The following is a 45427-nucleotide window of genomic DNA, read 5'->3' as shown; positions in this document are numbered from 1 at the left end:
GAATACCCGCTTTATAGCGGGTATTTTTTTGCAAAGGTGTTTTAAAATACTCTTTATTGATTAAGTTGGAACGTTCTGGCTTACTAGTGCGCTATTTTCTCATGAGTTGTCAGCTATGCTATTTAAGAAAAATCCTCTTGCCTCCATTGTTGTTTCCCTATGCTGTGCGTTTAGCCTCAATGTTAGTGCAAATGCGCCCTATGAATTAATGGGGGTGACAACAAAAACGGGGCAGAAAACGTCATATCTTGCTAAAGAAAACAACATAACTTTGCCAGTGACGGTTGTTAACGGAAAAAGTGACGGTCCTGTATTGTTGCTTACCGCTGGTATTCATGGCGATGAGTTTCCATCTATGTATGCGTTGCAGCAACTACAGCAAAGCATTGATCCTAAAGAGATGAGCGGTGTGTTGGTTGTGTTGCACTTGGCAAACTTAGATGGGTTTCACGCAAATAGAATCGCGTTGAACCCTAAAGATGAGAAAAACCTAAATCGGGAATTCCCAGGGAGCGTTGATGGCACACCAACAGAACAGATTGCGGAGCTGCTAACCAGAGAGTTTATTGGCAAAACAGATTTTTTGATCGACATGCATTCTGGTAGCGCAAACCAAACGTTGCTGAATCATGTGTATTCTCCTTTTGTGGGCGACGAAGAACTTGATGCGTTAACATTTGAATTTGCCAAAGCCACGGGCATGCAGCATATCGTTATGTATGGCGACCGCCCAAGAGATCCCAACAATTCAATTTCATACCCTAACACAGCGATGACGAGAGGAAAGCCGGGACTGACGACTGAAATTGGGCATTTGGCACAGACAGATGAAGAATCAATAGCAGAAGCGCTAGATGTGGCTAAAAACGCCATGTATTTTTTGAAAATGCTGCCAGAGACGCCAAAGCAGCACCCCGAGCCAGTTATCTATGAAACAATCAAATATCCAAAGAGCTCAAAAAACGGGTTCTTCAAAGCTTCTGTGGTGATAGGCGATAAAGTAAAGACAGGACAGGATGTAGGTGCGGTCACGGACTATTTTGGAAATCTCGTTGAAACCATTAAATCGCCCGTTGATGGCACGGCTATGATGGTTAATCAAATGCCAGCCATCAAAGACGGACAGTCTGTTATGGCTATTGGTGTTGAAGTTTCTGAATAACTAAGCTGGTGGCGTAGTTACAGTGGTGATCTAATTAACCTACTCAAACAAATAAATGTTAAAGTTATTTCACGAAATTGTGATTAGGGAATGATATGGACTTTCTTTTTAATGTATTGATTTGGGTGGGCGTTGTTATTTTTGCCATATTTTTTATTGGATTTATGGCCGCTGCTAAACTGAATAAACGCCAAGAAGAAAACCGCGCCAATCAGACGTCTGCAGAGCCTACTCGTGAAGGCGAAAAGCCGAGTAACCAAAATAAAAGTTAACCTTTCGTTCATTGTAAAACGTCAACGTTAAATAAAAACGTTCACATTTATTCACCCCTTTATATCAGTTCCCCCGTTTAGTGAAAAAAGGGGGAACATTATGCAAACAACAATTTTACCAAACGCCAACCCAAAGCACTTAACACACCAAAGTGTACTACCGTTTGAAAAAGCGCCTTTCGCTAAACGTGCTTTAAACGCGGCCACAATTGCTATTGCTGGATGTACCGTTACGGCAGGACTTTTCGTATTAATGGCAGAGCTCATTAAGCAAGACAAAGTAAACATAAGCGAAGCCCCACCGGTGTTCTTTGAGCCGATCATTTACCAACCTGAAGACGAACGAACCATCACTAAAAAACCAATGGTGCCAATTGAGCAGGTAATTAAAACGCCACCTCAAAAAGTTATTGAGATTGACCCTGAGCCCAATGAAGGCCCAGGAGGCTTTGAGATAAAAACGCACATACCTAATACTGCGTTAGATTTGTCGATTAACCTAAATAGTGCGCAAGGTGATATGCAAGCCACACCCCAATTTAGGGTAGACCCCACTTATCCACCTGAGGCCAGTCGCGACGGTATTGAAGGCTGGGTAAAGCTAGGGTTTACGATAAGTGCTAGTGGCTCAGTGTCTGATATTACAGTACTAGATTCAGAGCCCAAGCGCGTGTTCGATAGAGCTGCGCGCAGAGCGCTTAAAAAATGGAAGTACAAACCCAAGCTGAATGGCGGTAAACCTGTTAGTCAATCAGGTATGGTTGTAGTATTAGATTTCAAATTAGAACAATAAGGACTGCCTATGAGTATAGGCGCAAGCTTGCAAAGCCTGTTTCAAGGCAAGCGCGAAAAAGTGCTGGGAGTCAGCGAAAGGCTAATGCTGCGGTACAGCGCAAAAGGTGATGAAGCATCGTTAGCCGCGCTGTTTGACTTACACAGCCATAAGCTATTTTATTTTTTGAAGGTGTTAAGTGATAGCACTGTTGCAGAAGATTTGTGTCAGCGCACTTGGATTAAAGTTATCGAAAATCGTCACTTATTTAAAAGTGGCGATAATTTTCAGGCTTGGCTGTTCACTATTGGTAGGCGAACGCTTATTGATGAATTCAGAAAAAACGCCAAGCTTGAATATAACAACGAGGCAGTTGAATCGTTTTCGTTAAGTGAGTTACTTAAAAATGCACAGTCTTCGGTAGAGGATGACGTAGCAAAAGGGATAGAAAAAGACGTGTTTAAGGCATGTATTCAGCAGTTACCCTACAAACAGAAAGAGGCGCTTTCGCTACAGTTTGAAGGTTTTTCATTAGCGGAAATCGCCACTATTTGCAGTGCTGAAAAAGAAACGATTAAAACCCGGATACGTTATGCCAAAGACAGCCTTAAAACCATGCTGGAGAAACTGTAATCATGTCTACATCAGATAAAGAGCTACAAGATGCGTTTAAACGCAGCCAGCAGGTACAAAAGCAAAATGATGGAATGAGCGAAAAGGCTAATGCTCGAATTCGTGAAAGGGTTCTCGCGTACAACAAGGCAATAGAAAGTGATAGTGGAATAAAACGCGTATTTGCTGCTACGGCTGCTAATATTCGAGCGTACTTCGCTTCTTCAACCCTACGTTTCACGGCTGTGGCATTTGCTATTGTCGCAATGTTGGGCGTATACAATATAGGAACATTTCAACGTAACCATTCGTCGCCATTACAGACGGCAGCACACCGTGTAGACATTGTTCAATATCACGGATTCGAAGGAGAAGATAAGCTTCTAGCTGGTAAAGCCGGAACTGATTATAAAGCGCGATTTAATGCCTATACTCAACAATATATTGAAAGCAATTTAGTCGCTAGAGCAGTTACGTTAGAGCCAGCCACGCTTACAGCGCAAAATGGGTATTGGCTCTTGGTGAGCTGCCAAAATCAGCAAGTTGTGGTTTCTGAAAACCTTATCGCATCATTAAATATTAACGGTCGCATAGAAGGGGATATCGATATTGGCACGCATGTGGCGCTCGCCTTTGATGCGCAAGGAAGAATACTTTCAATTAAACAGTCGAGTAAGCCGTTGATGTGCTGATTTATATGGCGTTTAGCTGGATGCGTTCGTAAACGAGGTAAGGGCGGTGAAACTCGCTCGAGCCTCGATTACGAACAGTATTTTAGGAATGACTTATTTGTCTAGATCGTGCGCCCTAAAGGCACTTGGAAGTAACTCACCAATGGTGGTTTCGAATGTCTCGCCGTTTTGACTTACCATGGTTACGGGAGTTTCATCCGGGGCGAACTCAGCAATTTTCTGTCTGCATCCACCGCACGGAAAGCAAAACTCGTCGTTCGGGCTCGCAATAACGATATGCGAAATACGTTTGTGTCCCTGTGTGACCATATTGCCAATAGCTGTGGCTTCAGCGCATTGTCCTAATGGAAAAGCAGCACTTTCTACATTACAACCAGAGAAGGTTTCGCCGCTTGGAGTAAGCACCGCAGCACCAACTTTGAAGTTGGAATAAGGTGAGTGTGAGTTTTTCTGTGCGTCAAAAGCAAGTTGTGATAGTTGTTCTAAATTATTTTTCTTCATAGCTACCTGTGTTAACCACCCAATACACTTTACTTTTATCATCAAATGCGAGAAGGTTGGCGGCATTAGCGCCGCAACAAGCGTATACTTAATACTCAGGCGGTTTTTTCTTTTTTTATAGAATGCTTTTTTACCATGTGCAGAAACGTTAGTCTCATCTTTTTTTCTCTATTCGCTGCTATTTTAACCGGTTGTGCGCAAACACCACCTGTTTCAGAAAGACCACAAATGGGAAACCTGCTTTTAGCCGAACCTGCGCCCATTAATCCTCGTTCCGAAATGGCTATTGCTCGTTACAATCAGGTGCTTACCAGCCCTGCGTTATCAGATGAAGACAAAGCTGAACTGCACTTTCAACGAGGCATGTTGTACGACAGCGTGGGCCTATCGGGCTTAGCGCAGTTTGATTACACCCAAGCCATTAATTTAAAGCCAGATTTGGCTGAAGCCTATAATTCTATGGGTATTCACTATATTCAGCAGAACGACTTTATTCAGGCTTACGACGCATTCGACTCCACGCTGGAAATCAACCCAGAGTATGATTTCGCGTTCCTAAATCGCGGTATTGCGCTTTATTACGGTGGCCGCGCCGAACTCGCGACCAACGATCTAAACCGCTTTTTTGAAAAAGATGACAGCGATCCATTTCGCGCTCTGTGGGCCTACTTTGCGCATCACGACGTGTCAGAGCTTGAAGGACAAAAATACTTGGCTTCTATTCGACCAACGCTGGACAACCAGCACTGGGCTACTACGCTGGTGGATTTGTTTTTAGGTACTGTTGATGAGAACGATGTACTTAACTCATTGTTAGACGGTGTGAAAAGCCAAAAAGCGTTAACAGACAGGTTGTGTGAAGCGTATTTTTACTTAGGTAAATTTCATACTCAGCGCGGCAACAGCGGTATTGCATCAAATTACTTCAAGCTTGCATTAAGCACCAATGTATTTGATTACGTTGAACACCGCTACGCACGAATGGAACTTAACCGTTTGCGTGAACTAGCTAGCAGCGATCTGGTTAGCGAAGAGTAAGCAGCAAGCGTTATGCGAGGCTTATTTTTAGCAGTGTTCGCACTGCTCATAGTTGCGGGCGATAGCGGACGCTATGTCCCGCAACTAATTGCTAATGCAAGCAAGGTACTTACGCCGGCAAGCCTAGTGTCAGATAGCGACCCAACTGAAAAGGCGAGCTCTGCTTCAGCAAATACTGCCGACGGCATGGCACAGGACAGCACAGAATCTTCTCCCGACGCTCAAACTTCGGATATTACCGAACGTTTCGATTATTCTGACTATCACCTTAAGCATGACGCACTAGCGCTACTTTGGCTAGCTGCAAAGCAGGGCAGTGAAAATGCACAGGCACGCTTGCTCGGTGAATTTGAGCGTGCGTATAACGCAGGCTTCATTGCTACTGACTATATCGATGAAGCCACTGCAACCTATTTTCTAGAGAAGCTAGTGAATCTTGAAAACGCAGACGCTGCATGGCTGCTGTACCAAATATTAGGTGAAGAAGGTGCGTCACAGCGCTTTATGCGCTTAGCGGCGCTCGGCGAGGTCGCAGAAGCACAGCTTGCGTTTGCAATGTCTACCGATTCGCCAGAAAAACGTGAGAAGTGGCTGGTACGCGCGGCTTCACAAAACTACGTACCCGCACAGGCCGCATTGGCCGATTGGTATCTTCTACACGGGCAGCAACAATTAGCGAAACCACTGCTCGCAGCAACAGCAACCTTAGACATGCAAAGTGCATTTAAGTATGCTCGCCTTCTGTGGGACGAAGGGGAATTTTCTGAGGCTAAGGAGCATTTTAGCTTTGCCGCGAAGAAAGGGCATCTTCAAGCGGAAAAAGCCTTAGAGGCCATCAATCTCTACACGCCGTATTCTATACAGCAAGCACTAAAGCAGTCTCCTTCATTTAACTGGGAGAATGAAGGGAAATGCCTTCAGCGTATTCAGCCTTTTGCTACCAGTTTAGCTACTATCATGCGTGCTCACAGTCTTTATAACTCATTCAATGACGACAAGCGCCTGCAGAACCTTTCTATTTGCCTGGCCCCGCCTATTTGGCTTAAACCCGATGTACTAAGCTGCGATCCGGATTATAAGAACGCTGGGATCTTAGGCTGTAGTATTACTCCTTTGGCAAGCATTGCGAAAAAGCAGAAATTTAGTCATGCAGTAGTAGTGGCAGAGCAGGGTAAGGCAAATGTTCAAAACGGCGTAATGTACTTAGACATCAGTGACGCTTATTCAGTGTTTGTTCATGAGCTAGCGCACTTCGCAGGCTTCGCTGACGAATATCCTATTGGCAAGGGCATGGCGAATAGGCTGTGCGATGAAGATGGAATAAGCGATTTTGCACCACCAAACCTAATCGTAGACTCTGAGTATTGGTACGCACCTCACGAAACGGTTGAAAATTGGCTAGAGATAGATCCTGCAGCCATTATTGCACGCGCCAAGACGTGCACCGTATTGGGGAAAAACAGCTATAAGCCCAGTCGCAGAATTACCTTTATGGAACATCACGATAGCGGCGTGATCCCGCCTTTATATTTGGTACTGTGGCAGCAGCAGCTGGAAAAACAAAATGCCCAGCGACCTATTTCAATGAATTTTTTCCAGGCGTTCCACAATAGCGGCAACCAAAAAGAAGCCGCACACTGGTTAGCTGAATACGAAGCGTTTACTGGTGGCAAATAACCGCAGCTCTCATTACTAAAACAATGCACTCGCCACTATTTGGCGAGTGTGTCTTTAAGCTCTCTTACCCACATAGACGTTGCACCACAAATTGCTACGGGCATAACGATAAAGTTAACCACGGGAATAAGTGAGAATATATTCACCATCATTCCAAACGTCATCGCTTTCCCTTTGTGTTCGCCAAGGTGCAGGCGCATGCGCGTAAAATCTATCTTGTGGTTGTCGTATGGGTAATCGCAGTACTGAATTGCCATCATCCAGGCGTTAAATAAGAACCACAAGACTTGCCCGATAATAGGTAGGAAAAAGAACAATAACAAAAAACCAATAGCGCGAGGTAAATACCAAACGAGCTTGGTAAGTTCACGGCCTACAGTTCTAGGAATGTCTTTAACTAAAGCCATTACACCCTCGTCACCTAAATCTTGACCCGTTAGGTGACGCTCTACTTTTTCTGATAATACACCGTTGAACGGCGCAGCTATCCAGTTTGCCAGTGTACCAAAGATGAGTGCGAAAATGAGCAATACGCTGATGACTGCTAGGGGCCACAAGAAAAAGCTGATCGCTGTTTTTATCCAGCCTAACCATTCAGGTACAAGATCAATCACATAAGCGATACCCATTTCTATTTGGCCAAATAAGAAGTAAAAAGCCACAGAAAAAAGCACTAAGTTTATTGTTAGGGGTACAAAAACAAAACGCTTTAATCCTTTGGTTTTTATAAGCGAAAAGCCTTCAAAGAAATAATGTACACCGCCTGAACTCATTCGTACTCCTTCGCGTTTGAAACGCTGTGTTTGTTAACTATCTGCTCTATCATACGCGCTTGGCCTATTCTCTGCCTAACTCAGTGAAATGGTAATTGTTACAAGCTGTTAGATTTGGTAGAGTCGAAGCATAATAACAAAAGAATCTTCCGTGTGATTGCATCATTTCTACTTCAACTGCTATTTCAGCCGATGGTTAGCTGGTTTCTGGCTAATATCAAGGCGATACCGCGTGCAGCTTTGTGTTTAAGAGGGATGATGTGTGAGGCTTAAAAAGATTAAGCTCGCGGGTTTCAAGTCCTTTGTTGAGCCAACTACTATTCCATTCCCCGGCGAAATGACCGCCATCGTAGGTCCTAACGGCTGCGGCAAGTCGAATGTCATTGATGCTGTACGTTGGGTTTTAGGTGAAAGTTCTGCCAAAAACTTACGCGGCGATGCAATGACCGACGTGATTTTTAATGGCTCTTCGTCTCGTAAGCCAGTGGGGCAATGTAGCGTTGAACTTGTTTTCGACAACAGTGCAGGGCGGATAGCGGGTGAATTTGCCAACTACAATGAGCTGTCTGTTAAACGCTTAGTTACACGGGACGCCACCTCTACCTATTTTCTAAACGGCACTAAATGTCGCCGGCGTGATGTCACCGATCTATTTTTAGGAACAGGGCTGGGCCCCCGTTCTTACGCCATCATTGAGCAAGGTATGATCTCGCGGCTTATCGAGTCAAAACCAGAGGACTTGCGTGTATTCATAGAAGAAGCCGCGGGTATCTCAAAATACAAAGAGCGCCGTAGAGAGACAGAAAACCGTATAAGGCACACGCAAGATAACCTTGAACGCTTGAATGATGTGCGCGATGAATTGGGCAAGCAGCTCGAAAAATTACAGCGTCAGGCGGCCGCGGCTACTCGTTACAAAACGCTACGTGCACAAGCCAGAGAGCTAAAAGGCCAGTTAGCAGCCCTTCGTTTTCTGAAAAATAGTGAACATATTGAAGCGCTGCAAAAACAGCAGCAAGCACTGCAGTTAGAAGTTGACGACTTAGTGGCTCAACTACAGGGCGATGAAGCGGGGCTTGAGTCGTACAAAACCAAGCAGCTGGAAACAAAACAAACGATAGATGATCTTCAGCAGCAGCTGTTTACTACCAGTAACGCAATAACACGACTAGAGCAAAATGCGCTGCACGCAAAACAACGCAAAGGGCAGGTAGAGCAAGAGTTAGCACGAATTAGCGAGCAACACGAATTGCTTAACCACTCTATTGACGAGGCACAGGAAGCGCTTGCGGTATCAAACGAGGCGCTTGAAAATATTGAGCCTGAATTTGCCCTTAAGGAAGCAGAGTTAGCGCATGCCAAAGAGCGTTTTGAAGACGCTGAACAAGCGCTAAGAGAATTTAACGCACAAGCGCGAGCGCAAGAACAAACCTACAATCAACTTCGTCAGAATGTTCAGCAATGCCATAGCCAAATTCAGTCAACTATGAGCATGCAGTTACGCACTTCTCAGCGTATCAGCGAACTACAAGACGAGCTAAAACAGCTAGATGAAGAAGATTTTGCCAGTCAGATAACACTTTTAGAAGAGCAATGTAGCGAACTTGATTTAGACATTGACGAAGCTAAGCAATTACTTCAAGAGTCCAATCAAAAGGTGTCGCAGCAACAAGGCGAAGTCAACGCTATAGAAGCGAAGCGCCGTGATACCCAGGGCCAGTTACAAACTGCACTGTCCACAAAAGCTGCGCTAGAAGCGCTTCAACAAGATGCTTCAAATAATGAAGACGTAACGTTAAACGGGATAGAAAAGCTGTGGCAGCAGTTTAGCTCTAACCAAACTCTTGCACCTTGTGTAGAATCGATTTTACAACACGCAAAAGACCCCGTTGTTGCCAAAAGCCATGACATACAGGCATTGCTTCAAAACCAAGATAATTTGCCAAGCGGCATTAAAGTGTTTACCGATAAGGCGTTTGTAAGCACTGCCAAATCGGGTTCACTAGCACACGCTCTATTAACTGAATCTAGCACTTATGAATCGTCAACACAGCGTGTTCCCGCATTTTTTAATGACATTTACCTTTGTAGCAATGATGACGAACTTGCGGAAACGATTGAAAGTGCTTTTGTAAGCATTCTTGATAAAGAAGAAGAACCTGAAGGTATAGCCAAGGGGTTTACTAGCGCAATCTCGCCTTCAGGGTTGTGGGCAAGCTCACAGTGGGTAGTGAAACCTGGCGAAGCAAGCGACGGTGCTTTGCAGCGGGCGAACAAAATTAAGGGGCTGGTAGACAGCATTGAAGAAACTGAAAGCCTTATAGATGAGATTGAGCATTCACTAGAGCGCGTCAAACAGGCACTTGAACAGAGCGAAGCGCAAAAGCAGGCTATTCAGAGCGCCTTGGGTGAAAAAGAAAACCAGCGCGCACAGCTTAAAAATAAACTTTCTTTGCTTGAAATGCAGCAAGAGCAACAGTCAACACGCACTGCCAAACTTAATGACGAGTTAGCAAAGCAAGAGTTAATGTTAGCGAAAGAAGAAGAGCAACTAGCCCAACTTTCGGAAAAATTAGAGCTTCAAGAGGCACAAATTCTTGAACACGAAGTACACATTGACGATGTGAACGCTAAGCGCGATGCAAATGAGCGAACTACATCAGAGTTACGCGCGTTAGTTGATGCATTAACATCGCAAAATCATGAGCTTGCACTTAAGAAGCAGCAACTTGAGAACCATCAAAATTTATATAGTCAACAGGTTACACGTAACCTTCAGCAGCGTGAAGAGTACATAAAAAACAAAGAAAGATTACAAAAAGAACTTACACAGTTGACGTCTCCTGAAGAAATTCAAGAAGCAGAGCTTCAGTCGCTGTTGGAAAACAAATCGGAATTAGAACAGCTGAAAAGTACTAAGCAAAGTAGTCTTGAAGATATAGAGCAGTGGTTGCGAGAAGCCGAAAAAGGGCATCAAGCTCTGGGTAAAGATATTCAAACGCGACAGACAAACATCGATAAACTCAACATTGATATTGAAGGATATCGGGTACGTGCGAATACGATTTTAGAACAGCTTGATGAAACGCAGCAGTCGCTGAAGAGCATTCTAGAAACCTTACCTGAAGATGCCGAAGAGAAGCGCTGGCAAGAAGACCTTGAAAAAACGCAGGCTAATTTGCAGCGCTTAGGTGCTGTGAACTTAGCTGCGGTTGAAGAATATGAAACCCAGTCGGAAAGAAAGTCACATTTAGATACACAGCACAACGACCTTACTGAAGCCTTGGAAACGCTACAGTCGGCCATTCGGAAAATTGATAAAGAAACCCGCACGCGCTTTTCTACCACCTTTGAACAGGTTAACGAAGACCTTAAAACGTTATTCCCAAAAGTGTTTGGGGGCGGTTCGGCGTATCTTGCGCTTACCGATGACGATTTGTTAGAAACTGGGGTGGCGATAATGGCTCGCCCCCCTGGTAAGAAAAATAGTACGATTCACCTCTTAAGCGGTGGAGAAAAAGCACTAACCGCTTTATCATTGGTGTTTGCTATTTTCAGATTAAATCCGGCACCATTTTGTTTGCTGGATGAAGTAGATGCACCATTGGATGATGCAAATGTAGGGCGCTTTTGTAACTTAGTGTCAGAAATGTCACAAACAGTGCAGTTTATTTATATCACCCACAATAAAATAGCGATGGAAATGGCCAGTCACCTCACCGGTGTTACCATGGCGGAACCGGGAGTTTCGCGCATGGTGGCGGTAGATGTGGACGAGGCTGTAGCCTTCGCAGAAGCATAACAAAGGGCGAAAGAAATTAAATGGAAGATCAATTACGTCTATTTTTACTCCTTGGAGGCACGGTTTTTATCATCGCAGTGCTTGCCCATGGTATTTGGAAAATTCGTAAAAACAGTAAGCCTTCGGAAAAAGAGCGCTTAGAGCCCCGTCAGTGGCAAGATGATGACAACGATTTCGAGTCCGACGAGCAAGAAGGCTTCGACGAGCTTGGCATTGGCGCGGTGCGCGTGGTTAGCAAATCACAAAACCAAGAGCATGAGGCTGCAAGCGACGTATCGACGAATACGGCAAAAAGCCCTGCGCATCACGATATCAATGAAAAACATGCTTACAGCAGCGAAGAAGCTGATGACGAGGATAGCTTGTCTCAACATGCCACGTCAAAAGAGCACGGTGATGGAAAAGAGGGCGCACACGGTGAGCATGCGGGTAAACGCTCAAGCAGCGTTGGTAATTCAGCTATGCCGTCTGACGGGAAAGAAGAAGCTGAGAAAGCACCAAAGCTCTATGGCTCTGTGGTTACGAATCCGAAGCCACACATGAAAGGGCAAACTCGTCCCGATGGCCCATCAACAAAAGGTGCTAACAGAGGCGACGAAAACCTTGCCGCGTTCCCTGAACCTCCAGGCTTCTTACTTCGTGAAGGCGAAGAGCAAGAGGAAACGTCTTTAGCGTCGCATGGTCAGCGTGAAGAGAGCGAACAGCCAAATACTCCAAGTAATCAGGAGAGAGCGGATAACGTACAATCGCATGACCCAATTCAGAGTCAGGCGGGCGGTCATCAAGAAAGAGGGCGTGCAGAGCCAGTTCGTCCTGCACAGAAGTTTTATATCGACCCAACGCTGGAGGAAGAGCCTGAAACAGTGCAGCCGCCGGCTAAAAACGAAAGAGAAGTTGCTGATTTTAGTTTAGATGCACCCGAAGAGTCTGTTTCATCCAGCGATGTTCATGAAGAAAATGAACAGCCGCGACGTTTTGCACGTAACAAACGAAGCAAAACGCCAGTGAGAAGACGTGAAGAGCCGAATTTTGGTGACGATCAAATGCGTATTGATTTTGACACCAGTGAAGCAGCTAGCGCAGATTTTGGCGATGAAAGCTTTAGTGCTAATGAGTCAGGTAATGATGGTGCTGGAACTACATCAAAGACCGCTAAGTCGTCGATTGAACCCGAGGTTTTAGTATTAAATGTAAGAACGCCAGAAGGCGAGCCTATCTCAGGCGCTGCACTATTACCTATGTTATTAACGCTAGGGTTTAAATTTGGCGATCAAGACATCTTCCACCGCCACGTAAACTCAAATGGCAAAGGGCCAGTATTGTTTAGCCTTGCTAACATGTTTAAGCCTGGGGTTTTCGATATTGATAACCTAGAGAACTTTGAAACCCAAGGTATTTCACTGTTTATGATATTGCCTATTGAGGGCGACCCTCATCAAGTGTTTAACATGATGCACAATGCAGCCCGCAAATTGGCAGATGAGTTCGGCGCACAAGTACTTGATGGGCGCCGAAGCGTATTAACGAAGCAGGGCTTACAGCAATACGTCGAGAAAATTCGTGAGTTTGAGCGCAAGCGTATGATTGCGCGCAGCTAGCGTTAATTTATCACTTGCGCCTCAATCTTGTGGATTATTCATGTAGGTGCAAAAACAAAAAAGGACTTGGCTCATACCCAGGTCCTTTTCTGTTGATTAGGGTCTATTGATCTTTGATGTATAACAAGGGCTAGCAAGCCATAGCATTGTAGCGTGGCTGTACGTTTCACAACCTGACTGAAATAGATCAGGTTTTTGCAGCCCATTTGGAACATACAGCGGCTTGGGCGAATAGGCCTTGGCAACGAATTGTAATACTTTTAACTATTTAAACGGCGTGACAACAACTCCATGTCAGATTCTTTAGAACAAGCAAAGCAACAAATAGCAACACTTCGCAACACACTTAATGAGTACAACTATCAGTACTATGTGATGGATGACCCTTCGGTTCCTGATGCAGTATATGATAGAGATATGCAGGCGCTTATTGCGCTAGAAAAACAATATCCTACGCTTCAAAGCCCGAATTCTCCCAGTCAAAAAGTAGGGGGCGCAGCGTTATCGGCCTTTGAACAAGTTACCCATGATGTTCCTATGCTGTCGCTGGATAACGCCTTTGATGAAGAATCACTGCTTGCCTTCGAAAAACGTTTAAAAGACAGACTAAAAGATTCGGCAACGTTAGATTTTAGCTGCGAACCCAAGCTAGATGGTTTAGCGGTAAGTATTCTGTATGAAAATGGCGAATTAGTGCGTGCTGCAACCCGTGGTGACGGCCAGGTAGGCGAGAATATCACGGCTAACGTGCGTACCATTTCTAATGTGCCGTTAACGCTTCGTGGTGAGCATTATCCTGAGCGCGTAGAAGTGCGCGGTGAAGTGTTTATGCCTCGTGAGGGCTTTGCAAAACTCAACGAACATCAAAAAGAAACGGGTGGTAAGGTTTTTGCGAACCCTCGTAATGCTGCGGCTGGCAGTTTACGACAGTTAGACTCTAAAATTACGGCCAAGCGCCCGCTGATGTTTTATGCCTACTCGCTAGGCGTAGTGCAACCCGAAAGCTTTGAATTACCCACAACACACAGCGAGCGCCTTAAGCAATTGGGTAATTGGGGGCTGCCGCTGTGCCCTGATATCGACACCGCCGAGGGCGGTAAAGGCTGCTTGGCGTACTACAACCACATTTTGGAAAAGCGCGACAGTTTGCCGTATGACATTGACGGCGTTGTGTTTAAGGTTAACCGTATTGACCTGCAAAATGCCCTTGGCTTTGTGGCGCGAGCGCCTCGCTGGGCCATTGCACAGAAGTTTCCTGCACAAGAAGAAGTAACTAAGCTACTTGACGTTGAGTTTCAGGTAGGAAGGACTGGTGCGATAACGCCGGTTGCCCGTTTAGAGCCCGTGTTTGTAGGCGGAGTTACAGTATCTAATGCTACACTTCACAATCAGGACGAAATTTCCAGGTTAGGCGTTAAAATTGGCGACACCGTGGTAATCCGCCGTGCAGGTGACGTTATTCCTCAGGTGGTGTCTGTGGTAGAAGCTAATCGCACAGGTAGCGAAACTGACATTAGCTTCCCAAGCCAATGCCCAGTGTGTTACTCGCAGGTTGAAAAACTAGAAGATGAAGCGGTTGCTCGTTGCACCGGTGGACTAATTTGTGCCGCACAACGCAAACAGGCGCTTAAGCATTTTGCTTCGCGTAAAGCATTCGATATTGATGGTCTGGGCGACAAGTTAGTCGATCAGTTAGTTGACGCTGATCTTGTGCACAGTCCCGCCGACTTTTTCACGCTTTCGTTAGGCGATGTTGTTGGGCTAGAGCGCATGGCTGAAAAGTCTGCCAGTAAGCTACTGGCATCGCTTGAAGCTTCAAAGCAAACCACGCTTGCCAAGTTCCTATACGCATTGGGGATCCGTGAGGTTGGCGAAGCTACTGCGGCAAACTTGGCTGCGCACTTCGAAACCTTGGAAGCTATTCGCGAGGCGTCGCTTGAAGCACTGGTTGAAGTCCAAGACGTTGGTGAAGTGGTGGCTACCCACATTTTCAATTTCTTTAACGAGTCACACAATACCGATGTTATTGATGCGCTATTAAAAGAAGGAATTAATTGGCCAGCTATTGAAAAGCCAGATTCGGATAATTTGCCTCTTGAAGGCAAAACATGCGTTATTACCGGTACGCTTAGCGAAATGGGGCGTTCTGATGCGAAAGCCCGTTTGCAGTTACTTGGTGCAAAAGTGGCAGGCTCGGTAAGTAAGAATACCGACTTTCTTGTAGCAGGTGAAAAAGCGGGTTCCAAGCTAACCAAAGCACAAGAGCTAGATGTGGAGGTATGGGACGAAGCTGCGCTTATCGCTTTTTTATCAGAGCATGAAAAGTAGCCTGTCTGGCTTAAATTCAATAACAGAGCTCGGCGTAATGGTTTTCCTGAATAAATTAACGCCGAACTCATAATGATAGTTACCAATAAAAAACGCCACTTCTATGAAGTGGCGTTTTTTGTAATTCTTGCTCTTTCTTTTACGGCGTATTTTGTACTGAACGTTGTAAGGGGCTTGAGAAAAGGTAAATATTTCTACAAACCCTCAAGTGTAGGGCTCTCACGCTAGTGGACTTCTTGATTCCGCATTTGTCTGCGTCTTTCCCAGGCTTTTTTCACTTGAAAGCGCCAAACCCAGTTTAAAGAGAAATAACCCGCTAGACCAAACACAACCGAGCAAATTCCACACCCGACTAAAAATGCAGGGCCAATGGTATTAATGCTTTCTACAACCCACTGCCAACTAAACTGAAATTCAAAATGCTCAGGCTTGGTCCCAAGTACAGTAGTACCAACCTTGTATGCCCCATAAAATATAGGCGGAATAGTAAAAGGGTTAGTCACCCAAACAGTTGCAACAGATAAGGGCAGGTTTGCGCGAAATGGAATAGCTAAACCGGCAGAAAGCCACATTTGAAAGGGTACCGGCCAAAACGCGAAAAATAAACCTATGCCAAATGCACCAGATGCAGAACGACGGTTTAAGTGCCAAAGATTGGGCTCGTGCAATACGCTACCAAAAATTTTTAAAGCTTTGTTTTGCTTAATGCTTTGGTGATCTGGCAAAAAACGTCGGATAAATTTCTTAGGCATAAATATCAATGCATCTCGAAAATAAAATCAAAAAAGACAGAAAAAACTACAGTAAACGGAATTGCGCAACATGAATTTGCACCACCCACATTCACTCACTGTCAATTGCTACGTGAAAACATGGTCAATCGTATCACAATTTGCTTAAGCTGTTTTTGCGCTAGCGCAATAAGTGCAGTTTTCTGGCAAATACTTCCAAGTACTCACAGCATGGCATTGATGATTGCCATTTTAATAATATCTGTGACTATCATTATATTCATTTCGACGACAAAACCCGCTGAACATCATGCATTTCCAGAGGTGCTGCTATGTTGGGCAGTGAGCGGACTGCTGTCTGGAGTACTTTGGGTGGCGAGTGTAGGGCATTTTTACTACGCTTGGCAACTGCCCCAAGGGAAAATTCAACAAGATGTCACAATTTCAGGTCGAGTTGTGTCGGGGGGATGTATCTTCGGCACTGCTAGCGTGCCGGATGCGGCTTATCAGTATGTTGTCGCTATTGAGTCTGTCAACCGTGAAAGCACAGCGACATTTCTAGACAACGGTATACTTTCCCCCTTGCCTAAGCGTGTTTTAACTAGCACGTTTAATTTCAAAGCTCGTCTTACTCACCAACGTTATGAATTCCCAAATGATCGAAAAAGCGAAGGCTTAGCCAACAAGAAAATCGCATATGCTCAACAGGGAACTATAGGCGTGCGGCCTCAATCAGTTTCTCCGTCTCAGGTGAAATTAAATTGTTTGCACAACGGCGATACCTTCACCGCAATTGTAAAACTTAAACCTGCATACGGTACGGCTAATCCTGTTGGAGCTAGCCGACAACAGCAGTTGGTTAGCCAATTTATTCATGCAACTGGCTATATCAAGTCGATAGAGCACGATAAAACAAAGCATAATCACTCAGTGCGTTATGAACTTGCTACAACATTGCAGAAGCTAGACCTTGTTCATGAAAAATGGTGGCGCGCATTGCTGCTAGGGGATAAAACGGGCTTCACGTTGGGTGATTGGACTCTGTTACAACGCACCGGCACTGGGCACATGTTTAGTATATCAGGCATGCATCTATCACTTATCGCTGGGGTCTGCCTATTGTTTTTTAACCCCGTTATATTTTTACTCACGCATGTTACAGGCCTATTAGGCAGAGCGAAATATTGGTTAGTACGTTCAGCCTCCATCAACTATCCGGCAACAGGTCGAAAGAACAGAGAGCAGCAAATAAGTAAGATGTTTGAAACCAGCGCGCCAATTAGAGCCTCTGTGCTTTGTGTGCTTGTCGCTGCTTGTTTTTGTTACGCGTTGCTTAGTGGAAGCGCATTGCCGGTTGTGCGTGCGCTGATACTGGTAACTATGGGGAGCGTGCTGTCTCTTTCTCGACATGCATGGCGGCCAGTAAATGTTGCGCTCACAATGCTTACTTTGAGCTTGTTGCTGTTTCCTCTCTCTATATTAAGCGCTAGCTTTTACTTGAGCATAGGGGCTGTACTGTGCATTTGGTTTTTAGTTGTTGTTTGGGGGCTACAGCGAGCACCATGGTATGTGTCTTTGTTTAAACTACAAGTAGCACTTACCGTAATAATGATGCCCCTAACCCTAATATGGTTTGGTAGCGCCAGTTTTGTTGCAGTTGTTACCAACTTAATCGCCTTGCCCATCATATCGTTACTTTTACCTATTTGTTTAATTTCGTTGTTAGTCCTTCATTTTGCTGAGTTGCCTTTCGCACAACAAGTTACGGGCATGCTTATGCATTACAGTGATGTGTGTTTAGGGTATTTGTTATCGCTTTTGAACGTTCTTAGTCAGTTTTCTGGGAGCGCTATCAGTTTTTACGTAAGTAGTGGTGCGGCACTTTGTCTAATTGTCGCTTTTTTTATTTTTCTTTTGCCAACATGGCGGTACAAAGCTATCTGCGTAGCGCTTCTCTTGCTCCCATCGCTAAGCATTTTTCAAAAGTGGTTACCTACCAATGAATCGGCATGGGCGCTGCATGTATTTGATGCGGGCCAGGCCAGTGCTATTGCAGTGACTGCGGGAGGTCGGGCTATGATTATTGATTCTGGCGCTCAGTTTAATGGCAATGCTCATACTGCAACGAAACACCTGTTACCTTTTTTAGAAAGTAAGCATATTTCAAATATAGATGTTGTAGTTCATACGCATAGTGACAACGATCATGCAGGTGGGGCATTAGCCATTGGACAACACGCCTTAGCTAAAAAAGCCACTTTCTACACACCAACATTAGGTTGTGAGCGAGGAAAGCGTATACGCTGGCAGAACTTAACAATCAATTTTCTATGGCCGCCAAATGGCAACAAAGAAGACAACAATGCCATGTCGTGTGTGGTTAAAATAACAAGCGACGCTGGTAGCGTGTTAATTCCTGGTGACATTGAGAAAACAAGTGAGTACGCGTTGATAACCCGTGAAATCATGGATGGTTTTTCAGAGGGGGCTTCAATGGATACTTTAGCGAGTTCTACAAATCTAAGTGCCGACATTCTTATTGCGCCGCATCACGGAAGCAAAACATCTTCTACTAATGTTTTTATAGAACACGTCGCACCAAAAGCTGTGATCTTTACGCAAGGTTATGAGAATCGATGGCAGTTTCCTGCGTATGTTGTGGCTAAACGTTACGAGCGTTTGGGCGTAACGCAATATTTAACAAGCTATCACGGATATATAAGCGCAACCTTCGATAAGAATTCTTTCCATATAGATTCCCAACGTGGAACGTTGAAAAAACGCTGGTATTTACCAGGCATTACACCGCGACACCTCAAAGACTAAATAATATCGTCAAATGCCAAAAATATTAGCTTGTAACGAAACGAAGATGTGCACGAATACCTTTAAATAGGTATGAAGTGGCCACACATTATTCACTTAGTTGGCAGACTAACCAATTTTGCCGCTATATTAGTGAATTAGAGCGAGAACGAGTACAATACTTCCAACGCGTTTTTGTTAACGTTTCAAACAGGTTAAAAAAACTACATGCAACAAGCCGACAACTCGGATTATCAAATTAAGCGCTTTTTACAGTATCTTAAAGCGTATAAAGTGCCTTTCGTTTTTGCCATCATCGGTATGATTGGTTATTCCGCGGTAGATACCTTCGTATTTTCCCAGCTTCAGCCAATGATTGACGAATCACTGGGGAAAAACGACCATGACTATCTACGTCTAGCCGCATATGCGATTGTGCCGCTCTTTTTGTTACGGGGTGTTTTCAACTTTTTAGGTAGTTACACGCTAAGCTGGATTGGTGCTCAGGTGGTAATGCGCATGCGCCAGCAGTTGTTTGAAAAATATATTCATCTTCCAGTGGCATTTCACGATAATCATGCGGTTGGCGGGCTTATCAGTAAAGTCACCTACGACACAGAGCAAGTGGCTAATGCATCTGGTAAGGCGCTGCTAACATTGGTGAGGGAAGGCGCACTGGTCATCGGTTTGCTGTGTGTCATGTTCTATTACTCATGGCAGCTTTCTCTCATATTTCTTTTAATTGGCCCGATTGTGGCAGTGATTGTTTCTATCGTTAGTAAGCGTTTTCGCGTTGTAAGTAAAAACATTCAACAATCAATGGGCAACCTAACATCGTCGGTAGAGCAAGCGGTGAAAGGTCACAAAGTTGTGATCATGTTTGGCGGTCAAGAAATAGAGCAAAAGCGTTTCGAGCAGAAAAACAATCACAACCGTCAACAGTCAATGAAGTTGAATGTCACTTCTATTTTGAGTGTGTCTTCAATACAGGTAATAGCGTCAATTGCCCTTGCAGTCGTTCTGTTTATTGCCAGCACGCCTGGTATGCTTGAAAAGCTTACTGCAGGTGTATTTATCAATGTGGTCTTTTGCATGGTAATGCTGCTGAAGCCCCTTAAACAGCTCACTACCATTAATAACCAATTTCAAAAAGGTATGGCAGCCTGCGCGAGTATTTTTGAAATTCTTGATGAAGCAGACGAAGAAGATAAAGGGAAAACCAAAGTAGAGCGCGCAACAGGAAAAATTGAATTTGACGACGTTACGTTCTCTTATCCAGGAAAACAGACGCCCGCGTTATCGAATGTGAGCTTTATCGCAAACCCTGGGCAGTCGATTGCTTTGGTAGGGCGCTCGGGAAGTGGTAAATCGACCATCTCGTCGCTGCTTACACGCTTTTATGTACCGCAAGAAGGTGAAATTCGCTTGGATGACACGGCGCTCAACGATATTGATCTTAAAGATCTGCGGGCGCAGTTTGCCGTGGTATCGCAAAACGTTACGCTATTTAACGATACCATAGCTAACAATATTGCTTATGGTGCGCGCCAAAATGTATCTCGCAAAGACATCGAGAATGCGGCAAAAATGGCGCACGTTGAAGAGTTTTTATCAAACTTGCCTGAAGGGTTAGATACGATTATTGGTGAAAACGGCTTAATGCTTTCTGGTGGCCAACGTCAGCGTATTGCCATTGCAAGGGCAATACTTGCCGAAGCGCCCATACTTATTCTTGACGAAGCGACATCTGCCCTTGATACAGAGTCTGAGCGTTTGATCCAAGACGCATTAGAAACGCTGCAAAAACGATGCACCAGCATTGTTGTGGCGCACCGCTTGTCTACCATCGAAAACGCAGATTGCATTATGGTAGTGGAGCAGGGGCGCATTATTGAAAAAGGTAAACACAACGAATTGCTTGAAAAAGGTGGTCACTACGCGCAACTGCACGCGTTGCAATTTGGTGAGACTAAGTGAGTCAATCACAAAGTAAAACCAAGCATGATAAATGGTATTTCGGCCATCCTTTAGTGTGGCTGCTCTCACCATTTGCGCTACTGTTCTACTTTATTTCGGCAATTCGACGATTACTTTTTAAAATTGGACTCAAAAAGGCCTTTAAGGCTAATGCTCCCGTGATTGTCGTTGGCAACATATCAGTGGGCGGCAACGGAAAAACGCCGGTCGTATTAGCTTTAGCCGATTATTACCAGAAGCAGGGCATAAAGGTCGGTATTTTAAGTCGGGGCTATGGCGCTAAATCACCAGAATACCCGCGATTAGTGAAAGGCGAAGATGATGCGTCTGAAGTGGGTGACGAACCTCGTTTACTGGCCATTAGAAGCCAGTGCGACGTTGTTATCGATCCAGTCCGCGCACGAGGAGCCGCGTACTTAAGTGACGAATTACACTGTGATTTAATTATTTGTGATGACGGTCTTCAACATTACGCGCTTCATCGCGACGTTGAAATTGTAGTGATGGACGACAGAAAAGTAGGCAGTGGTTATTTGCTGCCTATGGGGCCCCTTCGCGAAGGACAATGGCGCCTTGGTACCGTTGATGCGCTAATACATAATAGCCGTTCGATGCCGACATTTAGCCATGCTGTAGCGCCTCAATATTTAATGACCTTAGTAGCAGGGGACTTCACCTCTGTTTCAAACAGAGTAAGTACCAGTCCCCTTGAAGAGATACAAAAAGTGCCGTGCAGCGCAATTGCTGGAATAGGTTCACCTCAGCGTTTTTTCTCTCAGCTTAAAGAAATGGGTATTCAGCTTTCTTCGGCTACACCGCTGGCGGATCACCATGCGATCACACGGTCAGACATACCCAATGGCAGAGTGTTAATGACAGAAAAAGACGCCGTTAAAGCTGCACCTTTTGCTCATAACGACTGCTGGTTTTTACCTGTTACCGCGCATTTAGCGCCAGACTTTTTTAATTTAGTAAATGTGAAACTTGCCAAGGCAGGTTTGAAGATCAACCAAGACGGACAGGAATAATAACAATGGCCTTTGATAAAAAGCTTTTAGAAGTTTTGGCTTGCCCAGTGTGTAAGGGAAAATTAGTTCTGAGTGATGATAGCACCCAGTTAGTGTGTCGATTTGATAGATTGGCTTTCGATATTAAAGATGGCATCCCTGTACTTATCGAAAGTAAAGCAACAGCATTGTCGTTAGACGATGTAGACGCAACACGGTAATAAAACGTTAAACTAAGTGGTAAATAAGGGCGAAATAAAGTTATGTCATTTACAGTTGTGATCCCTGCTCGATACGGCTCAAGTCGGTTTCCTGGCAAACCCTTAGCGCTTATTGACGGAAAGCCGATGATTCAACATGTGGTTGAACGTGCTAAAGAAGCTGGAGCCGATAACGTCATTGTTGCCACGGACGATGAACGTATTCAAAACGTCGTGCTTGGTTTTGCTCAAGTATGCATGACGTCTGTCAACCACCAATCTGGAACAGAGCGCATTGCCGAGGTTATCGAAAAAGAAGGCATGGCGAGTTCTACTATTGTCGTTAACGTACAGGGGGATGAGCCATTTATTCCCGCCGAAAACATCAGGCAGGTTGCAGATAATCTTGCCAATGCGCCTCAGTGTCAGATGGCTACGTTATCTACGCCTATTGAACGTGTTGAGGATGTGTTTAACCCCAATATCGTTAAGGTGTTGGTAAACGAAAAGGGTGAGTCTATCTATTTTTCACGTTCTCCTATTCCTTTTGAACGCGATCACATGATGGCAAACCCGCAATCTGCAAATACGTCGCTGTACAAACGCCATATAGGTATTTATGCCTATCGTGCTGAATACGTTAAGCAATATGTTGCCTATGCGCCTAGCTCTCTGGAGCAAATTGAATCCTTAGAACAGCTTCGAGCCATATGGTATGGCGATAAGATTCACTGTGAGGTGGCGATAGCGCCACCGCCTGTTGGAATTGATACCCCGGAAGATCTAGAACGTCTTTTAAAGACTATAAGTTAATAAGAAATGAGTGCTGAAATAGGGCTGATGCTTTTTAGTAAATTAGCAATAAGCCTTATCTAAACAGCCAGTTCTTGTAAAAGGTAAGTGAAACCTTTTAAACGCATACACATAGTAACAAGGGAACCGTTATGAACGTAGTTATTACCGGTGGCAACAGAGGCATAGGCCTTGCGCTCACCAAGCAATATAAAGCACGTGGTGCGAAAGTTTATGCTACCTGTCGAAACAGTTGCGACGAGCTAAACAGTGCAGGTGTGACAATCATCAAAGGTGTGGACGTATCCCAACCAGAAATGTTGGCTGAAAAGCTTGCACCTTTAATGGACGTTAACATCGATTTGCTCATTAATAATGCCGGAGTGCTCGGACGCGAGAGTATTGACGATTGGGATCCAAATACCATCGATTATCAATTTAGGGTTAATGCATTAGGTCCATTGTTAGTTACTCAAACACTATTACCCGCAATGGCAAAAGACGGTAAAATTGCCATGATTACCAGTCGAATGGGTTCAATGGCAGACAATGGTTCAGGCGGCTACTATGGCTACCGAATGTCCAAAGCCGCACTAAACGCGGCGGGAGTATCCATGGCGAATGATCTGAAGCCCAAGGGGATTGCAGTAGGTATTTTCCATCCTGGATTCGTTCAAACAGAAATGGTGAATGGAGCGGGAGATATTGATGCTGATACCTGTGCTGAGCGTTTGTCACAACGCATAGATGAGCTAAATGTATCTAACTCAGGTCGCTTCATCCATTCAAATGGTGACGAGTTGCCTTGGTAGGTTTAATGTTGGCTTACCACAAACTCAATCAATAATGCAATAACACCAAGAGAGCGCTTACGAAAAGCGCTCTTTTACTTTTAAACTACACCTGTCTTTAACTGTACGTGTCCTTAACTACACGTGTTCTTAACTACATGATTCCAATGCGCCATAGCTTTAGCGCGTTAAATCATACGTATCAATGATTTGCTTAATAGACCCGTCTTTTAAACGAGCGCTAAGGGCTTGGTTAAACTCTGGAAATAGTGATGCGCACTTAGATTTGGCGGAGATAGCAAAATGTACATTGTTTGAAGATATAGGTGACTGGCTTATTCGCATGCCGTCATTTTCTGGGTCGTTCAAGTGGCTTAGTGCTGCGCTTTGTGGTGAAACTGCGTAATCAGCACGATGTCGACGCATCATTTCATACATTTTGTCGTGGTCTTTAACTTCGATAATATTCAAGTTTGATTTAATGCTATCGAATTTTTCACCTAAGCTTATTCCTCGAGGCATCACACCAATATATTGCGCGAGTGCGTTAAGCGAAAGGTCGGTACCTCGCGTTTGAGAAAGTGAAGGAGAGAGCACAACGTAAACCTCTTCTGCTGCAAACGGTGCGGTGATAAGCCATTTTCGACTACGAGCTTCGTTCCAATAGTTTCCCGCCAAAATATCAAGCTCGCCCGCGTCGAGTTTGGATTCTATTCGTTTCCAGGGGAGCCCGGTTTCTATCTTTAGTGTGACACCTAAATCCCGTGCTAGCAGGGTTAAAACGTCAAATGCTATCCCCGTAGCTTTCAACCTTCTTTCAAACTCGTTAAATGCGTAGGGAAACCACTGTTGTGCTCCCGCGGTGTGTAAAGTCTTACACTCTGTACTGGCAAGTGCACGAGGGTTGAATACGAAAGTCAAAATGAGCACTATGCCAAATGACAAGATGTGGCGGGAAGAGTGTTTCAGTTTGGAGTAGGGTAACATTGCCATATTTTATTCACGTACCACAGAAGATGGCATTGATAGTTTTACTTGTTTAATTATGTATAGGGTCTGTTATACATAAAACCCTATCGACTGGCAATTAGCCGATAGGGTTACAAAAATAACGAATAGATGACTTTCGAGTTTAGACTGCAGTTAATCGAAAGTTACAGCGCGGGATCAGCGCCTTCGTCTTCTTCGTCTTGGTCTTCAGACAATACTGCCCATACGTCGTGTTCGTTAGCGTGAATAACTTCAGCCCATACACGATCGCCAGGTTTTACGTCATAAACACCGTTTAAATGAACCAGACCATCAACTTCCGGTGCGTCTGCATAGGTACGGCCGACGGCACCTTCAGCATCAACGCTGTCGATAACAACTTGATATTCGTTACCGATTCTCGCTTGAAGTCGCGCTGCGCTTATTTCGCCCTGTACTTCCATAAACCGTGCAAGGCGAGCTTGTTTCACTTCTTCTGGCACTGGGTCAGGGAGGTCATTTGCTCTTGCACCTTCAACAGGGGAATAGGCGAATGCACCAACACGATCAAGCTGCGCTTCGCGAAGGAAGTCCAATAACTCTTCAAACTCTTCTTCCGTTTCGCCCGGAAAGCCGACGATGAATGTCGAACGAATGACTAATGATGGGCACTGTTCGCGCCACTTTTTAACGCGCTCTAGTACGCGCTCAGCACTACCTGGGCGTTTCATTAATTTGAGAATACGTTTGTTGGCGTGTTGAAACGGAATATCCAAGTAAGGAAGAATCTTTCCTTCGTTCATCAGTGGAATTAGGTCATCAACATGTGGGTAAGGGTATACGTAATGTAATCGGACCCAAATGCCCATTTCGCCCAGCTTTTCACACAACTGTTGCATGTGTGCTTTAACCGGCATGCCGTTCCAAAAGCCCGTTCTGTGCTTAACATCAACACCATAGGCGCTAGTGTCTTGTGAAATAACCAATAGCTCTTTAACACCAGCGTCTTTCAAACGCTTAGCTTCATCGAGTACGTTACCCACTGGGCGGCTGACAAGGTCGCCACGCATAGAAGGAATGATACAGAAGGTACAACGGTGGTTACAGCCTTCTGAAATCTTTAAATAAGCATAATGGCGAGGCGTTAATTTTACGCCGTGATCAGGAATAAGATCTTCAAACGGATTGTGCTGGGGTTTTGGAAGATGATCGTGTACTTGCTCAACTACCGTTTCGTAGGCATGAGGCCCCGTGATAGCCAGTACATTTGGATGAAGCTCTCTAATTTCGTCTTCTTTAACACCTAAACACCCGGTAACGATAACTTTGCCGTTTTCTTTAAGTGCTTCGCCTATGGTGTCTAATGACTCTTCTACCGCCGCGTCAATGAATCCACAGGTGTTAACGATAACCAAGTCGGCATCGTTGTAGGTAGGGACTACGTCATAACCTTCGGTGCGAAGTTGAGTAAGAATACGCTCTGAATCAACTAAGTTCTTAGGGCAACCTAAGCTAACAAAACCAATTCTGCTGCCATTGCTTTGTTGCGAAGGTTTGTTGTCACTTAATACCTTCACTGGCGTTTCTAGCGTGGTGGTTTTATTTACTACTTTGTTTGGATTAAACGTTTCTACTGTCATCTAAAATATCACCTGGAAAATGACTGAGCTTAAAATGGCCGCGGATTATACAGGAAAACATGCTTGTACGCAGTATATATAATTAGCGACCAAGATATAAATTATTGACGTATTCTCACAGTACAGCCGTAAGTTAGGCACTAAATGTGAAAACAAGTTTAAACGGCCACGGGTTTCATTGTAAAAGCGGCACGAACAAGGTTTAAAAATACCTTACTCACCCCCACATTTAACACTTCTTGAAAGTAAACATTATCAGAGTTGAATGCGCTTTAGGGTTCAAATTAATAAAATAGAAGTGAATGCATGCTTAAATTACCGCTAACTTTTTATGATGAGTCAGGGCGAATTCTTCCTCCCCGTTGGCTTTACAGCGTGTTTATACTTCTATGCATTGACTGGCTCGCGTTCGTCTTTTCTCTGGCTTCCCGCACTCAAACTAGTGAGCTACTTACGTTCTTTTACCCACAAAAAGAAACGTTAGGGTTGGGGTTAGCGGCAAGTTTACCTGTGTTAATTGCGTTATCTTTGGTTAGCCAACGAGATCGCTTATGGAAAAAAGGCTTTTTAGCATGGCGCCGATGGGTTATTCCACTGGCTCAATTGGGGGTGTTGGCATTGTTGAGTGTTCAGCTTTACTACTCTATGCATCATCACTGGGGGTTTGAAACTATTACGGGTGTTAAAATCGTTTTTTACAGTATAGCCTTGTACGCAATTTCAAAAAGTCGTCATTTAAAGTGGATGGTAGAGGATTGGGAAACACCTAACCCCTGAACCTCATTCTCCAAAAACATCTTTATTGGAAATATATTTAATGCACTCAATTGAACATACGTTAAACTGAGTGCAAAATCTGTGAGAACGTTAGTGGCTGCGTAAGTGGTTCCCCAACGCCTGTTCATAGTAGGCAAATACGCTGATTTGACTGTCGTTAACCAGACGTTCATAGCAAATACCCGCTAAGGCATAGGTATTTTCACCAACCTGGAGAAAAACGGCAGGTGCTTTAGGATTTGACTGATCGTAAATCCATTCACCATCTAGCTGCGCTTTTAAAATTTCTCCAACGTAAGCGCCAAAGATATTACAGATGGTGAACACTGCTTCATCTTCTAACGCTAAATCGTGATATTTATCTACGAAACTAAGTAAAATATCGTCCACCAGTGCTACGCTAGCGGGTGAGTGGTCGAGTACAATATCGAACTCATCAGCTGCTGTTACCACAGCGTCCTTCGCGCAATCTGCCATTAATTTATTGAGTTCATCAGGTGACATGTTGTTCTCCTTCTCACCGATACTTTTGTTATAACAAGCTAACGCTTAAAAAGTCGTTAAGACAAGGTGTTATAAGTTTTTGACTATTGTGCGCAAGTTATCGGCCAAAGTCTATTTTTGTCCAGTTAATCTATTTATTACACTTGCAGCGGCAAACATACCAAAGGTGGCGGTTACCGTGACCACAGCACCAAAGCCGCCAGCACAGTCTAGTCGAGTACCACCTTCCATTGCAGATTTGTTGTAACAAACCGAGCCGTCAGGTTGTGGGTAGCGCAATTGCTCTGTTGAATAGATACATTCAACGCCAAAGCGGCGTTTTGGGTTTTTACTAAAATTATAGTTACGTCTAAGCTCACTGCGTAGCTTAGCTGCTAGGGGGTCTTGTGTTGTTTTAGCTAAATCGCCTTTAGTGACTTGAGTTGGGTCTATTTGACCGCCCGCACCGCCAACCGTAACAATGGGAATTTTATTGCGTTTACAGTGAGCTATCATCGCCGCTTTAGCGCGAATACTGTCAGTGGCATCGACTACAGCGTGCATTTCTTTGGTTAAAAGCGTGGCCGTATTTTCTGGAGTGACAAAATCCTCAATACAGTTCACTTTGCAAGCAGGATTTATCAAGTGAATTCTCGATGCAATAGCGTCGACCTTTGCTTCCCCTATGGTATTGGAAAGCGCGTGAATTTGGCGATTTGTATTAGTTACGCAAACATCGTCTAAATCAATAAGAGTTATAGTACCTATGCCCGAACGAGCTAGTGCTTCTGCAGTCCAACTTCCCACACCGCCAATGCCGACTACAGCCACATGACTGTTAGCTAAATTATTAGTTTGCTGTGCGCCATACAAACGCACAATACCGCCTAAACGTGGATCATCAGACATGTTTCACTTCACTTAAAAATAAACTAACTTAAAGGCGTGTGTTCACACAAAAACGTGCAAACACGCTAGCAGGGCGCGCATCATCTCAAAAGTGAACACTAAAGATCAATACACTCCAGTTTTTTCGAATAATAAATCCGATTTTAAGCGACATACGTTCTACCCAATACATGTTTAAATGAATTCATTGTTTAATGAAGTAATAAAAAGGGGCAGGCATATGGGCTTACTCGTTGATGGAAAATGGCAAGACAAGTGGTACGACACCAGCAAAAATGGTGGGAAATTTGAGCGCCAAGCATCTAAATTTCGTGACAAAGTTAGTAATGAAGATGGTTCCACGTTTCCCGCTGAATCTGGTCGCTATCATCTTTATGTCTCGTTAGCTTGTCCTTGGGCCCACAGAGCGCTCATATTTAGAAAGTTAAAGGGATTGGAAGCGCATATTGATGTTTCGGTGGTACACCCTGAGATGCTTGATCAAGGCTGGGAGTTTAAAGGTTACCCAGGATCAACGGGAGATAAGCTTTATAACTTTGATTATGCGCATCAAATTTATACTAAGGCAGAACCTGAGATAACCACCCGTGTCACTGTTCCAATCCTTTGGGACAAACGAACAGAAACTATCGTTAATAATGAATCAGCTGAAATTATCCGTATTTTTAACAGTGGGTTTAATTCACTGACTGATAATGAAGACGATTATTATCCTAACGCCCAACGTGAAGAAATTGATGCCATCAACAATATGGTGTATCACGACATAAATAATGGCGTGTACAAAGCTGGATTTGCTACAACGCAAGAGGCCTATGAAGAGGCAGTAACTGCATTGTTCTGCGCCCTAGATAGGGTTGAAGAAAGGTTGAGCAAACAACGTTATTTGGTTGGCAGCAAAATAACAGAAGCAGACTGGCGCTTATTTACCACGCTGATACGCTTCGACGCTGTGTATCACGGGCATTTTAAATGCAATAAAAAGCAAATCGCAGACTATCCAAACATCTACGGCTATATGAAAGAACTTTATCAAGTTCCGGGTGTTGCTGAAACGGTAAACTTCGACCATATCAAAAGGCACTATTACTACAGCCATACTATGATAAATCCAACCCAGGTAATCCCCGTTGGGCCAGAGCAAGATCTTATGTCGCCTCACGGTCGCGATAAAATGGGACGTTGAAGCACCCAAGGTCGGTAATACAAAAAGCTAAACGTGAAGCTCGTAAAAGATAGTGAAGGTTAAGATTTAAGGTAGATACACATTATGTCAGTGGAAGTGAGTGAACAAAAATCGATAGAGAAAGTGGTTACAGGTATGCCAACAAGTGATGGCGCGGGGGTGTCGCTTACTCGTATTATCGGACAACCTGATCTACCTCGCCTCGATCCCTTTTTAATGTTGGATTTTTTTGGTTCAGATAATCCAGGTGAATACATTGCTGGTTTTCCACCACATCCTCACCGTGGTTTTCAGACAGTTACTTATATGCTTGCAGGAAAAATGCTCCATAAAGACTCTGTAGGCAATGAGGGGGTTATTGATGCTGGTGGCATTCAATGGATGAATGCGGGCCGAGGCATAATACATGAAGAAATGCCGGAGCAGGAGGAGGGCTTGTTACAAGGCTTTCAGCTGTGGGTGAATCTTCCGGCCGTAGAGAAAATGTCAGCGCCGAACTATCAAGACATACAGCCAGATAGTGTGCCTACAGTACACATTCAAGATGCAGTAATCAAAGTGTTAGCAGGTGAAATTGACGGTGTGAAAGGGCCTGTGAAGACAACGGCGGTTGCTCCTACTTTTTTAGACGTTGCACTACGAAGCGGGAGTTCGGAAATTGCACTGGGTTCGGATGAAGCTGCCTTTATTTATGTGTACGAGGGAAACGTGGTCATTAATAGCGGCGAACTTAGCAAAGAAACAATTGTGTCGCAGGGAGAGCTGGGTGTTTTGTCACAAAGTGGCAAGCATCTATCTGTATCCGCTGATACAGGTTGTAAGTTTATAGTGGTCTCAGGTAAACCTATTAAAGAGCCTGTTGTCCAATATGGGCCTTTTGTAATGAACACTCAGCAGGAAATTGTTCAGGCATTTAACGATTACCAAAGCGGTTCATTAGCAAAGTAGATACAAGGTTTGCCTGATTTGATTCGACGATGGGTAATTATCTATGCGGACTGGTATTAGACTGGGCTAGGTTCAGCAAGGAGCAGCACTGCCAATGCATTTTGAAAGCGTCGCCGAAAAACACGTGCTATCACTTTTAGAATTTGAGCGTAGTAACAAAGCCTATTTTGAATTGTCTATAGCACCAAGAGAGGCAGCGTTTTATTCATTGGATGGCGTTGGCTACCACATTAGCGAATTGCTTTACTTACAACAGCAGAATAGAGCTTGGGGTTATGTGCTTGTTGATGAGCAACGAAATGACCAGATTGTAGCGCGTGCTAACATTAAAAATAGAGCAGGCGACAAGGCGGAAATCGGCTATCGAGTTGCAGAGAAGGATTGTGGAAAAGGCATTGCTTCTCACTGCGTCTCATTTTTAATTGAGGAGGCCAAAAGCATGGGCATAAATTTGCTCACTGCTGAAGTAATTGATAATAACGCCGCTTCTGAAAAAGTCCTTATCAAGAATGGTTTTAGTCCTAAGCTGTGCTTTCGCCGAAAGTATCGTCATCAAGGCGCTTTCCATAACAGTATCTACTTCGAACTCGCGCTTTAAACTCATCGATTGAAAACAGCGTGAGCAAAACGTTGCGCTGTTCAAATTGAATTAGTAATTCACTCCCTCTAATGATTTAATATCGGTATGTCTAATCTCTTTTACGACAATAACAAGGGGCGTATGCGCTTTTTTGTTGTAAAAGGCGATAATGTAATCATAAATAGTTAATACACAGGGAATTTCGATCCAAATGGCAACCCCAATTACCTGCTTTAAAGCGTACGATATTCGTGGCGAATTGAACTCACAACTGACTGAAGATGTAGCGTATCGAATTGGCTATGCGTTTGCGCAAGAATTAAATGCGAAAACTGTTGTTGTTGGTAGTGATGTGCGTCTTACATCAACACCATTAAAATTAGCGTTAAGCGCTGGTCTTATTGACGCTGGTGCAACAGTGACCGATATTGGCATGGCAGGAACAGAAGAAATTTACTTCGCGACCAAACACCTTGGCGTTGATGGCGGTATTGAAGTCACGGCAAGTCATAACCCCATTAATTATAACGGCATGAAACTGGTGAAGTCAGGCTCTGTTCCAATTAGTGGCGACACAGGCCTAAACGCGATAAAAGAGAAAGCGGAAGCACTAGAAGATAGCTTCGTGTCAGAGCGATTAGCACACTACACAAACGGTGCGACAATTGACGCCGATGCGTTTTTCAATGGTACGGCTCATGTAAAAGAAGATAAGCTTTATGAAACCGATAAATATGCGGTTAAATCGTGTATGTCTGACTATGTTTCTCACATGCTTTCTTATGTTAATTTGAGCAATTTTACGCCGTTAAAAGTGGTGGTTAATGCAGGTAATGGTGCCGCAGGCCCCGCGCTAGACGCTATTGAAAAAGAAATGAAAGTGCAGGGTGTTCCGATAGAGTTTGTTAAAGTACATCACAATGCTGATGGTACATTTCCAAACGGCATCCCCAATCCATTGTTACCTGAAAACCGTGCTGACACGGCTGACGCTGTTAAAGCGTCGGGAGCTGATTTTGGCATTGCATGGGATGGTGATTTCGACCGTTGCTTCTTGTTTGACGCTGATGGTGAATTTATTGAAGGGTATTACATCGTGGGTTTGCTTGCTGAAGCCTTTATCGAGAAAAACACTGACAGTAAAATCATTTATGACCCTCGCGTATACTGGAATACAGAAGATATCGTAGCGAATGCTGGTGGTACACCTATTAAGTCGAAGACCGGCCATGCGTTTATTAAGGAGCGTATGCGCAAAGAAGATGCGGTTTATGGCGGTGAAATGAGCGCGCACCATTACTTTAGAGATTTTGCCTACTGTGATTCAGGCATGATCCCTTGGTTGCTAATTGCAGAATTGGTGTGTGTGAAAAAGCAAACACTAGCGAGCATGGTAAAAGCGCGAATTGAAGCGTTTCCATCTTCTGGTGAAATTAACAGTAAACTAAAAGATGCTGACGCAGCGCTGGAACACGTTACAAGTAAGTATCAGCCACTAGCCAGCGTAATCGATACTACCGATGGTTTGGGTCTGGAGTTTGGCACATGGCGCTTTAATTTACGCAAATCGAATACTGAGCCAGTTATTCGTTTAAACGTCGAAAGTAAAGGCGACATTGCGTTGATGGAACAAAAAACCGAAGAGCTACTTTCGCTTATTCGCGCTGAATAACCACGGTACTTTTCGTTAATAACGCTAGGTCAACAGGCCCTAGATAAGTAAAAAACGAAGGCGATAATATAGTGATATTATCGCCTTTTTTGTTTTCGAGATTTAAACTTGTTAAATCTCTATTTATCAATAGCTTGAGCTGGTTATGCGTAACCTTGTGGCTTGAGTTAGACACTCGCTTAAGCACCGCAGGCTTTTGCCTCTATTACTTTTTTTGCAATTAACTAATGTCATGCCTTTAACGCTAAGCTGTTAGTAACAACGTTAGACGAGCAAGTAAATCATCCAGGCGTGACAGATAACAACGACACTTGTTAATCCCATCCGCAAACTTATGTAACTTACAATCTGCTCTTTAGGAAGACTAAGGATAAACTTGTCGTAAATAAGTACGGCGACGTAGCTTAGCGATAACACGCCAAACACCTTCACGTCGTGAGAGAACACTAAACACAACCACCCAATTATGGTCGGCAACATAGCGACTAGCATTTGCTTGTCGTAACGTTGATTACTTATTGCGTCCCACCAATGGATACCACCAAAGAAAGACAATAGCACGGCTGAGTATTGGACAAAGTAAACGGCGCTTTGCGTAAGCGATAACAGGTTAAGCTGATAAGCCAGTGGCATAGCCACAAAAGGAATGAGACCGGCAATACCTAGAAAAACCGCTGAATAGGGCATTGTTGTTCCTTGAAGTAATCTTGTATAAACAAAAATAGCGCCTTAAAGGCGCTATTTTTACTATTGAGCGTAATACTTAGTTCAGTATTTACTAATTTACTACTTAATTGGCGTGTACTTACGCTGGTTATGACCAGTGTAAAGCTGACGAGGACGACCAATTTTTTGTTTAGGGTCGCTCATCATTTCATGCCAGTGTGAAATCCAACCTACTGTACGAGACAGGGCAAAAATACACGTAAACATGTTAGTTGGAATACCAATCGCTTTAAGTACGATACCAGAATAGAAGTCTACGTTCGGGAACAGTTTCTTCTCTGCAAAGTACGGGTCACTCAATGCAATCTTTTCAAGCTCCATTGCTACTTCTAGTAGTGGATCTTTAACATTAAGTTCGCTTAGTACTTCGTGACAACTTTCACGCATTACCGTTGCACGTGGATCGTGGTTCTTATAAACACGGTGACCGAAGCCCATAAGACGGAATGGGTCATTCTTGTCTTTAGCGCGTGCAATAAACTCAGGAATACGATCAACTGTGCCAATTTCTTCTAGCATGTTCAGACATGCTTCGTTTGCACCACCATGAGCAGGACCCCAAAGTGACGCAACACCAGCAGAAATACATGCATATGGGTTCGCACCAGAAGAACCGGCAAGACGAACGGTAGACGTTGAAGCATTCTGTTCGTGGTCTGCGTGAAGCGTAAAGATACGGTCCATCGCGCGCTCAACAGCTGGGCTGATTTGATATTCTTCTGCTGGTACAGAGAACATCATGTTCAGGAAGTTAGCTGCATAGCTTAAGTCGTTTCGTGGATAAACAAACGGCTGACCTACATTGTACTTGTAGCACATAGCAACAAGAGTAGGCATTTTAGCAATTAGACGGTGCGCGCTGCGAATGCGCTGTTCTTCATTAGAAACGTCTAAATCGCTGTGGTAGAACGAAGACATCGCGCCAACGGTACCACATAGCATTGCCATAGGGTGGGCGTCGTTGCGGAAACCGTGGAAGAACATGTTAATTTGTTCATGTACCATGGTGTGACGAGTAATTGTCTCTTTAAATTCTTCGTACTGTTCCTTTGTTGGTGCATCACCGTGAAGAAGCATGTGACAAACTTCTAAGTAGTCTGCATCACGCGCTAGTTCTTCGATAGGGAAACCGCGGTGTAATAATACACCTTGAGCGCCATCAATGTAGGTAATTGAAGACTCGCAAGATCCTGTCGCCATAAAACCTGGGTCGTACGTGAAATAACCGTGCTGGCCTAACGTACGGACATCGATTACATCTTGTCCTTCGGTGCCAGACAAGATAGGAAGCTCGATTTCCTTACCGCCGGCTTTAAGAATGGCTTTCTGATCTGCCATAAAATGCTCTCCTCAGAATGGTTCTGTTTGCAGCGAAAACGGACGAAAATATCCGCTTCGTTGGGAAAAGTGGGCGTATTTGTACTTTATTATGCACCAACAAGTCAATTTAATTGCATATTTGCACAATAAATATTCCGAATTGCTTAAAAAAATACTAGCAATCAGATAACGATTAATTAACTCGTTGGGATTTCACTTTGCCCGATACGGTGCAATTATCAATGGCTTTTCGACAAAGGTAAACCACCGAACGATAAATATATTAACAGGTTAGTTTAAAAAGTAACCTTTTGATGAGGAATAAATACGCATACAGATTAAAAGTGCTTAATTTCTCGTTGTTATGCATAGTTATTCCATTTAGCTGCTGGTAAACTTCTTAACACTGTAATTGCGCTCGTTTAAACGTGTTGCGCTCAATTTTGATCTCTTTTTATTCAAAATAATTATCATAAAAGTGTATATAGCGACTAAAGTCTTACTACGGCACAAAAAATTGTAATTATATACTACGCTGGATATACTCAGCGGTGCTTTGGAAATGGAATAATTATTCTGTTACAGGCATTAAAGAATAATTCACAAATTGTTAACAACTCAATGGATGAGGCAATTAACAGGTTAAAAATCGAATTCACTTACTCAGGACATAATAAAGGTAAGAAATTCATTATCCCCTACGGATTAAACAGGCATACATTGTGAAAAAGCAAAGACCAGTAAATTTAGAACTCAATACTATTAAATTTCCGCCCTCTGCTATTTCGTCAATTCTCCACCGTGTAACCGGTGTTGCAATGTTCTTCGCGCTACTTTTTGTTATCTGGGCATGGGCAGTTTCTGTTCATTCGCCTGAAGGTTTCGCGGACGTACAAGCAATCATGGACGGTTTCTTTGGAAAATTTGTCGCAATTGGCACAGCTTCAGCGCTGACATATCACATTCTAGGCGGCCTAAGACACGTTGTTATGGATTTAGGTCACTGGGAAGAATTAGAGTCGGGTAACACAAGTGCAAAAGCAGTAATCGCACTTTGGGTTGTACTGACCGTAGTATTGGGAGTTGCATTATGGTAACCAACCAAGCAAGCATTAAGCGTGACGGCGTACAAGACTACGTTTCACTTCGCGCTACAGCAGCAATTATTTTCGCGTACTCGGTTTTCATGGCGTGGTTCTTTATTACCACCGATAACCTAACGTTTATCGAATGGCGAGGGTTGTTCTCTGGCCTGGCTATGAAAGTTTTCACATTGGCAGCACTAGTAGCAGTGATGATCCACGTGCGCATCGGCCTTTGGCAGGTGCTTACAGACTATGTTAAATCAGCAGGTCTGCGCGCAGGACTACAATATATCTTAAATATCATCGCGTTCGGCTATGTAGCTGTTGGCCTATTCGTATTGTGGGGAGTGTAAAATGAGTTTACCCGTTCACGAGTTTGATGCAGTAGTAATTGGTGCTGGCGGTGCAGGTATGCGCGCAGCACTACAGATTTCGCAGTCTGGTAAATCATGTGCACTGTTATCAAAAGTATTTCCAACCCGTTCTCATACTGTGTCTGCTCAAGGTGGTATTACTGTAGCACTTGGTAATTCACACGAAGACAATTGGGAATGGCACATGTATGACACCGTTAAGGGCTCTGATTATATCGGTGACCAAGACGCTATCGAATACATGTGTAAAACTGGTCCAGAAGCAATTATCGAAATGGAAAATATGGGTCTACCATTTTCTCGTTTCGAAAACGGTAAAATCTACCAGCGTCCTTTTGGCGGTCAGTCTAAGAACTTTGGTGGCGAGCAGGGCGCTCGTACAGCAGCTGCAGCTGACCGTACTGGTCACGCGCTTCTACACCTTCTTTACCAGCAAAACGTAAAGAACAAAACAAAAGTTTTCTCTGAGTGGTATGCACTAGACCTAGTTAAAAACCAAGACGGAGACGTTGTTGGTTGTACCGCGATTGATATCGAATCTGGTGAAGTAGTTTACTTCAAGTCTCGCGCTGTTGTACTTGCAACAGGTGGTGCGGGTCGTATCTACGCATCTACTACAAATGCACACATCAATACCGGTGACGGTGTTGGTATGGCGCTTCGTGCAGGCGTTGCAGTTCAAGATATGGAAATGTGGCAGTTCCACCCAACGGGTATCGCTGGCGCAGGAACATTGGTAACAGAAGGTTGTCGTGGTGAAGGTGGTTACCTTCTCAATAAAGACGGCGAACGTTTCATGGAACGTTATGCACCTAACGCGAAAGATCTTGCTGGTCGTGACGTTGTTGCGCGTTCAATGATGACTGAAATTCGTGAAGGTCGCGGTTGTGAAGGCCCATGGGGTACTCACATTAAGCTTAAGCTTGACCACCTTGGTAAAGACGTTCTTGAGTCTCGTCTACCTGGTATCCTTGAACTTTCACGTACGTTTGCGCACGTTGACCCAGTGAAAGAACCAATTCCAGTAATTCCTACTTGTCACTATATGATGGGTGGTATTCCTACAAATGTTGATGGCCAATGTCTAACGGTTGATGAAAACGGTAACGACAAGGTTGTTAACGGTCTATTTGCCTGTGGTGAGATTGCCTGTGTATCTGTACACGGTGCAAACCGTCTTGGCGGTAACTCACTTCTTGACCTTGTTGTATTCGGTCGCGCGACTGGTTTACACCTTGGTAAGACATTGTCTGAAATGGCACCAACACGCGACGCATCAGAGTCTGATCTAGAAGCCTCTATGACGCGTTTCAACCGTTGGGAAAATTCAGAGAAAGGTAAGGGCGAAGACCCAGTACAAATTAAGAAAGACTTGCAGAAATGCATGCAGCTTAACTTCTCAGTATTCCGTGAAGGTGAAGCAATGGCGGAAGGTCTTAAAGAGCTTAGCGAAATTCGCGAGCGTCTTAAGCATGCACGCCTTGACGACAAGAGCGCAGACTTCAATACCCAGCGTATTGAATGTTTAGAGCTTGATAACCTAATGGAAACCGCGTACAGCACAGCAGTAGCAGCGAACTTCAGAACGGAAAGCCGTGGTGCTCACAGCCGCTTCGATTTCCCGGACCGTGATGACGATAACTGGTTATGCCACAGCATCTACGATCCGAACACTGATAAAATGCTCAAACGTGAAGTGAATATGGCGCCTAAGCTTAGGGAAGCATTCCCGCCTAAAGTGCGTTCATATTAAGAGAGGCAACGATCATGCAATTAACTTTTTCGATTTATCGTTACAACCCAGAAGTAGATGCGAAGCCTCGCATGCAAGACTACACTCTAGAAGTAGAGGAAGGTCAGGACATGATGGTGCTAGACGCGCTACTTGCACTTAAAGAGCAAGATCCGACGCTTTCTTTCCGTCGCTCTTGCCGTGAAGGTGTGTGTGGTTCAGACGGTGTGAACATGAACGGCAAAAATGGCCTTGCGTGTATCACTCCTTTATCTGCACTGGGCAAAGGTAAAATAGTAGTACGTCCACTTCCAGGTCTACCTGTTGTACGTGACCTTGTTGTTGATATGACGCAGTTCTACACACAGTACGAAAAGATTAAGCCGTTCTTAATCAACGACAGTAAGCAGCCGCCAGCGCGCGAACACTTACAGTCACCTGAAGAGCGTGCGAAACTTGACGGTCTTTACGAGTGTATTCTATGTGCATGTTGTTCAACGTCATGCCCATCTTTCTGGTGGAACCCTGATAAGTTCATCGGTCCTGCTGGTCTACTTCACGCGTATCGTTTCCTTATCGATAGCCGTGATACGGCAACTGAAGAGCGTCTTAACGACCTTGATGATGCGTTCAGCGTATTCCGCTGTCACGGTATCATGAACTGTGTAAGTGTATGTCCTAAGGGCTTAAACCCTACAAAAGCGATAGGCCAAATTAAGTCTATGCTTTTACAACGGGCTGTTTAGTACTATATTCTGATAACTTCCTAAAGTTACAGATAGTGATGCTCTAAATAGCCATCCCAAAAGGATGGCTATTTTTTTATATATTCGCTGTTATAACACTTGGTTATGCTGAGAATAACCTTATAATACATCTTGATTGTTAACTAGATTTTATAAAACGTAGCAAGGCAAATTAAATGCAAGAAAGCGTGATGAAAGCGTGGTGGGATTCCTCGCACATGGCAGGTGCCAACGCTGCCTATGTTGAAGAGTTGTATGAAACTTATTTAGAAGACCCGCAAAGTGTCTCTGAAAATTGGCGACAAATCTTCGATAACCTCCCCAAAGTCGATGGCGTAGAGTTAGAAACCAATCATACAACAATTAAAAATCAATTTAGGCAACTTGCTGCGTTAGGGCCAACCGCCCGCATGTCTAGTCCGTCTGTGCCTTCTGCAAATGTTTCAGACGACAGGCAAGTTAAAGTTCTTCAGTTAATCAATGCGTTCCGCTTCCGCGGTCATCAGCACGCAAACCTTGATCCGCTAGGTCTATGGAAACAAGAGCGTGTACGCGATTTAGAACTTTCTCACCACAGCCTTTCTGAGCAAGATTTCGATTCAGTATTCAATGTAGGTTCGTATGCCATTGGCAAAGATTCAATGCCATTGGGTGAACTGTTTAAATCGTTAAACCGCACATACTGTGGCTCTATCGGTGCAGAGTACATGCATATTACCGATACTGAACAGAAACGCTGGTTGCAACAAAAAATTGAATCTGTTCAAGCAAAACCTGAAATTTCTCGCGACGAAAAGCTAGGAATTCTTAAAGGTCTTACTGCGGCTGACGGAATGGAAAAGTACTTGGGTTCTAAATTCCCAGGGGCAAAGCGTTTCTCTCTAGAAGGCGGCGATGCACTTATTCCTATGCTGAAAGGTTTAATCACCAAGGCTGGCACTGCAGGTACCAAAGAAGTGGTTATCGGCATGGCTCACCGTGGTCGTTTGAACGTGCTAGTTAACGTATTGGGTAAAAACCCATCGGTGCTGTTTGATGAATTTTCAGGTAAGCACGACGACTCACTAGGCGCAGGTGACGTGAAATACCACGCAGGTTTCTCGTCTGACTTCGCGACTCCAGGCGGCAATGTTCACTTAGCACTAGCGTTTAACCCGTCTCACCTTGAGATTGTAAACCCTGTAGTTATGGGGTCTGTACGTGCACGTCTTGCGCGTCGCAATGATGACACGAATACAGTACTGCCTATCACTATTCACGGTGACTCGGCAATTGCTGGTCAGGGTGTAGTACAAGAAACCTTCAACATGTCGCAAACTCGCGGCTTTGCTGTAGGTGGTACGGTTCGTATTGTGGTAAATAACCAAGTTGGTTTCACCACATCGAAGACTGAAGATACCCGTTCAACGCAATATTGTACTGACATCGCGAAGATGGTACAGGCACCGATTTTCCATGTGAACTCAGACGATCCAGAAGCGGTTGCCTTTGTTACGCAGCTTGCGCTTGAATACCGCAATAAGTTTAAGAAAGACGTTGTAATTGATTTAGTTTGTTACCGTCGTCATGGTCACAACGAAGCGGATGAGCCAAACGCCACGCAGCCGTTGATGTACCAAAAAATTAAGAAGCACCCGGTTCCACGTGTTCTTTATGCTGACCAGTTAATAGCTGAAGGTGTGATTGAACAACGTGACGCAGACCGCTATCTTGAAGAATATCGTGAAGCGCTCGACCACGGCGCGTGCGTTGTTGAAGAGTGGCGTCCAATGACAGAGCACAGCGTTGACTGGTCTCCATATCTTGGTCACGACTGGGATACGCCTTACGATGGTTCGCTTTCAGTTGAGAAGCTCAAAGAGCTAGGTGAGTCAATCACTACTATTCCTGAAGAGCACAAGCTTCAGTCTCGCGTAAACAAGCTTTACCAAGACCGTAAAGCGATGGTTGCTGGCGAGAAAATGCTTGATTGGGGCATGGCTGAAAACTTGGCCTATGCAACTATCGTTGATGCCGGCGAAGATATTCGTATTACCGGTCAGGATTCAGGCCGTGGTACTTTCTTCCACCGTCACGCGGTATTGCACAATCAAAAAGATGCGTCGACATATATGCCACTACAGCATATTCGTGAAGGACAGGGCGAGATCGAAATTTACGACTCTGTGCTTTCAGAAGAAGCGGTTATGGCATTTGAGTATGGTTATGCGACAGCGGAGCCTACGTGTCTGACTATTTGGGAAGCCCAGTTTGGTGACTTCGCTAACGGCGCTCAGGTTGTATTTGATCAGTTCTTGAGCTCAGGTGAAGCGAAGTGGGGTCGTTTGTGTGGCCTAACCGTTTTACTTCCACATGGTTATGAAGGCCAAGGCCCAGAGCATAGTTCTGCGCGTCTTGAACGATTCTTGCAAATGTGTGCTGACCACAACTGGCAAGTGTGTGTACCTTCAACACCCGCTCAGGTTTACAACATGCTTAGACGCCAAGTGGTTCGTCCAATGCGTAAACCACTTATCGTGATGTCACCTAAGTCACTATTACGTCATCCAATGGCTGTATCTTCGTTAGAGGAACTTGCAGAAGGCAAATTCCATAACGTAATTGGCGAAATTGATGATATCGATCCGAAGAATGTGAAGCGTGTTGTTATGTGTTCAGGCAAGGTTTACTACGATTTGTTAGACCAGCGCCGTAAAAATGAGCAAACAGACGTCGCAATCATCCGTTTAGAGCAACTTTATCCATTCCCACAAGAAGAATGCGCTAAAGTTGTGGCACAATACAGCCACGTAAAAGATTGGGTTTGGTGTCAAGAAGAGCCTCAAAACCAAGGCGCTTGGTACTGTAGCCAACACCATTTCTGGCAAGCAATTCCAGATGGTGCAAAATTAACATATGCAGGCCGTGATGCATCCTCGTCACCTGCAGTAGGTTATGTATCCGTTCACAACCAGCAACAGAAAGCCCTGGTTGAAAACGCACTCACAATTAAATAAGGAACAGTAATGACAATTGAGATAAAAGTTCCGGTTCTACCTGAGTCAGTTGCCGATGCCACCATTGCAACCTGGCACGTAAAGGCCGGTGACGCAGTTAAACGAGACCAGAACCTGGTTGATATTGAAACTGATAAAGTGGTTTTAGAAGTTGTGGCGCCAGCGGACGGTACAATTGGTGAGATCCTAAACGAAGAGGGTGCAACTGTTTTAGGCGAGCAAGTTATTGCTAAACTAGAAAAGGGTGGTGCTGCTGCACCAGCTGAAGCTAAAACAGAAAGCAAAGCGAAAGACGATTCTAAATCAGATGCGGCTCCAGCGGCTTCTGGAAAAACATCTGATGTTAAAGTACCAGTACTTCCTGAATCTGTAGCTGACGCGACAATCGCAACGTGGCACGTAGCTGTAGGTGAAGCAGTTTCTCGCGACCAAAACTTGGTTGATATCGAAACTGATAAAGTAGTACTAGAAGTTGTTGCTCCTGCAGACGGTTCTCTTGCTGAAATTATCGCAGAAGAGGGCGCCACCGTAACAGCTGAAGAAGTGATTGCTAAATTTGTAGAAGGTGCAGCAAGCGGCGCTTCTGCTCCAGCAGCGTCAAGCGAAAGCGATGACAGTGACGAGAGCAGTGATGTGCTTAGTCCTTCTGTTCGTCGTTTACTTGCAGAAAAAGGTGTTGACGCAGCTAAAGTGAAAGGCACTGGCAAAAATGGCCGTATCACTAAAGAAGACGTAGAGAAATACCTTAAAGGCGGCGACAGCTCAGCGAAGGCAGCGCCTGCTGCGTCTGAATCTGTTTCAGCTGACCTACCAACGGGTAATCGTACCGAGAAACGTGTTCCAATGACGCGTCTTCGCAAGACAATTGCTAACCGTCTTCTTGAAGCGAAGAACTCTACGGCAATGCTAACAACGTTTAACGAAGTAAACATGAAGCCAATCATGGACCTTCGTAAGCAGTATCAAGACAGCTTCGAGAAGCGTCACGGTATTCGCCTTGGTTTCATGTCTTTCTACGTGAAAGCGGTAACCGAAGCCCTTAAGCGTTTCCCTGAAGTTAACGCGTCTATCGACGGTGATGACATTGTTTATCACAACTACTTCGATGTATCGATTGCTGTTTCTACACCACGTGGCCTTGTAACACCAGTACTTAAAGATACTGACACACTAGGCATGGCAGGCGTTGAAAAAGGAATTAAGGAACTAGCACTTAAAGGCCGTGACGGTAAGCTGTCATTGGCTGAACTACAAGGTGGTAATTTCACAATCACCAACGGTGGTGTGTTTGGTTCACTAATGTCTACACCAATCATTAACCCGCCACAGAGCGCTATTTTGGGTATGCATAAAATCCAAGATCGTCCAATGGCTGTTAATGGCAAAGTAGAAATTCTACCAATGATGTACCTAGCGCTTTCTTATGACCACCGTATTATCGATGGTAAAGAATCAGTAGGTTTCTTGGTAACCGTTAAAGAGATGCTAGAAGATCCAACACGTCTACTTCTAGACGTATAAGACTTTCGTCTCACGGAATTGTGGTTAGGCGTTTAGCTTGTGTATGCTTGCTTTGCGCCTAACGCAACGCTGATATTTGCCCTATAATATCAGTCAAACTAATCAAGTCGCATTTGCGGCTTTTGTCTTACTAAAAATCGGATAGAAACACCATGAATTTGCATGAATACCAAGGTAAGCAGCTATTCAAAGAATACGGTTTGCCTGTTTCTGAAGGATACGCAGCAGACACTGCTCAAGGTGCTGTAGAAGCCGCTGACCGAATTGGCGGAAACGAGTGGGTAGTTAAGTGTCAGGTACACGCGGGCGGTCGCGGTAAAGCTGGCGGTGTAAAGCTAGTTAAAAACAAAGACGACATTCGCGCTTTCGCTGAAAACTGGCTTGGCAAAAATTTGGTGACTTTCCAGACTGACGAAAACGGTCAGCCTGTGAGCAAAATCCTAGTTGAATCTTGCACAGATATCGCTAACGAACTTTACCTTGGTGCAGTAGTTGACCGTACAACCCGTCGCGTTGTATTCATGGCATCTACTGAAGGTGGCGTTGAGATTGAAACTGTTGCAGAAGAAACTCCAGAGAAAATCCTTAAAGCTGAAATCGACCCAATTGTAGGTCCTCAGCCTTATCAAGCGCGCGAAATGGCGTTTGCTCTAGGTCTTTCTGGCGTACAAATCAAGCAATTCACTCAAATCTTCCTTGGCCTAGCTAAGATGTTTGAAGAGCTTGACGTTGCGCTTATCGAAATCAACCCGCTAGTTATCAAAACTGACGGTAACCTACACTGCCTAGACGCGAAAGTAGGTATCGATGGTAACGCGCTATATCGTCAGCCTAAGCTGAAAGATATGCAAGATCCTTCACAAGAAGATGCGCGTGAAGCTCATGCTGCTCAGTGGGAACTAAACTATGTTGCGCTAGACGGTAATGTAGGTTGTATGGTTAACGGTGCAGGCCTAGCAATGGGTACTATGGACATCGTAAACCTACACGGTGGCAAGCCAGCTAACTTCCTAGACGTTGGTGGCGGCGCAACTAAAGAGCGTGTAGCTGAAGCATTCAAAATCATCCTTTCTGATGACAATGTTAAAGCGGTATTGGTTAACATCTTCGGTGGTATCGTTCGCTGTGACATGATTGCAGAAGGTATCATTGGTGCGGTTAAAGAAGTTGGCGTAGAAGTACCTGTAGTTGTACGTCTTGAAGGTACCAATGCAGAGCTTGGCCGTGAAGTTCTAGCGAACTCTGGTCTAGATATCATTGCTGCTGAATCGCTAACTGATGCAGCGCAGAAAGTTGTTGCTGCAGCGGAGGGCAAATAATGTCTGTATTAATTAATAAAGATACTAAAGTAATTTGTCAGGGTTTCACTGGCGGTCAGGGTACTTTCCACTCTGAGCAAGCAATTGCTTACGGTACGCAAATGGTTGGTGGTGTAACACCAGGTAAAGGCGGTACTGAGCACCTAGGTCTTCCAGTATTCAATACTGTACGTGAAGCGGTAGAAGCAACTGGCGCAACTGCAACAGTTATCTATGTACCAGCACCTTTCTGTAAAGATTCAATTGTTGAAGCTGCAGATGCGGGTATCGAGCTAATCGTATGTATCACTGAAGGTATCCCAACGCTAGATATGCTTTACGTTAAAGAATACGTAGAAGCGAAAGGCGTTCGCATGATCGGTCCAAACTGCCCAGGTGTAATCACTCCTGGAGAGTGTAAAATTGGTATCATGCCTGGTCACATCCACAAGCCTGGTAAAGTAGGTATTGTTTCTCGCTCTGGTACACTTACGTACGAAGCGGTTAAGCAAACCACTGACGAAGGTTTTGGCCAGTCTACTTGTGTTGGTATCGGTGGCGACCCAATTCCTGGTTCAAACTTCATCGACATCCTTCAGATGTTCCAAGACGATCCACAAACTGAAGCTATCGTAATGATCGGTGAGATCGGTGGTACAGCTGAAGAAGAAGCAGCAGCGTTCATTAAAGCTAATGTAACCAAGCCTGTTGTTTCTTACATTGCTGGTGTTACTGCTCCTCCAGGTAAGCGTATGGGTCACGCTGGTGCAATCATCGCAGGCGGTAAAGGTACTGCTGATGAGAAATTCAAAGCACTAGAAGACGCTGGCGTTAAAACTGTACGTTCACTTGCTGAAATCGGCAAGGCGCTTCGCGAGACTACAGGTTGGTAAGCTAACGCTTAACAATTTTGTGATAAAAGCCCGCTTTAAGCG

Annotated in this window: 38 protein-coding genes; 29 read left to right on the top strand and 9 right to left on the bottom strand. The window is 44.5% G+C overall.

Annotation, left to right across the window (positions count from 1 at the left end; genetic code table 11):
* Positions 1–115 precede the first annotated feature (115 nt).
* The 5 genes from ACFI6J_RS16630 (at position 116) to ACFI6J_RS16610 (ending at position 3510) form a co-directional block, all read left to right on the top strand.
* Positions 116–1162, top strand: coding sequence for a succinylglutamate desuccinylase/aspartoacylase family protein (locus tag ACFI6J_RS16630; RefSeq protein WP_231506473.1), 1047 nt, complete (start codon positions 116–118; stop codon positions 1160–1162).
* Between the two features lie 95 nt (positions 1163–1257).
* Positions 1258–1434, top strand: a complete 177-nt coding sequence (locus ACFI6J_RS16625) for a hypothetical protein (protein WP_014979255.1) — start codon at positions 1258–1260, stop codon at positions 1432–1434.
* Positions 1435–1534: 100 nt separating this feature from the next.
* Complete coding sequence (locus ACFI6J_RS16620; RefSeq protein WP_014949416.1) at positions 1535–2227, top strand: energy transducer TonB; 693 nt, start codon at positions 1535–1537, stop codon at positions 2225–2227.
* Between the two features lie 9 nt (positions 2228–2236).
* Positions 2237–2839, top strand: coding sequence for an RNA polymerase sigma factor (locus ACFI6J_RS16615; protein WP_156086404.1), 603 nt, complete (start codon positions 2237–2239; stop codon positions 2837–2839).
* A gap of 2 nt (positions 2840–2841) precedes the next feature.
* A complete protein-coding gene (locus tag ACFI6J_RS16610) occupies positions 2842–3510 on the top strand; it encodes a hypothetical protein (protein WP_156086405.1) in 669 nt (222 codons plus the stop codon).
* A 93-nt stretch (positions 3511–3603) separates the two neighbouring features.
* On the opposite strand, the gene cdd is transcribed toward ACFI6J_RS16610, so the two are convergent.
* Entirely contained in the window at positions 3604–4011 is a 408-nt protein-coding gene (gene cdd / locus ACFI6J_RS16605) for a cytidine deaminase (RefSeq protein ID WP_319633853.1), read from the bottom strand.
* Positions 4012–4146: 135 nt separating this feature from the next.
* Here cdd and nlpI point away from each other — a divergent pair, with 135 nt between their 5' ends.
* Both nlpI and ACFI6J_RS16595 read left to right on the top strand, forming a co-directional pair.
* Complete coding sequence (nlpI, locus tag ACFI6J_RS16600; RefSeq protein WP_014949420.1) at positions 4147–5049, top strand: lipoprotein NlpI; 903 nt, start codon at positions 4147–4149, stop codon at positions 5047–5049.
* A 12-nt stretch (positions 5050–5061) separates the two neighbouring features.
* Complete coding sequence (locus ACFI6J_RS16595) at positions 5062–6726, top strand: SEL1-like repeat protein (RefSeq protein WP_156086407.1); 1665 nt, start codon at positions 5062–5064, stop codon at positions 6724–6726.
* A 35-nt stretch (positions 6727–6761) separates the two neighbouring features.
* On the opposite strand, the gene cysZ is transcribed toward ACFI6J_RS16595, so the two are convergent.
* Entirely contained in the window at positions 6762–7499 is a 738-nt protein-coding gene (gene cysZ / locus ACFI6J_RS16590) for a sulfate transporter CysZ (RefSeq protein ID WP_069944303.1), read from the bottom strand.
* 262 nt (positions 7500–7761) lie between these two features.
* Between cysZ and smc the strand changes: the two genes are divergently transcribed.
* From smc to ligA, 3 genes are all read left to right on the top strand, one after another.
* The gene (gene smc, locus ACFI6J_RS16585) at positions 7762–11301 is read left to right on the top strand and encodes a chromosome segregation protein SMC (protein ID WP_156086409.1); all 3540 of its coding nucleotides are present in this window, start codon (positions 7762–7764) and stop codon (positions 11299–11301) included.
* Between the two features lie 20 nt (positions 11302–11321).
* On the top strand, positions 11322–12899 hold the full coding sequence (zipA, locus tag ACFI6J_RS16580) for a cell division protein ZipA (protein WP_348670760.1): 1578 nt from the start codon (positions 11322–11324) through the stop codon (positions 12897–12899).
* A gap of 291 nt (positions 12900–13190) precedes the next feature.
* Entirely contained in the window at positions 13191–15227 is a 2037-nt protein-coding gene (gene ligA, locus ACFI6J_RS16575; RefSeq protein WP_462556786.1) for an NAD-dependent DNA ligase LigA, read from the top strand.
* A 224-nt stretch (positions 15228–15451) separates the two neighbouring features.
* Here the strand turns inward: ligA and ACFI6J_RS16570 are convergent, their stop codons facing one another.
* A complete protein-coding gene (locus ACFI6J_RS16570) occupies positions 15452–15979 on the bottom strand; it encodes a DUF2062 domain-containing protein (RefSeq protein ID WP_252118440.1) in 528 nt (175 codons plus the stop codon).
* Between the two features lie 210 nt (positions 15980–16189).
* Here ACFI6J_RS16570 and ACFI6J_RS16565 point away from each other — a divergent pair, with 210 nt between their 5' ends.
* The 6 genes from ACFI6J_RS16565 (at position 16190) to ACFI6J_RS16540 (ending at position 23551) form a co-directional block, all read left to right on the top strand.
* A complete protein-coding gene (locus tag ACFI6J_RS16565) occupies positions 16190–18784 on the top strand; it encodes a DNA internalization-related competence protein ComEC/Rec2 (RefSeq protein WP_462586276.1) in 2595 nt (864 codons plus the stop codon).
* A gap of 207 nt (positions 18785–18991) precedes the next feature.
* Positions 18992–20740, top strand: coding sequence for a lipid A export permease/ATP-binding protein MsbA (gene msbA, locus ACFI6J_RS16560; RefSeq protein WP_287133332.1), 1749 nt, complete (start codon positions 18992–18994; stop codon positions 20738–20740).
* Complete coding sequence (lpxK, locus tag ACFI6J_RS16555) at positions 20737–21768, top strand: tetraacyldisaccharide 4'-kinase (protein WP_462586275.1); 1032 nt, start codon at positions 20737–20739, stop codon at positions 21766–21768. The genes msbA and lpxK overlap by 4 nt, the downstream gene beginning before the upstream one ends.
* Before the next feature lie 5 nt (positions 21769–21773).
* Positions 21774–21968, top strand: coding sequence for a Trm112 family protein (locus tag ACFI6J_RS16550; protein ID WP_014949430.1), 195 nt, complete (start codon positions 21774–21776; stop codon positions 21966–21968).
* Positions 21969–22010: 42 nt separating this feature from the next.
* Entirely contained in the window at positions 22011–22760 is a 750-nt protein-coding gene (gene kdsB, locus ACFI6J_RS16545; protein ID WP_423088252.1) for a 3-deoxy-manno-octulosonate cytidylyltransferase, read from the top strand.
* A 131-nt stretch (positions 22761–22891) separates the two neighbouring features.
* Complete coding sequence (locus ACFI6J_RS16540; RefSeq protein ID WP_348670762.1) at positions 22892–23551, top strand: SDR family oxidoreductase; 660 nt, start codon at positions 22892–22894, stop codon at positions 23549–23551.
* A 159-nt stretch (positions 23552–23710) separates the two neighbouring features.
* On the opposite strand, the gene ACFI6J_RS16535 is transcribed toward ACFI6J_RS16540, so the two are convergent.
* Positions 23711–24523 carry a transporter substrate-binding domain-containing protein gene (locus tag ACFI6J_RS16535; RefSeq protein WP_348670763.1) on the bottom strand — a complete coding sequence of 271 codons (813 nt, stop codon included), beginning with the start codon at positions 24521–24523 and terminating at the stop codon, positions 23711–23713.
* Between the two features lie 161 nt (positions 24524–24684).
* Positions 24685–26139, bottom strand: a complete 1455-nt coding sequence (gene rimO / locus ACFI6J_RS16530; protein WP_014949434.1) for a 30S ribosomal protein S12 methylthiotransferase RimO — start codon at positions 26137–26139, stop codon at positions 24685–24687.
* A 306-nt stretch (positions 26140–26445) separates the two neighbouring features.
* On the opposite strand from rimO, the gene ACFI6J_RS16525 reads away from it, so the two are divergent.
* The gene (locus ACFI6J_RS16525; protein ID WP_014949435.1) at positions 26446–26916 is read left to right on the top strand and encodes a DUF2919 family protein; all 471 of its coding nucleotides are present in this window, start codon (positions 26446–26448) and stop codon (positions 26914–26916) included.
* A gap of 90 nt (positions 26917–27006) precedes the next feature.
* On the opposite strand, the gene ACFI6J_RS16520 is transcribed toward ACFI6J_RS16525, so the two are convergent.
* Both ACFI6J_RS16520 and tcdA read right to left on the bottom strand, forming a co-directional pair.
* Positions 27007–27420, bottom strand: a complete 414-nt coding sequence (locus tag ACFI6J_RS16520) for a hypothetical protein (RefSeq protein ID WP_014949436.1) — start codon at positions 27418–27420, stop codon at positions 27007–27009.
* A 111-nt stretch (positions 27421–27531) separates the two neighbouring features.
* Entirely contained in the window at positions 27532–28308 is a 777-nt protein-coding gene (gene tcdA / locus ACFI6J_RS16515; protein ID WP_014949437.1) for a tRNA cyclic N6-threonylcarbamoyladenosine(37) synthase TcdA, read from the bottom strand.
* Positions 28309–28528: 220 nt separating this feature from the next.
* Here tcdA and ACFI6J_RS16510 point away from each other — a divergent pair, with 220 nt between their 5' ends.
* The 4 genes from ACFI6J_RS16510 to ACFI6J_RS16495 all read left to right on the top strand — a co-directional run bounded on the left by ACFI6J_RS16510 (position 28529) and on the right by ACFI6J_RS16495 (position 32694).
* Positions 28529–29494, top strand: coding sequence for a glutathione S-transferase family protein (locus tag ACFI6J_RS16510; RefSeq protein ID WP_462586274.1), 966 nt, complete (start codon positions 28529–28531; stop codon positions 29492–29494).
* A gap of 84 nt (positions 29495–29578) precedes the next feature.
* Entirely contained in the window at positions 29579–30442 is an 864-nt protein-coding gene (locus ACFI6J_RS16505; RefSeq protein ID WP_462586273.1) for a pirin family protein, read from the top strand.
* A 94-nt stretch (positions 30443–30536) separates the two neighbouring features.
* A complete protein-coding gene (locus ACFI6J_RS16500; RefSeq protein WP_462586272.1) occupies positions 30537–31040 on the top strand; it encodes a GNAT family N-acetyltransferase in 504 nt (167 codons plus the stop codon).
* A gap of 193 nt (positions 31041–31233) precedes the next feature.
* On the top strand, positions 31234–32694 hold the full coding sequence (locus ACFI6J_RS16495; RefSeq protein WP_462586271.1) for a phosphohexomutase domain-containing protein: 1461 nt from the start codon (positions 31234–31236) through the stop codon (positions 32692–32694).
* A 264-nt stretch (positions 32695–32958) separates the two neighbouring features.
* Here ACFI6J_RS16495 and ACFI6J_RS16490 read toward each other — a convergent pair whose 3' ends face one another.
* Both ACFI6J_RS16490 and ACFI6J_RS16485 read right to left on the bottom strand, forming a co-directional pair.
* Positions 32959–33381 carry a DUF3429 domain-containing protein gene (locus ACFI6J_RS16490; protein WP_014949443.1) on the bottom strand — a complete coding sequence of 141 codons (423 nt, stop codon included), beginning with the start codon at positions 33379–33381 and terminating at the stop codon, positions 32959–32961.
* 99 nt (positions 33382–33480) lie between these two features.
* The gene (locus tag ACFI6J_RS16485) at positions 33481–34758 is read right to left on the bottom strand and encodes a citrate synthase (RefSeq protein ID WP_014949444.1); all 1278 of its coding nucleotides are present in this window, start codon (positions 34756–34758) and stop codon (positions 33481–33483) included.
* 704 nt (positions 34759–35462) lie between these two features.
* On the opposite strand from ACFI6J_RS16485, the gene sdhC reads away from it, so the two are divergent.
* From sdhC to sucD, 8 genes are all read left to right on the top strand, one after another.
* Entirely contained in the window at positions 35463–35837 is a 375-nt protein-coding gene (gene sdhC, locus ACFI6J_RS16480) for a succinate dehydrogenase, cytochrome b556 subunit (RefSeq protein WP_014949445.1), read from the top strand.
* The gene (gene sdhD / locus ACFI6J_RS16475; RefSeq protein ID WP_014949446.1) at positions 35831–36178 is read left to right on the top strand and encodes a succinate dehydrogenase, hydrophobic membrane anchor protein; all 348 of its coding nucleotides are present in this window, start codon (positions 35831–35833) and stop codon (positions 36176–36178) included. The genes sdhC and sdhD overlap by 7 nt, the downstream gene beginning before the upstream one ends.
* A 1-nt stretch (position 36179) precedes the next feature.
* Positions 36180–37952 (top strand): succinate dehydrogenase flavoprotein subunit, encoded by a 1773-nt coding sequence (gene sdhA / locus ACFI6J_RS16470; RefSeq protein WP_014949447.1) that lies wholly within the window; start codon positions 36180–36182, stop codon positions 37950–37952.
* A 14-nt stretch (positions 37953–37966) separates the two neighbouring features.
* Positions 37967–38677 (top strand): succinate dehydrogenase iron-sulfur subunit, encoded by a 711-nt coding sequence (locus tag ACFI6J_RS16465; RefSeq protein ID WP_012518362.1) that lies wholly within the window; start codon positions 37967–37969, stop codon positions 38675–38677.
* 176 nt (positions 38678–38853) lie between these two features.
* The gene (gene sucA, locus ACFI6J_RS16460) at positions 38854–41673 is read left to right on the top strand and encodes a 2-oxoglutarate dehydrogenase E1 component (protein ID WP_014949448.1); all 2820 of its coding nucleotides are present in this window, start codon (positions 38854–38856) and stop codon (positions 41671–41673) included.
* Positions 41674–41682: 9 nt separating this feature from the next.
* A complete protein-coding gene (odhB, locus tag ACFI6J_RS16455; RefSeq protein ID WP_239219958.1) occupies positions 41683–43194 on the top strand; it encodes a 2-oxoglutarate dehydrogenase complex dihydrolipoyllysine-residue succinyltransferase in 1512 nt (503 codons plus the stop codon).
* A gap of 152 nt (positions 43195–43346) precedes the next feature.
* Positions 43347–44513 carry an ADP-forming succinate--CoA ligase subunit beta gene (gene sucC / locus ACFI6J_RS16450; RefSeq protein ID WP_014949450.1) on the top strand — a complete coding sequence of 389 codons (1167 nt, stop codon included), beginning with the start codon at positions 43347–43349 and terminating at the stop codon, positions 44511–44513.
* A complete protein-coding gene (gene sucD, locus ACFI6J_RS16445; RefSeq protein ID WP_012518366.1) occupies positions 44513–45385 on the top strand; it encodes a succinate--CoA ligase subunit alpha in 873 nt (290 codons plus the stop codon). The genes sucC and sucD overlap by 1 nt, the downstream gene beginning before the upstream one ends.
* Positions 45386–45427: the final 42 nt, after the last annotated feature.

The organism is Alteromonas sp. G4i13 (assembly GCF_054960505.1).
Note: the sequence above shows the minus strand (reverse complement) of the source record. Positions and strands in the feature narration are given on the sequence as shown.

What these genes read in the sequence shown, in the direction of transcription:
- ACFI6J_RS16630 (WP_231506473.1), top strand. Translation starts at nt 116, where the DNA reads ATGCTATTTAAGAAAAATCCTCTTGCCTCCATTGTTGTTTCCCTATGC.
- ACFI6J_RS16625 (WP_014979255.1), top strand. Translation starts at nt 1,258, where the DNA reads ATGGACTTTCTTTTTAATGTATTGATTTGGGTGGGCGTTGTTATTTTT.
- ACFI6J_RS16620 (WP_014949416.1), top strand. Translation starts at nt 1,535, where the DNA reads ATGCAAACAACAATTTTACCAAACGCCAACCCAAAGCACTTAACACAC.
- ACFI6J_RS16615 (WP_156086404.1), top strand. Translation starts at nt 2,237, where the DNA reads ATGAGTATAGGCGCAAGCTTGCAAAGCCTGTTTCAAGGCAAGCGCGAA.
- ACFI6J_RS16610 (WP_156086405.1), top strand. Translation starts at nt 2,842, where the DNA reads ATGTCTACATCAGATAAAGAGCTACAAGATGCGTTTAAACGCAGCCAG.
- cdd (WP_319633853.1), bottom strand. Translation starts at nt 4,011, where the DNA reads ATGAAGAAAAATAATTTAGAACAACTATCACAACTTGCTTTTGACGCA.
- nlpI (WP_014949420.1), top strand. Translation starts at nt 4,147, where the DNA reads ATGTGCAGAAACGTTAGTCTCATCTTTTTTTCTCTATTCGCTGCTATT.
- ACFI6J_RS16595 (WP_156086407.1), top strand. Translation starts at nt 5,062, where the DNA reads ATGCGAGGCTTATTTTTAGCAGTGTTCGCACTGCTCATAGTTGCGGGC.
- cysZ (WP_069944303.1), bottom strand. Translation starts at nt 7,499, where the DNA reads ATGAGTTCAGGCGGTGTACATTATTTCTTTGAAGGCTTTTCGCTTATA.
- zipA (WP_348670760.1), top strand. Translation starts at nt 11,322, where the DNA reads ATGGAAGATCAATTACGTCTATTTTTACTCCTTGGAGGCACGGTTTTT.
- ligA (WP_462556786.1), top strand. Translation starts at nt 13,191, where the DNA reads ATGTCAGATTCTTTAGAACAAGCAAAGCAACAAATAGCAACACTTCGC.
- ACFI6J_RS16570 (WP_252118440.1), bottom strand. Translation starts at nt 15,979, where the DNA reads ATGCCTAAGAAATTTATCCGACGTTTTTTGCCAGATCACCAAAGCATT.
- ACFI6J_RS16565 (WP_462586276.1), top strand. Translation starts at nt 16,190, where the DNA reads ATGGCATTGATGATTGCCATTTTAATAATATCTGTGACTATCATTATA.
- msbA (WP_287133332.1), top strand. Translation starts at nt 18,992, where the DNA reads ATGCAACAAGCCGACAACTCGGATTATCAAATTAAGCGCTTTTTACAG.
- ACFI6J_RS16550 (WP_014949430.1), top strand. Translation starts at nt 21,774, where the DNA reads ATGGCCTTTGATAAAAAGCTTTTAGAAGTTTTGGCTTGCCCAGTGTGT.
- kdsB (WP_423088252.1), top strand. Translation starts at nt 22,011, where the DNA reads ATGTCATTTACAGTTGTGATCCCTGCTCGATACGGCTCAAGTCGGTTT.
- ACFI6J_RS16540 (WP_348670762.1), top strand. Translation starts at nt 22,892, where the DNA reads ATGAACGTAGTTATTACCGGTGGCAACAGAGGCATAGGCCTTGCGCTC.
- ACFI6J_RS16535 (WP_348670763.1), bottom strand. Translation starts at nt 24,523, where the DNA reads ATGGCAATGTTACCCTACTCCAAACTGAAACACTCTTCCCGCCACATC.
- rimO (WP_014949434.1), bottom strand. Translation starts at nt 26,139, where the DNA reads ATGACAGTAGAAACGTTTAATCCAAACAAAGTAGTAAATAAAACCACC.
- ACFI6J_RS16525 (WP_014949435.1), top strand. Translation starts at nt 26,446, where the DNA reads ATGCTTAAATTACCGCTAACTTTTTATGATGAGTCAGGGCGAATTCTT.
- ACFI6J_RS16520 (WP_014949436.1), bottom strand. Translation starts at nt 27,420, where the DNA reads ATGTCACCTGATGAACTCAATAAATTAATGGCAGATTGCGCGAAGGAC.
- tcdA (WP_014949437.1), bottom strand. Translation starts at nt 28,308, where the DNA reads ATGTCTGATGATCCACGTTTAGGCGGTATTGTGCGTTTGTATGGCGCA.
- ACFI6J_RS16510 (WP_462586274.1), top strand. Translation starts at nt 28,529, where the DNA reads ATGGGCTTACTCGTTGATGGAAAATGGCAAGACAAGTGGTACGACACC.
- ACFI6J_RS16505 (WP_462586273.1), top strand. Translation starts at nt 29,579, where the DNA reads ATGTCAGTGGAAGTGAGTGAACAAAAATCGATAGAGAAAGTGGTTACA.
- ACFI6J_RS16500 (WP_462586272.1), top strand. Translation starts at nt 30,537, where the DNA reads ATGCATTTTGAAAGCGTCGCCGAAAAACACGTGCTATCACTTTTAGAA.
- ACFI6J_RS16495 (WP_462586271.1), top strand. Translation starts at nt 31,234, where the DNA reads ATGGCAACCCCAATTACCTGCTTTAAAGCGTACGATATTCGTGGCGAA.
- ACFI6J_RS16490 (WP_014949443.1), bottom strand. Translation starts at nt 33,381, where the DNA reads ATGCCCTATTCAGCGGTTTTTCTAGGTATTGCCGGTCTCATTCCTTTT.
- ACFI6J_RS16485 (WP_014949444.1), bottom strand. Translation starts at nt 34,758, where the DNA reads ATGGCAGATCAGAAAGCCATTCTTAAAGCCGGCGGTAAGGAAATCGAG.
- sdhD (WP_014949446.1), top strand. Translation starts at nt 35,831, where the DNA reads ATGGTAACCAACCAAGCAAGCATTAAGCGTGACGGCGTACAAGACTAC.
- sdhA (WP_014949447.1), top strand. Translation starts at nt 36,180, where the DNA reads ATGAGTTTACCCGTTCACGAGTTTGATGCAGTAGTAATTGGTGCTGGC.
- ACFI6J_RS16465 (WP_012518362.1), top strand. Translation starts at nt 37,967, where the DNA reads ATGCAATTAACTTTTTCGATTTATCGTTACAACCCAGAAGTAGATGCG.
- sucA (WP_014949448.1), top strand. Translation starts at nt 38,854, where the DNA reads ATGCAAGAAAGCGTGATGAAAGCGTGGTGGGATTCCTCGCACATGGCA.
- odhB (WP_239219958.1), top strand. Translation starts at nt 41,683, where the DNA reads ATGACAATTGAGATAAAAGTTCCGGTTCTACCTGAGTCAGTTGCCGAT.
- sucC (WP_014949450.1), top strand. Translation starts at nt 43,347, where the DNA reads ATGAATTTGCATGAATACCAAGGTAAGCAGCTATTCAAAGAATACGGT.
- sucD (WP_012518366.1), top strand. Translation starts at nt 44,513, where the DNA reads ATGTCTGTATTAATTAATAAAGATACTAAAGTAATTTGTCAGGGTTTC.